Origin of the sequence: Nostoc sp. PA-18-2419, assembly GCF_005869855.1 — a bacterium.
In the GTDB taxonomy this organism is placed as follows: Bacteria; Cyanobacteriota; Cyanobacteriia; order Cyanobacteriales; family Nostocaceae; genus Nostoc.
Window position 1 is genome coordinate 1 of record NZ_SZNH01000002.1, and the last position, 57,671, is coordinate 57,671.

Consider the following 57,671-nt stretch of genomic DNA (forward strand, 5'->3'; position numbering starts at 1 on the left):
TGATATTTCCCACTCACTAGCAATGTGGAAGTAAGTTCGGTATTCCCGCCAATATTGTAAGCAAACTAAAGCTTGGTCTTCCAAGCTTAACTTGTTTGGATAACCTCGTGTTTGCTTCAAATTAGCTGCATCTTTTAACACCTTAATCATTTCATCAAACGTGCGTTGTTGCACCCCAACCAAACGTTTGAACTGCCGATTCGATAACTTTTTTGTTTGCTCGTATCGCATAAGTAGATTGATTCAAGCGACAAAACCCAATATCATACCATAAAATATTTTTGCAAGAGGTCTATTAATAATTCTCTAAAGGACTGACAAAAAATATCTCACTGTTCACAGTCATCACGTTTAGCTAAGTTGAGTTCAATTTCTGTAAAAGCCTCTTGGGGTATAGCTTGCGCTAATTCATCTAGCCTAACTTATAGCTTTACTGATACAGCCAAAATAAGCTTTTTATCCGTTTTGGGGTGACAAGAGCGATTTTATTTTTGTAACTCTTTCACAGCAAGTTTTTTTAGCTTTGCGTGGCGGTAAAATGTGTCTTCGCTATTTTTACCCCTTGTTAGTCTTCACGTCGCCAAAACTTTACTTTAAAACCATCACGAGGACGGGAGAATGGTAGCACTAACCGTTCTAAATTTTGTCCAGGAAGTATTTCCCATTCATAGTCACGAATCAATAACGCAGCAAACAGTCTCATTTCCAGCCTAGCAAACTCTTTGCCTAAACATTCTCGGATTCCACCACCAAAAGGAATATGGCTAAAGACCTTTTGTTTGTCCTGGGTGCGTTCACAAGCAAAACGCTGCGGGTCAAATCTTTCAGGTTGAGCGTAAAGATTCAGGTCTTGATGAGTTTCTTGTATTTGGTAAAAGACATCCCAATTTCTAGGAATATGATATCCACCAAACTCGCTCTCCTCAAGCACTTTACGCGACCCACTGCGAACGACTGGAGGCAGCATCCGTAGAACTTCCTTTAGTACTTGCTCAAGGTAAGTCATTTGCTTAAGATGTTCAGGTGTAAGCAATTGTGTTTGGACAAACTGCGCTTGTTCTAAACGCGCTGCTTGCAAAACCTCTGGATGTTGAGCCAGCAGAAGACATAAGGAAGTTAAGGCTGAGGTTAAAGTTTCATGTCCGGCAACAAGCATTGCTAACACGTTATCTTTGACATCCTCAATACTCAGACGATTTCCATCCTCATCTTGTGCTTGCAACAGAATTCCTAAAACATCACGATAGACAGCAGGTTGTTTTTGACGTTGAACAATCAACTCATCAATTCGCGCAAGAAGCTGCTCTCGCGCACGAACGGCACGCCCAAACTTGCTAAGAGGAAATCGAATCGGAATGGATAATAATCCGTCGCTCCAAGCTTCATAAACTTTTTCCAAGTTTTCATCTGAAGCAGTATCAAGACCTACGAACAACTTACAGGCAATATCAAGTGTATATTTTTTAAGTTCGGGATACCAAGTCAACGTTTTCATGCATTCCCACTGATGCAAATAACGACGGGTCAGGTCTTCCATTGTTATGGCGTACTCAGTTAACGCTCTTGGGACAAAGGCTTGAAGCAACTGTTTACGAAGTGTTTGGTGAGCATTACCCGTCTTCACTCCAATCGAGTTTGCTCCTAGTAACACCTCGAAACTTGTAATATTGGTCATCTCGAATCGCTGACTTTCATTGGTGAATAGAAAACGGGCTGCATCTGCCCCAATTAAGACAATCGTTGGACGACCAAACAGATGAGTTTTAAAAATTGTTCCATACTGCTTTTGTCGCTGCCTAATGAAACGGGCTGGATCTCGCAAATAATTGATAGATTCCCCAATGATGGGCAAACCCAAGCGGCCAGGAGGTAATGGGAGTGTTTGCTGCGTCAAAAGGCTAGCCATGTTTTTCACGCCTTTTATTAAATAAAAAACTTTTATTTACGATACCGTATCGTAAAATATGAAAGAATGTCAACTCAGCAATTCTTTGCAAGTTGTCTAGTTCCTAGTGGCTTAAAATCATAATTGCATGAGTAAACCCGTTAAAAATTCACCCGGACGACCTCGCAACGTTCAATCTCATCAAGCCATTCTGCAAGCAAGTTTGGAACTACTATCAGAAGTAGGATATGAACGTACAAGCATTGACGCAATTGCAGTCCGTGCAGGAGTTAGCAAGCCTACTATCTATCGGCGCTACAAAGGGAAAGAAGAACTTATTGCATCGGCGATAGAGAGTTTTAGAGAAGAAGTTACTATCCCTGACACTGGTCATCTTTGGGATGATATTGATGCTCTGATTGAGAGTGCCGCGCAAATTACGCTTAGTCCTTTGGGACGGCAGACTGTTGCTATGATTATCAGTAGTGCCTCAACTAATCCTCAGTTTGCTCAAATTTATTGGACAAAATATCTGCAACCTCGACGGCAAGCTTTTGCTGTTGTAATTGAACGGGCAAAAGTGAGACATGAAGTCCACGCAGATTTAGACCCTAGTTTAGTTTTTGACACTATGAGTGGAATCATGCTCTATGCACAAATTTTTCAACCTCAGACTGAGGCTTGGGAAGTATATGTTCGTCGTGCTTTGCACCTTTTAATCAAGTAGAACAAAGCTACTTCATTTCACTGATCCCTGAAAATCAAGCCTCTATGGAAGCACCGAAAACTGCTCATGAAAGCGATTATTTCGCGCTGCCCGTCCCAAATTGGCATTGGCCGAGATAAAAACGAAAACGGAAATAGAGGCTGAAAAAGCTTGATTTTTCGTTGCTTATAATCGAGAAAATTATTACTGACTTCTGACCACCTTGGAACGTGTGAACTGTACCAATGCTCTGCGTCGGGAAATCTTTCCAGCGAGATTGTAAACGTTGAGTCAGGGCATTTACCTATTCACTCATCCCCTAGCAATGCTTCTAGCTTGTTTATCAGGTTTTCTAGCTGCTTTGAAATGCGAGGTTCTTTCCATAGCTGACGTTTTTTAATGCGCTGGGTGATATCTTTTAGCCTTTCTACATCCCGTGAAAAGTCAGATACCCTTGACCCAAAGCGATCGCACTGTCAGCCTTAAGATTGTAAACCGATAAGTTTACCGTAGATTATTTAAAAAAATTTTACAGCGCAAGAAATTTTTCAAAAATGGGGCTTAGGCAACATTGCTACCAGGGATAAACACACAAGGATTTGAGTTTTTGTCCAAATTTTGAAAAGATTAAGATTGAAAATTTAATCACAAAGAATATTATGGTAACCGAGCAAGAGCTTCAAGAGATTTTTAACGAATTAGATTTAGATGGTGATGGCAAGGTCAACATTGATGAACTTATTTCAAATAAGAATCAGGCTTTGTACTTATCAACGTTAGCTGAGACCGGAAATTTCAACAATCTGCTAACACAGTATGATTCTGACTCAGACGGTAGCCTTTCCTTTGAAGAATTAAAAACAGCTGTTTCAGCTGTAGGTAATTTAGAAGATTAATCCCCAGTAATCGCCAAGTTACCCACACTATCTAATAACCCAGACGTTAGCCCCAGCATTTTCTCATCACGGAAATCCGGGGGCTTTATTCATTGATCGCACTTACTCATATCTCGGCTCAATACCAGTTAGAGATATAGCTAATCTTCAGTGATGGATTAGACAATGACCGCGATCGCTAGACCAAGGCGCTTCGGTTAAAAAGCGATGTAGCGCGCTCTTGGGGGTTTCCCCCATGAGCGACTGCATCAAGACAGTGGTGTAATCGGTGGTAAGTCACACCTACACCATTAGAAGCGATTTGAAACAGGTTGTTTGTTTCACTTTCACCTAATAATCCCCCTATATAATCTCTAAACTCTCTTTTTTGAGCTTTATGAGTAAACAGATCATCATATCGCTGACACCATCTTTCAAAGCATGGAGTCATGGCTGCGGGGGTAGTTTCTTTCATCAGCTTTTTTCAACGTGAAACCTATGCTGAGATTGCATTATACTCTTTTTCACTCTTAACTTTTATTTAAGTCCCATTAACAAGTCAAGTCTGAACAAGTGCTGCAATTGCAGCCACTAGTTTTGCGGGGTCAACTGGTTTAGTGATATGGAGTTGAAATCCAGCTGTTAAAACCTGTTTTTGGGTAGTTTCTGCGGCATAAGCAGTTAGGGCGATCGCTGGAATCTCTCCACCTTGATGAGCAGGCAGCGATCGCAATTTTTTAATCAAAGTGTAGCCATCAACTTTTGGCATACCCAGATCGCTCAACAGCAGATCTGGTTTTGACTGTACTATTAAAGAAAGTGCTTCGCCCGCGGATGCTGCACTGGTGACGATCGCTCCTTGCTCTTCTAATAGAAAGGCAAGAAACTCCCGCGTATCAGCATCATCATCCACAACTAACAAGCGTAGCCCTTGTAGTGGAGCATAAAGCATACCCAATGGATAAGAATCTTCAGCTATGCTCCGATCTTCCATTTTTAATTCCACGCTCTGCTGCATCACTGGTAGAGAAACTGTAAATGTCGCGCCTTGCCCTTCACCTGGGCTTTGTGCCCAAACTCTACCACCATGTAACTCCACAAGTTGACGCACAATTGCCAAACCAAGTCCTAATCCGCCTGAACTTCGGCTTGTACTACTATCTGCCTGACGGAAATACTCGAATACATGTGGCAGAAAATCAGGATTAATACCTTTACCTGTATCGCAGACTCTTAGTTGTATCTGAGAATCTATTTGCTCTAAGTAGACTTCAACTTGTCCACCGGATGGTGTGAATTTAATGGCATTAGAGAGTAAATTCCAAACAACTTGTTGAAGACGACTACTATCACCTCTGACTTGTCCAATTCCTAGATCCAGATGAAGATTTATTTGAATAGACTTTGCTTCTGCTGCTAATTGCACTGTCTCTAACGCAGCTTCAATAGTAAAAGCAAGATTAACGGTTTCTAAATTAAGTGCTAGCTTGCCTCGAAGAATGCGCGAGATATCCAACAGGTCTTCAATCAACTGAGCCTGTAACACAGCATTTCGTTCGATTGTGTCAATGGCACGTGCAGTAGTAGCTTCGTTTAATGAGCGGTTTTTCAGTAGCTTTGCCCAACCCAAAATGGGATTAAGAGGAGAACGAAGTTCGTGAGAAACAATTGCCAAAAATTCATCTTTGATGCGGTTTGCTACCTCAGCTGCTTGTTGCGCTTTCTGCCGCTCTTGGGCTATTGCTAAGGCTTGGTCTCGTAAGTTTTTATATTCTTGGACTCGAAATGTTAAATCTGTGAAATCTTCAATTGAAAAAAGGGCATAAAACTTATTTTTTTCCAATGCAGACACAGCAGTTACAGTTGTGTGCTGAATGCGATATTTGTTTGGAGATAGCGCCACAGGGATAACATATTGATGCAATTGAGAAGAAAAAATTGCCGGGGGGCCACCTTGAAAAACTTGATCTAAGCGACTAGTATAACGAGGGTGATTCAGATGAGGAAAATATTCATAAATAGAATTTCCTAAAATTTTACTTCTAGAAATTTTTGTCCACTCCTCTAAACAGCAGTTCCAAAATATGACGCTGTAATCTGACTGGATAACAAAAGCTCCTAAAGGAATTTTATCTAAAAGTTTAAATTGTTCATCAGCTTGTTCTATAATATTCATTAGTTTGAACAAATTTTTCAATATTTTTCTTCAGTCCATTTATAATATTATTTATTACATTACTGCCATTTCCTCATTGATTGCATCGATTAGTGCATCAAAAGTGCCGACATGAAATATTAATATAATATCCCCAATAATTTCTAATTGCTCAATGATAAATCGAGCTTGTGCCAGCAAGATTTTAGAATCGCTTTGATCTGTAGGTAATAACAAGTTTTCAATCGTATCTTCTAAGTAAACAGGTATTGTATAGTTAAGATGCTGCTTGAGTACATTACTGAGTGAACCCATTACCCCATTGATCACAATGTTACCAATCTCGCTCAGAGTCCCAATTTTCACTGCATCTAGATCAGCCGATCCTGGTTCTTCACCTGTAAGCACTGCAACTAGTGTTGATGCACTCTCAGTAGGAAAAATCAAACCAGCACCACCAGAAAAAGAACCTGTAAAGCCTAGTCTTACAGATGCCAAGCTATCATCATGAAATCGTGCAGCTAATTCATGATAGGCTTCAGTGGCAGTTAATACTTTTACAAATGGAATTTTCAGACTGATATGAGAGTCTATCATCTCATTTAGTAGACTTGCTGCTCGACCAACTCCAATATTAATCAGCTCTTGCAGCGCATCAAGTTGTTCTGTTGTTACATTCATCGAAACTTATTCCTTAGTATTAACAACTTGCTGGACTGCTGTTCGCAATTCATTTTGTTTTGGTGGTTTATTAATAAAGTTAGCTGCCCCCAGACTATAACTTTGATTGCGTGCCCCTTCTTGAATATCGGCTGAGATGATAATTGTGGGAATTTTTAATTCTTCATCTTGTAGAGCTTGGAGAAATTCAAACCCATTCATCTCTGGCATGAGTAGATCAACTAACACACAATTGGGCTTGTGCTTCTGAACTAATTCTAATCCCTCACGCCCATTAGTTGCTTCTATAAATTCGTAACCATCTACTTGCAGAAATTTTCGGATCATTCTGCGGGAAAAAGCTGCATCGTCAATAATCAAAACTAATGTTGTCATTTGTATCCTTTGATGTTTAAGCTCAATAATTGTTGATTGATGTCAGTCAAATAATATATTTAATAAAATGACTTTTTTACTCTAAAATAATTTAATCCCGTTTATCAATTTAAAAATATTTAATAAATAATTACTTTGACAGTTATTAAATAGTATATAGTATAGATAAAAACAATTAAGTATTTTAAATTTCATCTAAATCAATCCTAGCTGGACCAAGCTAATGCAAAATTGTAGCGTGGTATATCTGTTGCTCCCTCGATTTTTGTCAGACTCATACCTTTTACATATATCTTGAGACATAATTGCTTGACATCAGTTGAGTAGCATTAAAGTCAATAATATTCGAGGAACTGACGCTCGCCTTGTTTACATTTGTAACATTGCTTGCATTCAGTAAAACGATTATTGAAAGTTGGAGTTGTATACCAACGAGGACATTGCATATTGATTATTTTAGCATTACAATAACATTACCTTTTGAGCATGAAAAATCTAAATATTATCTAAAATTAGTAGATTGTTAAGATAAAAAAACTAAATTAGCACGAAGACAAAAGATATAATTTTTAACCGATAAGGCAATGGAGTTAACTGAAATTAACGATGATATAGAAGCATTCCTGATTGAAAGCTATGAAAATCTGAATCAAATTGAACAAGATATTCTCGAGTTAGAAAAAGTATCAGCACAAAAAGAAGCATTGGTTCGGATTTATCGCTCACTCCACACAATTAAAGGAAACTGCGGCTTTTTACCATTTCCTAAATTAGAATCACTTGCTCATGCAGGGGAAAATTTGCTCTCATCTTTACGGACTGGGCAATTAGCAATTACCGCTGCCATCGTTAACGCACTACTGCAAATACTTGATAGCATTCGAGAGATTCTGTTCCAAATTGAAGCGAGTAGGGATGAGGGCGATCGCGATTATTCAGCGCTGATTAAAACTTTAACTCAATTACAGTCAACTGAGCAGCCAACGGTCACATCTGCGGTGAATACGCAAGCCTCACAACCGAATCTAAATACTACAAATAGTGAGGTCGATTTTGATCGCGAATTCCCGGAAGTCTCAATCCTGACAGCATCGGAATCTGCTTTTATCCGAGTCAATGTTAACCAACTAGATCGGGTGATGAACCTCGTGGGTGAACTTGTTTTAACCCGTAATCAGGCGATCGCCTTGAGTACAAAGTTTAAGGATAGTAGCTTTATTGCCACTTGCCAACACCTGAGTCTTTTGACATCCCAGTTGCAGGAAGAGATTGTGAAGACTCGGCTGCAATCAATTAATACCATTTGGCAAAAGTTCCCTCGTGTGACGCGGGATTTAGCGATCGCTTGCGGTAAACAAGTGAAGCTTGACATGGAGGGAGTAGATACTGAACTGGATAAAAGTATTATTGAAGCTATTAAAGACCCCTTGACTCATTTAGTACGCAACTGTATAGATCATGGTATTGAGTCACCAGCCGAGCGGACAACTTGTGGAAAGCCAACTGTGGGACGGTTATTTCTTAGAGCTTTTCATCAAAGCGGCAAAGTCAATATTGAAATTGGCGATGATGGACGGGGAATAGATGTAAAAAAAATTACTCAACGAGCGCAGCAACTTGGTTTATTGAGCGCTGTACCAGCCGCTTCCATGAGTGAGTCAGAAGCGATAAACTTAATTTTCTTACCCGGCTTTTCTTCTGCACCACAAGTGACAAAGCTTTCCGGGCGTGGAGTCGGGATGGATGTTGTCAAGAGCAATATTGAGAAAATTAACGGCACGATTGAAATTGATAGCCAGCAAGGACAAGGAACGACATTCAAAATTAAGATTCCCCTGACTTTAACGATTATTCCAGCATTAATTGTCATCAGTGGCGGCGATCGCTATGCTATTCCCCAAGCAAGTATCCAAGAACTGGTACGTTTAGAAGCACAAGCAATCGAGCAGATTGAGATGTTTTACGACGTACCTGTGTACCGCTTGCGTGAGACTTTGGTGCCATTGGTTTATTTCGATCAAGTATTGCAAATCTCTAATAGTTTTACCAACTTAGAAATGCTCAGTCTAGTAATTGTGCAAGTTGATAACTATCAATTTGGCTTGGTTGTAGACACAATTGAAGACATCCAAGACATTATGGTAAAACCTTTGGGAAAACAGTTAAAAGCGCTATCTTTATTTGCCGGAGCCACTATTTTAGGGGATGGCACAGTTACATTAATTATTGATATTGTTGGTCTAGCAAACCGATCTGGTGTAACCGCCAAAAAGCAGCAGTTATTACTTGAAAATGCAACAAAAGACCAAGACCAAGTTATCCCTCGTCAAACAATATTATTATTTGAGGGGCCGGAAGGCGCTCGCATGGGTATTCCCCTGACGATTGCTTTTCGGCTGCAAGAGATTCTATGTTCTGCGGTAGAGAAAGTGGGTAATCACTATGTCATGCAGTCTTACGGAAAAATTTTGCCACTAATTGACCTCTACAAAGTCTTTTCTGATAATTATCACAATCATCTTGAGGATCTGATTCAGGCAAGTGTGGCACAGACTCTCCCGATAGTGATTGTCTCGCCCTCCTCAGAACTGACTGTTGGACTAGTGGTAGAGCGGATTGTTGACATTGTGGAAGAACCACTGACAATTACAGGTGTGTCTAGTAGACCGGGTGTACTTTTGTGCGCTGTATTTCAGGGTCAAATTACAGAAATCCTTGATATTGAAGCTGTAATTCGGATTGCTAACCCTCATTTGTTGCAATTAATAACTAATGGCTGAACAACTTTGCACATTTTTTCTTAAAGAAGTTTTTTTTGGTATTAACGTGCTACAGGTTCAAGAAGTGATTCGCCCCCAAGCAATAACTCGTATACCTTTAGCTCCAGCAGATATCTGCGGCTTGATTAATTTACGCGGACAAATTATTACTGTAATCGATTTGCAACGCCGCTTAGAAATGGGCGAGCCGCAGACACAATCAAATATAAAACTTGTAGAGCAGCCACCAGGATTTAATATCATTGTCCGTTCTGACGATGAAGTAGTCAGTCTGCTCGTGGATAATGTTGGTGATGTCTTAGAGTTCCCACAGAAGACGTTTCAACCTCCACCCGCAACTTTAAAAGGTAAAATGCTTTCGATGCTAGCAGGAGCTTATCCTCTCCCAGATGGATTTGTGCTAGTTTTAGATGCTGAAAAAATTCTAGATGTTAATTTGATAAATCAGGTTACTGAGTAATTGAGGAGCGCTTGACAATGACTACAAATCGGGCTGCAAAAACAGCCAACTCTAAATCTCCTTTGGAGAATAGTGTCACTTCGTCGAACGATGACGGTGTAATAAAAGAGCAACTGCAAGCGTTATTATTAGCACTTAAAGCCGCAAAAAACGGTGATTTTAGCGTCCGTTTACCTGTGGAAAACAATGAACTGAGTGAAATTGTTTCGGTTTTTAATGAATTGGTAAGTATAAACCAAAACTTTACCCAAGAAATTTCTCGCTTGACATTCGAGATTGGTACTGAAGGGAAGCTCGGTTCTCAAGCTGTGGTTAAAGGAGCGCACGGGAGTTGGCGAGAATTAGTCGATAACTTTAACCAGATGTCTACAAATTTAACAGAGCAGATAAAAAGTATTAATGAAGTCACGGTACTAGTAGCCCAAGGAGATTTATCCAAACAAATTGAGGAAAGCAACGCTGGAGAATTTAAGCAGGTCACGGATAATGCCAATCAGATGATTAGTAGTTTGAGGTCTTCAATCAGACAAATGGCAGAGGTGGCGACAGCAGTTGCGTCCTCATCAGAAGAATTGACCGTAGTCAGCAAAGAAATGACTCAAAACGCTGAAGAAACCGCTCAACAGGCAATCTCCGCATCTGCCTCTGCCGAACAGGTGAGCCAGAATAGCAGTACAATTGTGACTGCTGTAGAACAGATGAATGCCAGCATTCAAGAAATTGCTAAGACCACAATCGAAGGGGCAAAAGTCGCCAATCAAGCAGTTAAAACCGCCGATCGCACGAATCAAACAATTAATAAACTTGGTCAAAGCAGTATCGAAATTGGTAAAGTAATCAAAGTTATTACTGCGATCGCTGGGCAAACAAACCTGCTGGCGCTCAATGCCACAATTGAGGCAGCAAGAGCCGGAGATGCAGGTAGAGGATTTGCTGTAGTCGCAAACGAGGTGAAAGAATTAGCTAAACAAACAGCAAATGCCACTGAAGATATTAGCCAGCGCATTGAAGCGATTCAAACTGATACAACAGCTGCCGTTCAAGCCATTACTCAAATTACTGATATTATCAATCAAATCAACGACTTTCAAAGCACGATCGCAAGCGCTATTGAAGAACAAACAGCAACTACGAATGAAATTAGCCGCAATATTAGTGAAGCTGCAAAAGGAACATCTGATATTGCCAAAAATATCACAGTTGTCGCATTAAATACTCAAAATACGACAGTTGGAACTAGTAATACCTTACAGGCAGCTACAGAATTATCTCGCATGGCAGTAGATTTGCAAAAAGTCGTCAGCCAGTTCATTTATTAGTTTTTTATCCCTAATCTCCAATGCCCAAGATCCGGGTACTAATTGTTGATGATGCGGTACTAGTTCGCAGTCGAGTCAGTAAGATTTTGTCCATCGATCCGGGATTAGAAGTGGTAGGAGTCGCTGCTAACGGTCGCATCGCCCTTGCCAAAATTTCTCAGCTCAATCCCGATGTTGCGATCCTCGATATCGAAATGCCAGAAATGGATGGTTTACAAACTCTGTCTGCTATTCGACAAATTTATCCCCACCTGCCAGTAATTATGTTCAGTACCTCTACGTGGGCTGGGGCTACAGCAACCCTCGAAGCTCTGTCTTTAGGGGCTTCAGATTATGCAACAAAACCCACTAATTTAAAAAGTATAGAGGCGATAAATCAACATATTCAAGAGGATTTAATTCCCAAAATCAAAGTATTTGGTAGAGGAACTACTCCCTTTCCCATACCAAGCAAGATTGGTCATCGAGTTGTTTTTCCCGCTTCTACCAATCTCCACCGAGTAGATGTTGTGGCGATTGGGGTTTCTACTGGCGGCCCTAATGCCCTAACTGTAATGCTTAGAGAGTTTCCAGCCGATTTATCAGTTCCGATCTTGATTGTGCAACATATGCCCCCCATGTTTACGAAACTATTAGCTGAACGATTAGCTTCTAAATGTCAAATCCGAGTGAATGAGGCAATTCCTGGAGCGGTATTAGAACCCGGACAAGCTTGGATTGCACCAGGAGATTTTCATTTGGTCGTACAACGCGATAAAGGTGTAGTTCGACTTGCTACTCATCAAGCACTGAGGGAAAATTCCTGTCGTCCTTCAGTAGATGTTCTGCTGCGCTCTGTAGCAGAGGTTTATGGTGCCGGGGCAATGGCAGTCATCCTCACAGGGATGGGGCAAGATGGGTTACATGGCTGTCAGTGCATCCGCGAAGCAGGAGGACAAGTGCTTGCACAAGACAAAGCTAGTAGCGTGGTGTGGGGAATGCCTGGTTTCGTGGTTAATGCTGGACTGGCGGATGGAATTGTTAGCCTTGACCAAATGCCAAGTGAAATTATGCGCCGAATTCGTTACAATCAAATTCCTAATTCGGGTCTGTAATGAAACAGACTAAGGGTGTGAGTACCAATGATTTTGATTATCTTCGTCAATTAGTTGGCGAGCATACAGCAGTTGTCTTGTCTGCTGAGAAAATCTATTTAGCGGAGTTACACTTACAACCAATTGCAGAATCAACAGGATTCGCTGCCATTGCTGAACTGGTGGCACATCTACAAACTCAACCGTTTAACAATCTTCACGTTCAGACAATCGAAGCGTTAGTCACTAATGAAACCTTATTTTTTCGCGATCGTCACCCTTTTGAAGCCCTCAAACAATACATCCTACCAGAGTTAATCGAAAAACGAGCAATTGAGCGATCGCTAAACATTTGGTGCGCTGGTTGCTCTAATGGACAAGAACCCTACAGCATTGCGATGCTAATTCGCGAACATTTTCCCTTACTTACCAATTGGTCTGTTAGGCTAATTGCTAGCGATTTTTCTACCAAGGTTTTAGCGCGTGCTCAAAAAGGGCATTATAACCAACTTGAAATTAAGCGGGGACTACCTAAAAATCTGCGTGACAAATACTTTCACCGACTAGATAATAGCTGGCAAATAAAGGAGGAAATTCGCCAAATGGCAGAGTTTCATCAGCTCAATCTGATGCAATCTTGGTCATCCCTTCCCGAAATCGATGTGATATTTTTACGCAATGTTTTAATCTACTATGATATAGCGACTAAAAAAGCCTTGCTCACAAAAGTAAAACAGCAATTAAGGACAGATGGCTACCTTTTTCTCGGTAGCGCCGAGACGACTATCAACTTGGATGGCTCGTTCAAGCAGGTTTCATTTAACAAGAGTATCTGCTATCAATTGCACAATGTTTAAGTGAATATTCTTGTTTTTGTAGCAAAAAGTTTTTAAGCATAAAACAGCCATAACCTGACGTGAGTTCGATGGCTCTTTCAGTATTTGCCTAATTTACTCAATCAAAAAACCTCTAACAGATTTTAAGTGAATAAGTAAAAATAAGTTTGTCAGACAATTACTTAGGAAAATCATTGTTATGATTTTCCTAAGGGCAAGAGGGTATACCGAAGCGATCGCTTATTTTACCTCGTAGCACTATTAGACGAGTCAACCGCAGCCACCGGGTTCGGCTGATTTAAGTAATCGTAGACTAATCGGGAAACTTGACGGATAAAGTCTCTTCCCCTGGAGTCTTTATAAGGACGCGTGACGAAAATAGCCGCCAGATACCGCTTACCACTAGGCATAGTTACAAATCCTGCATCGCCGATGAGAAAGCCGATATCTCCGGTTTTGTTGGCGATAACTGCACCTTTCCCCAAACCTGCGGGAAGCAGTGTGTGAATAGTGGTGTGACGCAGAATATCTAAGGCTTGCTCCCGACTTTGTAAAGAAACTAGCTTGTTATTAACTAACAAAGCCAGCACCCGCGCCATGTCTTGAGAACTAGTGGTATTGGTTCCTCTCAAGTCAGCCAAAAGATGCCGAATTACTGTGTCTTTTAGTCCCCAACTGCGAAAGCGCTGATTCAGTTTCGCTGCCCCACCCAAGCGATCAATAATCATGTTGGTGGCGGTATTGTCACTGATGGTAATCATCTTGCTGATGGTTTCTAAAGCCGTGTATTTATTACCAACTCGTTCATACTGCATAGTTCCAGAACCGTTGGTCACTAAGTCACGGCGCATGGTTAGCTTTTCTTCTAGGGTGACTTTACCAGCATCTAAATCTTGGAAAAAGGCGATGAGAATTGGCAGTTTAATCGTACTTGCAGCGGGGAAAACGCGATCGCCTCCAATATCGAGATAATCGCCAGTATCTAAATCTAGAAAAAACATTCCTGTTTTCAGAAAACTGTAGCGACTCATCAAGGCTTTAACTTCAGGTTCGAGTGCTTTCATTGGTGAATGCATAGGAACCACATCTGCAAACAGAGAATTACCCACTGTTGTAGAAGTATTAGCAGAAGTTATTTCTAAAAATTTGGGCTGGGTTGCAGTCAGTGGTACTGGTTGGGGTAACTGTACAGACCAACGATCGGGAGATTGTTGTTGCAGTTTTACTTGTGCTAGGTCGAAGGTGTAACCCGATGCTAAGGTAATTACCATACGGGTAGTCTGTGCATTCAACTGCCCAATACGAATGTCTTGAATTACCGACCCGATTTCGCTCGTCTGTGGATTTCCTGATGTAACTCCAGGCAAATCAATTACCAGACGGGTAGGATTTGTCAGTAGTTGGATTTTAGGTTGAACATTTACATCTGTAGTGAAATCTAGATGATTGTCATTGGGATCGAAATGCCAATTGGCGATCGCCGCAGCTTTGACACTAGAGCCAAACAGGAACAAACTCAAAAAGCTAGGTAGAAGCCAGCTTGCTTTTAAAATCATTTCTTTGTGTGTGAGGAGCATTAGTGATTGCTTTTCGTGTGATGAAAATTCATGAACCAGCAAAAGCCGCTCACCATTAAAGCACACTTATAAAAAGTTTTGTAAATTATTAAAAATCGCAAATAGTATCGGTTAAGAATATTTAATTTTACTAGTATATTTCCTGAGGTATTATTTTATAATACTTTAAATTAATAAGTATTATTTCGGATAATTTTCCTATAATCCAGAAAAAGATTTAATTCAGACGTAGCAAAATTTAGAATTACTTCCACACTATATAAGAATAAATAGTAAAAATTTTTACTTTATTTGAGTTACAAAGCAGTAGATTTTATGAGACTTTATACAATTAAAAAATTAAATTTATGGAAAATTTGTATACTAACTTCTATCATTAGCCTGATCCTCAGCAGTTGTACGCCTCAGAAAAGAGCGATGCTGCGAGTAACTGCACAGAATTTTCGCGATCGCGCTGCTGATGCTATTACATCTGTCAAAAAAATCTACCAACTTAATGATTTACCCAGAGATGATAATTTAGTTGTTGAACGATTACTGAACGAGCCTGGTATTGAATTCGGAATACCTCGAGAAGTCAATCGAATTATCCCAGTTACTACGCCATCAACGCCAGTTGAAACTTGATTCTACGACATCTACAAGTCAGAATCGATTGCGTGATTCCTTACGTCGTTATCAACAGCGTAAGCAGCTTTAGCCTCCCGTTCCAAATTTTCATGCTATCAAGCTTAGAATAAAAGCGGTGTTAACTTATGATATTAAATTGGAATGCTTTACAGAATGGAGTGGTTCATAAAAGTCCTTATTATTGGATGCACTTTGAAAATATTATCGACGAGGACGCATCTAAAGAGCTGATCCAAAGCTTCCCAAGTGTAGAACTGTTTCTAGAAAGAGATGATGGTTGGTTTTGTAACCCAGATTTTGTAAAAGGGGAAATCATAGAGGAAAACTCTGGGTGGTATAGTAACCCTGACAAGGGAATGGTAAGTTTTCCGATTCAATATCTAAGTGAGATTTGGCAGAAACTAATCGTTGAAGAACTGTGGTCACCTGCTTATCGAAAAATCATGGAAGAATTGTCAGGATTGAGCTTAGAAAACCACAGTTTGATTGCATCGTTTCAACGCCGGCATTCCAGACCTGTACAATCTTTTCTTCCTCACACTGATGCTGAACACAAGACCTTGACTCATCTATTGTATTTACACGAACAATGGCCTGTGGAGTGGGGGGGTGGCTTCTGTGTATTATCTAGTAACCAACCCGAATCAGTCGTTTATGAAAATCCTCCTGTGATTAACTCTTCAGTAGCCATAGTTCGCTCTGATAACTCCTGGCATCGGATAACCCCAATCTCACCAATGGCGGCATATCATCGCTTAAGTTTACAGATTATATTTGCAGCACCTAAGTCCTAAGATATTTATTTGCTTGATATCAGCATCAGTAATATTTGTCAAAGTTTTATCACCAAAAATATTGGTATTGCGCGTCATAGTTGGTATTGTATTAGGATTCCTGTTGCTAAAAGATAAAGGCTGATTGCTAATGCGATCACCATATCTTTTGCATATTTTGTCGCGTGCTGACTTGAAAGCGAATAGCAAATTGTGAGGGGTAATAGTGGTTTTGGAAAAACTTTCTATGTTGTTTTGGCAGTGTGTTTTATTAACTGCCTCAATTGTAACGTATACTCATCCTGTTCTAGCCCAGCAGATAGCAAATGGGACCTCTAGGCAACTGTCACTCCAACAGACAGCAGCTAATCAAGTTGAACTCAGTCATCAGATTTTGAACCTTAACGATATACAATCTCCTCTTAAGAGCGCGACATCCTTATTAAGGACACCGCGTCAGCAAAACTCTGTCCCCGAACTTAGCCTAGCACTAACTCCGGTGATGTTGGTAACAGATGTGAAAGTAAATACCACGAATAAAGGGATAGAGGTAATTTTAGTCACGCCCAATTCTCAGAAATTGTTTGTTTCTGGAAGAACTGAAGGTAATTCCTATATTGCAGAGATTAAAAATGCCCAGTTGCAATTGGCTGGTGGGAATTTTCGACAAGAGAAACCAGCAGCAGGCATTGCCAATGTGATAGTTGCACCTGTAGATGGCAATACACTGCGCTTAACAGTGACTGGAGAAACAGCAGTACCAGTAGTTGAGTTGTTTGATAGCCAAACTGAGGGGTTGGTATTTGGAGTCACTCCGAGTGCAACAACTGCACAACAACCAACGCCGTCACAGCAGACAAAGCCGGAGAACCAACCAGAAATTGAATTAGAAGTGACTGCTCCACCAGACACCGATTATCGCGTCCCTGATACTACTACAGGAACAAGAACTCTGACACCAAACCGAGATATTCCCCAAACGGTTCAAGTAGTCCCAAGAGCAGTAATTGAAGACCAAGCAGACAAACGCGTTGGTGATGTGCTGAGAAATCTTGGTATTGGTCAGAACTCGGAACCAAGCCGCCTTGGTGAGAGTGTGATTATTCGCGGTTTCGATGTTGAGGCTTCAAATAGTCTTAGAGATGGCTTGAGAGATAACCTCACTAGTTTTATTGGCACTCCATTTCAAAATGACCTTGCCAACATAGAACGTATAGAAGTGTTGAAAGGACCAGCCTCGGTACTTTACGGTAATGGCTCGCCAGGCGGTGTGTATAATTTAGTGACTAAACAGCCCTTGAGTACACCCTACTACTCAATAGAGGGTAATGTCGGTAGTTATAGCTTATATAAATCCTCTATAGATTTCACAGGTCCTCTGACGAGTGATAAAAAGCTGTTGTATCGCTTCAATGCAGATTACGAAAATTCCGGCAGCTATATCAATAATGTATACGCAGAGCGGACTTTCTTTGCACCCGTGATTACTTGGCAGCCGAGTCGTGACACAAAGTTGACTGTATCCGGGGAGTATCTCAATTCACGACAAGCGGAACTCTCCCCTCTGGGTTTACCCGCGATTGGCACAATACTACCAAATCCAAATGGCAAGATTCCTCCTAACACCTATGTGGGAGATCCGACGCAAGACAGAGAGAAGGTGACAGTAGGACGAGCCGGCTACAGATTTGAGCATAATTTTAGCGATCGGTGGTCTTTGTACAATAGCTTTAGCTATGCGTTTGTAGAGCGACCTTATACTACTAACGTCACACCAACTAGTTTAGAGGCAGATAACCGTACTGTTGATCGCTTTGAGCAGATTTGGGGTCCGACTAGCGTCAGCAACCTTTCTCAAGATACTCATGTGGTGGGTAAGTTCAAAACTGGTTTTCTAGAACACCAATTGCTCATCGGCGTTGATTGGTATCAACGTATCGTTTCACCTTTCAGTTTTATAATCCGAACTTTTCCGACGATTGACATTTACAATCCAGTTTATGGACAGATACCAGGAGATATTTTGGGCGGTCGCAAAGATAAGGAAAGAATCGATGACTTAGGAATTTATTTTCAAGACCAATTAGCGATCGCACCTAACTTGAAGTTGGTCTTGGGTGGACGTGGTGACTTTGAGGAGCAAAAGATCCTGACCTTTGACCCCTCAAGTATAACCGCCCAATCCAATTCAGCGTTTAGCCCACGCTTAGGCATTGTCTATCAACCGATTCCACCTGTTTCACTCTACGCCAGCTATAGTCGCTCGTTCGATCAAGTTTTGGGTACAGATGTCAACAACAATCCCTTTGAACCTACACGCGGTACTCAGTATGAAGTTGGAGTCAAAACCGACTTGCTCGATAATAAACTTTCTGCAACACTCGCTTTGTACCAACTCACTCAAAGCAACATTGTAACAACAGATCCCAACGATCCCACCTATGGTATCCAAGTTGGTGAGCAGAGAAGCAGAGGTGTTGAGCTATTTTTCACCGGGGAACTTGCCCCAGGATGGAATATTATTGCTGCTTACAACTATACTGATGGTCGTGTGATTCGTGACAACACTTTTAAAGTTGGAAGTTTACTTACTAATACTCCAGAAAATAGCGCTTCTTTGTGGACAACTTATATTATCCCTAAAGGTAAATTGCAAGGTTTCGGGGGTGGATTGGGTGTGTTCTATTTTGGGGACAGGCAAGGTGATTTGACCAACACTTACACGTTGCCGAGTTATGTTCGCACCGATGCTGCTTTATACTACCGCCACAATCAATTCCAGGCAGCACTCAATTTCCAAAATTTGTTTGATGTTCTTTATTACCAAGGCGCGTACAATTTTAATCGTGTTTTTCGAGGTGAACCTTTCGAGGTAGAGGCAACTTTAAAGTGGCAATTGTAAAAGTAACAATCATGCAAAAGTGGCTATCTTTAATGGCATTGTTACTACTTTTATTTTTGTATAGTTGTAACTTGTGGACGTTACCAGCTAACAAAGATTATCTGTCAACTAAATCACCCGATAAAACAAGTATGCGCGTGGTCAAACACGTCATGGGTGAAACTATGGTTCCTACCCATCCACAACGGGTTGCTGTTTTGGTTCCCGCTTTACTAGAACCTACTTTTGCTTTGGGAATTAAGCCCATTGCTGCCTCAAAAGATGCTGTAGATGATTTACAGCAATTAGTAGGCAAGCTTAAAGGTATTGAAGATATTGGTTTTGAATCACCGAATCTGGAGAAACTTTTACGAATCAAGCCAGACTTGATTTTAGGCTTAAGTTCTCATCAAGACATCTACAGTCTGTTGTCTCACATTGCGCCTACAGTTTTAGGTACTTTTGACTCAAATGCACCGTGGAAAGGGTTCTTAACTTTTACAGCCGACGCTTTGGGAAAAACTGACTTAGCACAGCAGTTAATGACTAACTATTATGCACGTTTAGCACAGTTGAGAGCTTCTATGAATCAGCGTACTGTCGTATCAGTAGTTGAATTACGTAGTGATGGACTTTTCCTACCTGAAAAGGCTTCTTTTGAGGGAGAAGTTTTCCGCGATGCTGGTATTAAACGTCCGCCAAATCAGTTACTCAGTTTTGAAACAAGCATTCGCTTGCGTTTAGGAGGACGCTATGCTTTTCTTCCTATATCTGAGGAACTTTTGCACGAAGTTGATGGAGATATCCTATTTCTAGTTAAAGATTGGTCAGCAGCGAGTCCAAATCTTAAATCAATACAACAGCATTTACTGACATCGCCACTATGGCATAAGTTAAAGGTTGTACAGCGCTCAAAGGTCTACGAAGTTGGCTCTTACTGGCGTGGTATGGGTCCAATTTCCGCAAACCTAATTATAGATGATTTAGTCCGATATTTAACAAAACCTATAAAATCAACTTAATCTGTCATCCGAATATTTTTTTAATTGGAAGTCCCTAAGCACCGAGATTTTAGATTTTACAATCCTAAATCTACGGCAATGAGGTGGGCGCAGGCAAACCCAGAAAAAGCTACTGCATTCAATCCTTGACCGGGAAAGGTACTATCTCCAACGCAATAAAGTCCTCGAATAGCAGTGCGATTAAACGGCATCTTCAATAACCCCTGTAATTTGCGTCGGGGAATTGGCCCGTATGTGCCATCTTCACGACTCAAAAAGCGGCGATGAGTGCGGGGTGTTCCTACCTCCAAATAATCCAATCCTGCATCTAAGCCGGGAAAAATTTTCTCTAGACGGTCAATAATTCGCCAAGCTGCCTCTTCTTTCTTGACTTCGTATTCACTCGAAGAAAGTTTTTGCCAATCATCAATCCAGTGAGGTGTGAAGGCATGAATGATATGATATCCATTTGGTGCTAAATCTGGGTCAAGCAATGTAGGAATCGAAACAAAAACTGTTCCTTCCGCCGCTGTCATTTTTTCCCAGTCCTCCAGCAAAATGTGGTGGCACTCTGTCTTTGCAKGTAAAACTGATTGTTTTACTCCCATGTGTAAACTCAAGAAGCTAGGTGATTTTTGATAATTTTGTTGCCACTTTTTCTCATTATTGGGGATTTGTTCTACTGGTAGTAATTGCTCAAATGTATCCCAGCGTGTAGCATTAGAGACTATGCGTTTACCGTGGTATACTTTACCATTAGCCAGCTGCACACCCACTGCTCGTCCCCGTTGTGTAAGAATTTTCGTGACCTTGGCTTGGTACTGAATCTTACCTCCAGCCTTCTCTAAACCTTCAACTAGTTTTTGGGCAATTTGTCCTACTCCACCTTTGGGATAGTTCACTCCCCCGTAATGCCTATCAGAAAAGACCATCCCAGCATTAATCATTGGCGTCATGTCTGCTGGAACCACTGACCAGCAATAACATTCCATATCAATAAATTTCAATAATTGGGGGTCTTTGATGTAGCGTCGCGCGAGATCCCCAGCATTTTGGGGCAGATACTTAACTAAACCGAGACAGGCCAGAGGATGCTGAAAAAATACCCGCAGTAGATATCTGGGTTCTTCTAGCGACAGTAAATCTATGCTGTTAAGACAGTTAAATACTTTTTGGCATTCGTCATAAAAGCGACGAATTCCTTGTTCCTCGTGGCGAAAATGAGCAGTAAGATTTTGCAAAAATTTTTCATAAACCCGGTCAACTTTCAAGTCTAAACCTTGAGGTAGATGATAGTGAATTTGCACTGGGTCTGCGATCGCCTCTTGGCTGACATTCACAGCTGACAATGCACGGGTGAGCAAGTTGGTAGTGCCGTTTTGTCCCAGCCCAAAAATCATTGATGCCCCAACATCAAAGCGATAACCTTGGCGCTCAAAATAACCAGCGCTACCACCTGGGATCAAATAACGTTCCAGTACCAACACTTTCGCTCCCTTGGCTGCTAACTGAGTCGCTGTTACTAAACCCCCAATTCCAGATCCAATCACGATCGCGTCAATTGTCATTGGTCATTTGTCCTTTGTCATTGGTCATTCCCTGCCCTTGGAGCCTCTTCTCCAAATCCCCTATCACAAAAAAGAGGGACAAGCCTGCTGCCGCTGGCTAATCCCGTCTGCCGATCCTTAAAGAGAGGAGAACACTGTATAACAATATAGCCTTGATCGAGAATTAATGTCAACAGCTAATGAAAATATTTATCAATAAAATTTAGAGGTCAATTTTAGCTGTTATCTAAGAGAGGATAAGGAGATGAGGTAGTATGGGGAGATTATAAAAAAGCAACAACCCTTCCCACACTCCCAGTCCCTAGTCCTCAGCCTCCTTCTAGTCAGCCGTATGCAGGAAAGAGTATTATGGTGTTTCAGTTCTTGTACAAAGAGGCGCTGACTTCTAGCTATGACGCTACAATTGCGGGTTTATGTACCACCTCATCCCCTGATACAACACTGGCTGGCAGTCGCCCGTGATGCAGGCACACCTTCGGTGTTATTCCGCAGTGCCATGACTGAGCTGGGAAGATGGTTGACTTATGAAGCTGCGCGTGACTGGTTGCCCACCCAAGAAACAGCAGTGCAAACTCCTTTAGATACTTGTCCTGCAACTGTAATCGATCCACAGATACCAGTGGCAGTAGTACCGATTCTCCGGGCTGGGCTAGGATTGCTTGAGGGAGCGCAGAATTTATTACCTTTGGCATCGATTTATCATTTGGGATTGGCACGAGATGAAGAGACATTGCAACCTCATTGTTATCTAAACAAGTTACCAGAAAAGTTTGACCCTCAAACCCGAGTGTTAATTACCGATCCGATGCTGGCAACAGGAGGGTCAATTATGACGGCAATGGCAGAATTAATACAACGGGGTGTAGATCCAACCCTAACGCGGATTGTTTGTGTGGTGGCAGCTCCACCAGCTTTGCAAAAGCTGAGTACTACTTATCCAGGTTTAATAGTTTACACAGCTACTATTGATGAAAAACTTAACAGTAAGGGGTACATTGTACCAGGATTGGGAGATGCAGGCGATCGCATCTTTGGGACTTTAAGTTAGTATGCAGCTAGGAAAGAAAAATGGCATAACTACTGTAAGAGTTGCAAGGTTGTTGAAGGCGGTAAATATATGAGTCAGCGAGATGGTTTTGCCAGTGGTTTTTTAGCAGGGGCATTTGTTGGGAGCGTATTCGGTGGTGTAATCGGGGCGCTAATTGTTTCTCGACGCGATCCCGAATTGCTAGCAGAGGATGAGATAGAACAAACAGATAGCCAAGCCGAAGCTAAGAGAATAGCAGCAAAGCGGCGTCAGATGAAAGCCTCAGAAACTGAGAGCGTTAGCATAGACACAGCTCGGCGATCGCTAGAAGATAAAATTGCCCAGCTAAATGCCACAATTGATGAAGTGCGAAAGCAACTGGGGAATGTGAATGGCACTTCACCCCAGACAGTAGGCGATCGCTCTTTCACCAAAGATTCTTAAAGTTTCTTTAGGCATGGTAAAAGTTGCCAAGTGTGGTAAATGCTTATGCAAACACCATGACATAGACTAAATTAAAATCAATAGATAAGACCGCGTTTAACACTTAGTAGGAAACCAAGTTATCTATGGAATTGCTGATTACCACTCTTGCTACTTTTACCCAAATTTATACTTTTCTGTTGCTGATTCGGGTTCTTTTGACCTGGTTCCCGACGATCAACTGGTACGATCAACCATTTGCCGCCTTAAGTCAAATAACTGACCCTTATCTGAATGTATTTCGCTCATTTATTCCCCCGTTGGGCGGCATAGATTTTTCACCCATGTTAGCTATTATACTGCTGCAAGTTCTTGGTGGGTTTATAAGTAATCTAGCTTACGTTGTATAAGACATAGTTTGCAGTTTACTTTGCCTTCAGTTAAAAAATTTTAGGTCTGGGTTAACTAGCCCTGACCTATACAACTTAAAATTTATTATTTACGCACTGGAGCACTAAATCCAGCTGCCTTGAACTGCTTCAGCTTCAATGGAGTTGGTTGATTTGCTGGCACAGAAATTCTCAATTCAAAATCGCTAACACCTGGTGATACCTCAGCAATCGAACCAAGACGGGTGCGGTTTTGCATTACTGAGTCATTATTGGCATCATAGATGCGTCCAAAAATATCTGCATCGTAGACTGTTTTATTACTACCATTTTCTGCCTTGCCAGTGACGAGAAAGCAATTGGCAGCGGCGCTACCACTACTGATAACAGCTCCTTTTGCCAGTTCTGGTGGACAATCCTTATAGGAAATATCAAATAATTTAATCTGTGTCAGTGCGAGAGCTGGGGGAGTAAGCACCCACGAGAAAAAAGCGATCAAAAAACAAGTAAAAATGACAGTGAGTGAGCGCAACTGCATAAAAGGCCCCGTAATTTAATTCAATAATTATGTGACTTATAACCTCAGCTTACAACGGAATTACGGTTGGATGCTGAGTTTGACTCATAGCGATTTCCCTGAGGTGATAAGTAAGTTAACACTAAAAAATATCATTTAATTTAACATTTGTAATAATTAGGTAAATAAACCCTCAATTACTTTAAATTTTATGACACCAGATGAGATTGAAACAGCTATGCAAGCAGCCTTTAATAGTTGTGATGCGATAGGCTGTCCTCTCACTGACGTGCAGAAACAGATATTATTGCAAGTCATTGAGCAAATTCATGAAAATTCTAACTCCGGGGCTTCAGATATTGCTAATCCTTTAGACGAACTTACCCCAGAGGAGTTAGAAGTGTTTTTAGAGTTTGTTAAGGCTGAGGAACAACGTAACCGCACTTGGAAAGTGCAATTACTCAATGATTGGCTGTTGGAAAATGACTCTGGAACAGTACAATTTATCCGCCAGCGTTACGGTTTACAGTGGCTAAACCGTGTTGAGTCATACCATTTTGATAAGTATGCTTATTTGGAAGATGCATTAAAGTTGAAAGTAGGCGATCGCATTGAAGTTTCCAATGCATTATGGGAATGGGTGCAAGAAGATGGGCCGTGTAAGCCAGAATGGTTTCCTTCGATTGTAATTCAGGTTAATGAAATTAGCGATCGCGATAATTCTTCTACTAATTGTGTCGTCCGCTTCTTCAACGGCGCTGAGTATGAAATTCAAGGAATTTATGAATGGAATCGTTATAACTGGCGTTGGTTCCAAAAATAGTGCTGAGTTTGGAGTAAATCTCAATTGAGTTTTTGATACTCTAATATTAATTTTATTTACTTCCGGCTTGATAGTGGATCGCCATCTACCTCATCCCCTAATCTCGATTTAAATGTTTGAGAATCAAGGAGCAAATATCTGTCGCCTCAATGATGTTTGTATCGACAAGGTGAGTTTGATGGGTGATGAATAGAGGTCCTTCATTTGCAGAAGTGGTAATATGACCGTGAGAGCCACGGACTAAAGAAGGATCTACAGGAATCACATCCATAAGATAGCGAAAACCGAGTTGTTTTTTAAGTAGCTTAAGAGCGATTTTTCCTTGAGGAAATTTAATTTGAGGATCGAGGAAAAGTTCTACAGGATCGTAACCGGGTTTGCGGTGAATATCTACAGTTCTAGCAAAATCAGGCGCTTTGTCATCCTCGAGCCAATAATAATAAGTAAACCAAGCATCAGGCTGGGCGATCGCTACTAATTCTCCCGATCTGGGATGATCGAGATGGTAGGCTTGTTTACCCTGTTCATCCAATACTTGCGCTACGCCTGGAGTGGCTTCTAAGAGCGATCGCACTTTTGAGATGTAGGCTGCATCGTTGACATATACATGAGCAATTTGGTGATCGGCTACAGCAAAGGCAATACTAGCTCCAAAATCAAGCAATTCTCGCCCCAATTCTTCCCGGACAGCAATTAAATTATTTGCTCTTAATATGCGGTTTAAATCTACTGCTTTGTCAACAGGAGTAATGCCATACTCAGAAAGAATAATTACTTGAATATTTCGTGCTTGATAATATTCAATTAAATCACCACAAACAGCGTCAATTTGCTGTAAATCTGTTTGGATATATTTTTCATCATGACCAAACTTTTGCAAACAGTAATCTAAATGTGGCAAGTAAACTAGCGATAGTGTAGGGCTATAACGTTCCTCAATCCATTTTGCAGAATTGGCAATCCATTGGCTAGAATTAATTGAAGTTTTTGGCCCCCAAAAATCGAACAAAGGAAATTGACCTAAATCAGATTGAATTGGCGATCGCACATTACTAGGCTGGGTATAAATATCAGATAATTTTCTTCCATCTGCGGGATACATTGGGCGCGGTGTAATGGCATAATCCACTGATGAGTACATGTTGTACCACCAGAAAAGGTTGGCACAAGTGAAATTTGGATCAATTGATTTAGCTATGTCCCAAACTTTCGGAGCCTGTACTAATTTATTAGATTGTCGCCAAAATTTTACTTCACATTCATCTCGAAAATACCAACCATTAGCAACAATCCCATGTTCATCAGGAAATTTTCCTGTTAAATAAGTAGCTTGAACAGAACAAGTTACAGCAGGTAATACTGTTTTGACTGGAACCACTTGTCCTTTAGCAGCCCAAGCTGACAAAAACGGCGTGTTTTTTCCTAGTAAGTTAGGCGTTAATCCTACAACATTTAGAATAACCGTTTTTTTCATAAATAAAATTTCCTCTTAATTTGCAGCCAGTTGTGTAAGAATTCAGCAGCTTAATTATCAAAGTCTTCTTGATTCTTGCCAAGTTCTTTTAATACCCAGTTATATTCCCGCTCAATAGAAGTCAGCAAATCTATTTTCATATCTGATGGCAATACATCCCAAGTGTAGGTCTCAATTTCTAGATGCGAACAAGCATGATTTGTTTGCAGTAGATGTAAAACAGTAGCGATATCATCTTGGGTAGACTGCAAAATTTGATAATCATGAATAAAAATTGGCACATGGAAATGAGTCCGCCATTCTTGAGCTAGAGATTGTTCTAAGTGTGGTAATGCAGTGATTAAATCAGAATAGTGATATAGTGTATCATCGCTGCGACGTTCGATTACTTGGTGAAGATAAGTAGATTCTGCAAAAGGACGTAAGCGTTCAACTATCAGACTACGTTTCTCAACTTCAGCGGGAATTTTTACTTGAATTGCAGCACTGATTTGAATCTTGCCGATTTTAATTCCTGCGGATTGCAAACGCGTAAATACAGAATTTGGCTGCTCGTATTCAACTGAAAAATGACAGGTATCATAACATATCCGAATATGTTCTAGCAATTTAGTTTCAGCTAAACTTTGTTCTATATTCAATTTTTCTGATAAATAATTCCCACTAATCGGCAGTAACCAATTTTGGAAAAAATCAATGATTTCTGAGGTATTTTCAATTAATCCATCCGGCTCAGGTTCTAAATCAATATGGAGTAGTTTTCCTGTTTTTTCCTTGATGCGAATCATTTCTGCAACAAGTGATGCCAGATTCAAACAACTATTCTTCAAAACTATCTCAAAATTTGCTTGGTCTTCCCACCAAGGTTTATAAGATAATGGCAGTGTAGAAATTCCGCCATCAAGTCCAGTTGGTAAGAGAGTTGCTAAAATTTGTGTAAGATTTAATGTATAATTCAATCGTTCTTGTTGAGACCAATCTGGTGCATAAACATGGTCTTTTACCACCTGGTGATGAAATCCCCCGTAAGGAAATCCATTCAAAGTAAAAACATATAAATCTTCTTGAGTTAACCACTCTTGAAATTGAGCTAAGTTATTTTTTTCTAACAGTTCTTTAGCGGCTGCATCTGCTAACCTCAAACCAATACCAAAAGGTTCTGTAGGTGATAAACGCGATTTGAGTTCAGGAATATATTTTTGTAAATTGGCAAACACCTCTACCCAAGTTTCACCAGGATGAATATTGCTGCAATAAGTTAAGTGAAAGTTGTTTTTTTTAATTTTCATTCTCTAGTTTATCCTTTATTTTTTATTTCCATGCGCCCAAACGCAGAGAGCTTTTAAATTTTTGAGTTTTTCTAATTCCAAAATTTTGTAAAAAACTCAAACTTTCTCTCTGCGCCTCTGTCTTGGAAAGTTTTGATTGGAGGAAACCTCCGCTTAGACTTTCCGCTGTGTCTGTGTGTGATATTTTCTGTATTCAGCTAAATTTTAAGTGACAGCAAATATTTGTGCTAACTTCATAGAAATTGGCAGTAAAATTAGGACTGCTAAACCGTAATACAAACCAGCAAAACCAGATGCAACAGTTGCGTCTAAAACAATTAAGGATAACACACCTATTTTTACAGCATTGCGGATATTTTCTGGTAATGGTTCGCGCGCAGCTTTCACAAAATTAGGTAGGACTCGGATAGCCAAGAAAGCTGCAAATGGCAATGCGGCGATCGCTGTATACTCTGGTAATAATCCTAATGCTAAAACTGCTGCCAAAACCATTGCAATCAAGACTAGTGCTAGTATTCCTGTAATCTTCTTTCCTCCATGAACTTCACCCTGACTAATTGCAGTAATTGCTGCAATATAAATAACAGGAATTAGCACTAAATACCAACGTTCTCCTATTATTTCTGGTACAACACTCACACCTAATAATAAGTTACTTCCCCGGCACAAACCCATATTAAGCGGCCCAAAAAAAGGATGATGTTTGGCAAGGGAATTATACAGCAGTGCTGAAAGAGTAATAAATATCGCGATCGCTCCACTCAACCAAGATACTTGAAAAGCTGCTCCAATACCAATAGCAAACAATACGCTGCCTAATAAAGTAGCATTTTGAAGGGACACACGACCACTAGGAATTGCTCTATTTGGTCGCTCTTTTGCATCTAATTGGGCATCAAAAATATCATTGAAAACGATACCGCCGCCATATAAACCAGTTGTAGCTAATAACAACCAAGCTAATGGAATTAAATTCGCAAAATTTGCTTCCTCATTGATTAATTTAGCAAAAATCATTCCCGAGCCAGAAGCAGCAAAGCCAACTAGAATATCTGCCCAAGCAGTAACAATATTAGCCGGACGCATCAATTCTAAATAACCCCGCCAACTTTGAAATTTCAGGTTTGCAACATTCACTTCTCTGACTCCTTGGGTAGTAATACTATTCTGGATTTGAGAATTTCGATTGTGAAAATATTTATCCAATACGTCTATAGCTTTCTATTCAATCAACACTGAAACAGAATTAATACCTGGTTTTTGTCCTCGCAATACAGAGTTACCACTAAATAGCTGACGCTGATCGATAGATTGGGGATTGAGCCAGTCTGATGCTTGCATCTGTCCAGTTTGACTGTAAGCAGCTAAAGCATTTTCGTAACAAACAGCTCGTACATCTTTTTCAGAAATGCCTCTTTCTAACATCAACTGAGCCGTTTTTGGAACTGCTAATGGATCGCTAATTCCCCAATCAGCACTACTATCGACAATAATGCGATCGCGTCCATATTTGCGGACAACTTCCACCATCCTGGCGTTACCCATTTTTGTCTGAGGATAAATTGTAAAAGCCGCCCAAAAACCCCGTTTTAGTACTTCCTCTACAGTTTCTTCGTTATTATGATCGATAACTACTTGTGAAGGATCTAAACCATATTCAATACACCGTTCCATACTCCGAATAGCACCCGCTTTCTTATTCCGGTGAGGAGTATGAATTAGTACTAACATATCGAGTTCTTTGGCTAATGCTAACTGTTGACAAAAGTATTTATCTTCTGCTTCTGTCATGTCATCGTAGCCAATTTCACCAATTGCAACAACTCCTTCTTTACAAGCATAAAGCGGTAGCAATTCAATAACTTCTGCTGCTAATGCCTCGTTATTAGCTTCTTTGGGATTTAAGCCAATTGTGCAGTAATGTTGGATGCCAAACTGACTAGCACGAAACCGTTCCCAGCCCACAAGACTGCTGAAATAATCTTTGAATGTGCCGGCGTTAGTTCGGGGTTGTCCTAACCAAAAAGCTGGCTCAATAACGGCGACGATGCCATATTCCCGCATTACTAAGTAATCGTAAGTAGTACGGGAACACATGTGAATGTGAGGATCGATAAACATCATAGTGTGGTTTGGGGATTGGGACTGAGGATTGGCAGCTGGGGACTGGGGACTGGAAAATAGTATTTTTTATCCTATTTTTTAGTCCTCAGATTCTTTCAACGATCGCGGCTAAAACTGCTCCAAGTCAAGTTACCGTGTTCTATGGATGACTGTAAATCTGGATAATGCGAAAGTAATGCTTGCGCTTCAGGTAAAGATGATTCAGCACATGCTAATGCTGCTGCTTGTTGTTCGGCTATATCCCCATTAGCTAGGACTTTTTCTAAATCTGCGATGATTGCGCTATCAGCAAATTTACCTACAGCTCGCCAAAGTTCTGGGGTAACTAAGCGTTTAGCTGCCCATCGTTCATGGGCATAATTTGTCAACATTTTTGCTAATTCTGGGTTGGTGCGACGATCTAAACCCCAAATTAGATCCAACGGACTACCAACAAACACAGCTTTCAATACCATCTGATTCCAAGCAGCATTATCTAAATAATCGGCTGGATAAGGATTGTAAAGCGCTATGGCTTGGAATACATTGCTCATATTGCTACGAATTCCCTCAGCAGCGCGGTGGCGATGTAATTCTGGATGTGGCAATAGGGGCAAACTCTGATAAAGTGCAACTAACTCGCCCATATCAGCACTAGAGAAGACTTTATCAAGCGATCGCACATAACCCTGGGCATCATCCTGGGGCAAAGCTAAAACCAAGAGTGTGCGAGCTGCTTGATCTACACTCCAAATACTCGGATTCCAACCAGGAATTGCCTCCTGTGCTGCCTCCATATCTTGGGATGTTAGCTGCAAATTCTGTTTGCCCAGATAACGCGGTACCGCACTAAAAGCTGTGAAAAACACTCGCTCACCAGCACCGCTAGCAATCTGTGTCTGCTTCTGTTCTAACCAACTAATAGCTACCTGTGAAACAGACTCTACTAACCACTGATGTAGTAACTTATCTACTTTAATCATGATAAATTCAGGATAAGTTGCCCAACTTTTTTGTAACAACTATGTATAATATTTAGCATTTAATTTGATACTTTGTTATTTAATCAGTACTTATAGTATATACTTAGCTAATAACTTCATTGAATCTATAAAATATACTCTCTATAAATAAGATACTATAAAGATATGATTTTGGGGTGATAAAATTGCAAGTAAGGTTACTTAAAAAAATTAGAATTTTATGTAATCACTATCTGCACTACCAAACTTAGATATAATGTCTAGGCATGAATAAATTTGCAATAAATGTTACTTTTGACTTGCTTCCACAATGGATGAAGGCAGTGTAAAGCAATCATTGATATTTATACTGCTTCTTTTATGGCAGAGCCACTGAGATTGCGATTAAATAATAGACTTTTTGCATAAATCAAAAAAGAACCTTAAAGAGCCTTTTACTTACGTTAAAGTCTTTCTTAAGAGCCTGCTCTTAGGGGCTGATGGCAGGGTATTTAGGACTTTTGCAACACGTCTAATGCATACGTAAATCAACAAACCTCTTTGCTATAGATTTTGAAAGCTGTCAAACAACAATCTTATAGTATGAGCTTTCACAAAAGAGACGATAAAGGCTAATTTATTAGCTTTAATTATTTGGTAAATTCTTTGAATACTAAAGTGCAAAAATTATTTTGTTGAACTTGCTGCTAATCTTAATTGAAGTAGCACATCTATATACAATTAGTTAAAAATTCATCACATTAAATATGGCTATCAAACAACAGACTGCTGTCAATCTGCAACCTATTAATCAATGTGTTCAAGTAACCTTCAAGTATGATGTTTGTTTTACTAGAGGTTTGTTTGAGTTGGATAATTCCTTACTTGCACAAGTGATTGCTGCAAATGGCGAGACAACTCCAAAACAAGTGTTAGTAGTGGTAGATGGAGGAGTTTTAAATTACCAAAATGGGTTGCTAAAAAAATTATCAGTTTACGCACAGCGTTATGCAAATGTATTCACCTTGAGTGGTGAACCGATGATAGTTCCGGGTGGAGAAGCAGTCAAGAACGATTCTAAATTCATAGAGCAAATTCATCAAGTAATCGATGCAGTTGGATTGTGTCGTCACTCCTACGTATTAGCAATCGGAGGTGGGGCCGTGCTGGATATGGTAGGATACGCAGCAGCAACAGCTCACCGAGGAATTCGACTGCTACGGGTACCGACGACAGTACTAGGACAAAATGATTCTGGTGTCGGGGTGAAAAATGGAATAAATGCCTTTGGCAAGAAAAATTTTCTTGGTACATTCATGCCACCTTATGCTGTATTGAATGACTTTGATTTTATTACCAGCCTTGACGATCGCGATTGGCGATCGGGGATTGCAGAAGCCGTAAAAGTGGCGCTGATTAAAGATGCAAATTTCTTCAATWTTATTACAACTTATGCCGATAGATTAGCTAATCGAGATATGGAGATTATGGAAAAGCTGATCTATCGCTGCTCCCAGTTGCACTTAGAGCATATTGCTGGTAGCGGCGATCCTTTTGAAATGGGTTCATCGCGTCCTTTAGATTTTGGACATTGGGCTGCTCACAAGCTGGAACATTTAACCAATTATAGTTTACGTCATGGGGAAGCTGTGGCGATCGGTATTGCTTTAGACACAACTTATTCATATTTAATAGGGCAACTTTTACAATCAGAGTGGCAAAGGGTTCTAAGCACACTTAAGAAATTAGGCTTTACTTTGTATGTACCAGCACTCACAGAGCAATTAGATCGCCCAGACCATCCAGATTGTATATTTAGGGGTCTTACCGAGTTCCGCGAACATTTAGGAGGAAAATTAACAATCACCCTTTTAGAAGGAATCGGACAGGGAATAGAAGTTAATCAAGTGGATTTATCATTCTATAAAGATGCTATTTCCTTGCTACAAGATTGGGAACTTTTGCATTAACTAGATATTGATATAGCACTCATATTTTGTTGACTGTTAACAGTTGACAGTCAACAGTCATCACTGATATTTTTCACTTTCTCCTATAAGGATTGTTATAAAGTCGATAGAAATGACAAGTTTAACTTTTGAAATTTATTAAGTTTAGTTATCAAACTCTGCTAAATTCTAATGTTACTTCTTAACTAAAAAATATGCTGTAGCATAATCAGGTAATTGGCTGATATATTGGCTAAATTGTTTTTGATTTTGAAAAATACCTGCTAAAAAATCGAGTTGATAAAGATTGGGTAGAAATGCTCCGCCTGTATCAGCCATAACTCCCATTTGTAGATGTTTACGACCACCTTTAGTCTGCTCAATGATAATTACTTTGCCTAAACCAACATTCAGAACATCTCCGGCAAAAGTAACTCCTGGTTTGATAGAAATTTTTGCATCTATTTTATATCCATAGCCTTTAATGGCATCAACTTCTCTAAAATACCAATAACGCTTTTGTGCTGTTGGTTTTAATCCGCGAATATAAGACATGCCATTATTTCTATCTACATTAAAAAATGCTTTATAACCATTTGTGAAATTAATCAAAATTGTTCCCTGCATCAAGGCTTCTTCTAAGCCAGTTCTAGTTAGATAAGCAAGACTTTTAACTTTGCCAAATTCTCTCCCACCTGGTTCGTAAATACCAGATAAGACATCCTGTTTTGTGTATTTAGTATAAAATTTATCGTTATTGGAGTTATCTTTTAAGCTATAAATTGCTGTATTGTAAGTAGAGGTTTTCTTGCGAGAACCAGTGTGAGTAAAAACAGCATATTTAGTAATTCTTAATTGTTTTTGTTGTTTGTTTTTGGGGTTGTAGGCAGTCCATTTAATAACTCGAAAATTTGCATTGATAAACTTAGGGTCTTGTAATCGAGTAGTTCGGCGGTTAGTGATATCCTCATTTAATACAGTAACCATGAAGTCCAAAGTTTTGAGAACATCTTCTACAGTAACTCCTTGAGTAGCAAGCACTCCTGTTCGGAGAATATCGGGGTCTTGTGAAGCATAGTCTTGAAAATATTTTCTAGTATTAACAAGAACAGTTAATAAATCTGTTTGATTGAAGTTAACCTTATTAGCTGGCAGTTTCACTGGAGTAAAAACCTGGCTGCCATTAACACTATATTTATATTTTTTGAATTCATCAACAACTGGATAAGATGTAGATGCAGCTAATAAATCCTGTTGAGATGAGTGAGCATTTGGTTTGTCTATTTTTTGCTCAGTAATAACAGACTTTTCCCACCTAGAGATGAGTGGATGAGCAGCTTGATTTGATGTCAAAGAAACATATGATTGAAGTGAAGCAGAATTCTTTTGTTGAGTTAACCCTTGTTCTTGTGGGGTTAGCTGTTTAGTTTTTGGATGAGTATATAGATAGCTACTAGCTAAACTGACAACTAATAAACCAGCACAACCTAGTGCGAGCCTAAATTTTTGGTTAAATAATACCATTTTGGGTTTGGAATTTTAAATTTTGAATTATCCAAGAGTTAGTAAATCAGCTTTTTAGCAATTTATCTATCGCAATTATTTTTTTAATTGGTATAAAATATTCATTAACCAGAAAATAAATTCTGTTTTTCTGCTACTATCTTCAACGTTGAATTTTGAATCTTCTAAATTTCTACCACTTCACGTACTAACTGCGCTAACTTTTCGGCACTATCGGGAACTGCGATCGCCTTTGCTTTTTCTCCCATCTTGGCCAACTCTTGGGGTGAGTGCAACAAATTCAACACATTACTTTGCAATTGTTGTGCTGTTAACTGTGATTGCTTGAGGGTTAATGCGGCACCAGCTTTGCTAAATACTTCTGCATTGTAGGATTGATGGTCTTCTGCGGCAAAGGGATAGGGAATCAAAATTGCTGGAGTTCCACATACTGCCAATTCTGTCAAGCTACCCGCACCAGAACGACTAATGGCTAATGTTGCTCGTTGCAACAATGCTGCCATATTGTTGTAAAAAGGTAAGGCGATGTATTGTGGATGTTTGAGAGTATCTGCTTGCGGATCGCGATCGCCAGTTAAATGTACTACATAAGCACCAGCATCAAACCAAGCATTTGCTGCTTCGCGTACCAACTGATTGATTGCAACTGCACCTTGGCTACCACCAAAGACGACAATCAAAGGAACACCATCAGGAATCGCTAAATCCAGCGGTGCGTTCATTCCATTAGCCAAAAATTGCGCTCTTACAGGAGTGCCAACGCAGACATTTTTAGCTCTGGGTAAATACTTAGCAGCCACTTCAAATCCCAAAGCTACCACACTACACCAAGGGCCAAAAAAGCGAGTAACTTTACCAGGCAAAGCATTTGATTCGTGGAAAATCACTGGTAAACCAAGGGAACGCGCTGCAAGAACGGCAGGACCAGCAATATAACCCCCTGTAGTTAATACTCCTTCAAAATCTCCCTGTTTGAGAATTCGCCGCACTTGCAAAACCGAACCCAGGAGTTTAGCTAAGATGCGAATTGAAGAAATACCAAACCCTTGCTGAAAACCTTCAACTGCAATAGTATTCAAAGGATACTCTTTAGGGACAAGTTCAGTTTCTAGGCGATTGGGTACTCCCAGCCATTCTATTCGATAATCTGGCAGTTTTTGGGCCAGTGCGATCGCTGGAAACAAATGTCCACCAGTCCCACTGGCAGCTATTAATAATTTGATTGGTGCGTTTGCCATCAAACCTCTACCGTTTAGCGTCTAGCTTAACTAAGATAAAACAATTTGCTTACTTTCTCTAATCAAATCAGTCAATTCTTACCAATGACTAACATTTTACTGAGACGCCAACTTAGATTATCAACCAGCATCGGGCTGATTTCATTCCTGCTGACGGTCGGTTTGACAAGTGCTTGGCAACCCACTCAAGCCAGTACACCACAGCAATTAGTCCAAGCCACTACAGCCCAAAATGCACCAACCGAATTGAAAAACCTGTTAACACAAGTTGATGCTGCTGCAAGCAAAGGCGATGTCAAAGGCGTGTTACAATTTTACAGTCCTAATTTCACTCATGGCGATGGGTTAGATCGCCAAACTCTGGAAAAATCGCTGGTTTCACTCTGGCAAAGATATCCGAAATTGCAATATACTACCAAACTGCTATCTGCAAAAGCTGAAGGTAACGCCATCATCGCCGAAACAGAAACCCAGATAATCGGCTCACCCTCCAGTAAAAGTAATAATTTGGGTATGAATGCCACGATTAAATCGCGTCAACGTGTCGTCGATGGAAAAATCCTCCGCCAAGACATTTTGTCCGAACGCACACTACTTACCTCTGGCAGCAACCCGCCCCAAATTGAGGTCAAATTACCACAGCAAGTGAAAGTCGGACAGAAGTATAATTTTGATGCGATCGTTCAAGAACCACTGGATGATGATTTTTTATTAGGAACGGCATTAGAGGAACCCATCCGAGCAGATAAATATCTCAACCCTACGCCCGTAGATTTGCAATTATTAACATCTGGTGGAGTGTTTAAAGTAGGACAAGCACCACTTATCCCTGGTAGCCAATGGGTTTCTGCTGTTATCCTGCGGGGTAATGGGATGACAATGGTAACTCAGCGCTTGGAAGTAGTGAAGAAGTAGTTAGAAGTTAGGAGTTAGTGCGCTACGCTACCGCTAGCGTACTAAAAATCTGGATGGCGCGTTACCTTTAATCCATAGCATTTGCGTGAGTTCAGCTGGAGTTATATTAAAGCCTACCACCACCGACAACTTTTGCGATCGCAGACCGAGCAGGAGCTAGAAAAATCAACAAAGCCGCCGTTGCATAGAGCATAGAAGCGGAAACAAAAAACTTTAAAAGCTGCTTTTTATGTTGTAAAGGCAACAGCTGACATTTACGTTTAGTTTTGCAACTGGACAACTCTCCTTGGCACGACCTCGCACATAATACAAGTAAAATTCGCGTCAGTTCCAAATTATTGGACAATTGACACTGGATTCTTGACTTTTAACCAACAATGACTTCCCTGGAAAATCAAATCATTTTAATTACTGGTGCTAGTAGTGGTATTGGTACTGCTTGTGCCAGAATCTTTGCTGGTGCAGGTGCAAAACTGATCTTAGCGGCACGGCGCTTAGAACGTTTACAACAACTGGCAGATACTCTTACTCAAGATTTTAATACTGAAGTTCATCTGTTAGAGCTAGATGTGTGCGATCGCTCTGCTGTGGAATCTGCCATCTCTACTCTACCCCCCTCTTGGTCAGACGTCGACATTCTGATTAACAATGCGGGTTTGAGTCGCGGTTTAAATAAGTTGCATGAGGGTAGTTTTGCTGACTGGGAAGAAATGATTGATACTAATATTAAAGGTTTACTTTATCTGTCTCGTTATGTCGTTCCCGGAATGGTAAGTCGCGGTCGCGGTCATGTGGTAAATCTAGGTTCCATTGCTGGACATCAAACTTATCCGGGTGGTAATGTCTACTGTGCTACAAAAGCTGCGGTGAGAGCAATTTCTGAAGGTTTAAAACAAGATTTGCTCGGCACTCCTGTACGCGTAACTTCCGTTGACCCTGGGATGGTAGAAACAGAATTTAGTCAAGTACGGTTTCACGGGGATACTGAACGTGCTAATCAAGTTTACCAAGGAGTTACCCCCCTGACAGCAGATGATGTGGCTGATGTGATATTTTTCTGCGTGACGCGATCGCCCCATGTCAATATTAATGAAATTGTGCTAATGCCTGTGGATCAAGCTAGTGCTACCCTAGTTAACCGCCGAACATAAAAATAATCGCCTTGCATAACAGTAGGGTGAATTTAGCCAGACGTCGCATATTTGCAGGATGATTTATCTTGACGCAGAGATATAGCCGTAGTCACATAAGTTAGGACATCAATAGATGATAAAACTTAGGCACAAAAAGGCTTTTCACCCAGTCACTTGCTGTAATTGCGCTGCTGGAGCTTAAAATCATTCACATACGGCGGGTGTAGCAGAAGTGGGAAAGATGGGAAGCTTTTGAATGATCTTTCTAATACTTTGCCCACTCCCCATCCTATCCGATGCTAAAAATTCCGACTACCGACCGTTTCAGGTGCAGGAGTGATGGGGGCACCATTGGTGAGGCTAAGAATACCAGAAACAACGATTTTCTCACCAGCTTTTAGTCCTTGAATAACTTGATAATTATTGCCTTCAATAACTCCTAATTTCACGGGCTTTTGCTGAGCGACTAATTTTGGCGCTCCGGGTTTAGAGTTTTGTGCTGGTGCTTGAGCCACAAATACAAATGTTTCCCCACCCAAGCGAGATACTGCTGTGACTGGAATTAAAATTCCTGGGCGTTCGTCCCAGATCACTTTGGTTTGCACTGACTGGCGATTGAGCAGTTGCCTTCTAGAATTATTGCCAAAGTTGGCTTTAGCCAAAACTGTCTGGGAATCTAAACTCGCATCTGGGGAGATAAAGCTGACTTTACCTGTGGCTATGGCTTTGCCTTGGGTGTCTAGCATTTGTACGGGTAATCCCAAGCGCAATTTTTTGGCTTCTGCTATGGGAACGGAAATATTTAGTTCTAAAGAGTCATTTCTAGTTAACGTAGTCAGTTGATTTGCTTTTTCGACGTAATCTCCGACTTTTGTGGGAATATCGCCAACAATGCCAGTGAAAGGAGCTAAGACTTTTGTGTATTGCAGTTGGACTTGAGCTGCTTGGACTTGAGCCACTGCTTGAGTTACTTGCGATCGCGCTTGGGCAATTTCTTCTGGACGCGAACCATTTTGCAGTTGCCTTAAGTTCTGTTGCTGTTGTTCGACGGCAGCAGCTAGCTCATTGATACTAGAATTTCTACTCTGGCGGAGTTGGTCTAAACGTTTGTTGGCTACTACAAGGGCAGCTTCTGCACTCCGCTGTTCTTTGAGATATCCTTCTAACAAATCTTGGGAAACTGCACCCTCTTTTCTCAGTTGGTCGTATCGCTTGGCTCGCGATTGTGCCAGTTCCACATCGGATTTAGCCGCCTCGATTTGAGCCTGAGCCTGAGCAATTTCTTCTGGTTGCGCTCCTGCTTGAGCATCTTTGAGGCGAGCTTGGGCTTGACCTAACTGCGCTTTGGCTTGGGCAACTTCTTCTTGTCGCGTACCCGCTTTGAGTTCAGCAAGACGTGCCTGGGCTTGCTGGAGTATGCCTTTAGCTTGTAATAACTGAGCTTGGGCATCATCACTTTGCAAGCTAAAAATAACTTGCCCTTGTTGAACTCGATTACCCTCGTTAACAAAAATCTGGGTAATTCGTCCTTCAATTTGTGGCTTAATGATTACCGAACGTGGAGCTTCCAAAGAGCCAAGAAACTGCGAACTTTGTTGCATAGTTTCTGTTTCTACAGTTGCAAGCTTAACGGGAACTGGCGGTGGGCTATTAGCCGCCTGATTAGCAGCTGCATTCTTGGCATTGTTAGTTTGCCACCAGCGCCAACCAAAACCAATACCTGCAATTAACAAAATAATTCCCAACACCAGAAGCCAACGTCGCTTTTTTGGTGGCTTGGGCGATCGCTTTGGCAATGATTCCGACTCTCGATCAGATTCATTAACAGTAGGCTGTTGTATTTCAACAGGAAAAGAAGACTCAGGGAACTCAGAATTGGACATTTTGGTTTTCTCGTCTTGTGGATTTAGACTTAAACAATCTTACTTACGTCAATGAAGACCAGAGGTAGCAAAGGGGCATGGGTTAAAAAGTGAGTGTAGGAAGCTCTTTTATCATCTCCCCAACTTCGCTTTGCCCCTCTACTTTTCAGGTAAACTAATATACCCGCAAAACTATGCAAAGATGCTTTAATATTAATATCTGAGCGCACTGTACCCTTCTCCTCACCCTTGTTTTAGTACACAACCAGCTTAAAGCAGCAATTTATCACTCTCCTATCAAATCAGACGGGCAACCAGATGCTAAGTTTTCCTTAGTGTTTGCAAGCACTTGCTTGCAGATCTATGCCAGTATTAGGTTGGATTATAACTACACCGCAAAGGGATTGGTAATGCCAAAAACCAGTTTACCTCTGTTAAGTAATACTGAATATTGCTCTCAAGGAAGAAAAGGGTATGGAGCGATCGCTAATTAATTCTGCTGTATTAACCAAGATTGCGAGTTTCATCGAGTTATCCCCACTAATAAAAAAGCACAATCACAATATATTTATCTAGAATCCTCTGTTTGAGTAATCTCAACTTCCTACACTTAGGTCACCCGATCGGGTGATTTTATTTTGCCAAATTTGTGGAGATGGGGAACACAGGGGAGAAGAAGTTGTTAAGCATTTAAGAAAGCACATTCAGGTTGCAGGCAGCAAGAGAGAGGGTTTGCAGCTTTTTTCGACAATCAAAATGGTGCAACTTGTAAACGCGACAGCTTAATAACTCCTCACTCTGGAATCAGCAGTCAACACTTCCTATGTACTTCAACCATCCACAACCGATTTCTTAGAATGCAATTTTGCTAATATATCCCTGACTGATTTTTGCTTGCTAACAATATGAGAAAACAGCCATTCATAGCGATCAAGTGCTTGTTCTAAGGAATAGTTTGCTTCAGCGAACTGTCTGCCTGTTTGACCTAACTTTGTTGCTAGAGTCGGATTGCTATATAAGTTCTCTATTGCATCTGCTAAAGCATTAGGTGATTCTGGCTCCACAATTATCCCACCACCACTAAGTGCGATCGCTCTGGCAGCAGTACCACTGGTTGGAACTGAACCCACAATCGGGCGACCACTTGCTAACAAAAGTGGTATTTTTGAAGGCATATTGAATGAAATTACATTGCGTTTTTGCACAATCAACCCTACATCTGATGCTGCTAGCATTTCAGGTAGTTTTTCTCGCGGTTGCAAGGGTAACAGCAAAATATTGTCTACTCCATTTAATAGACAATATTCTTGTAACCTTTGCAATGCTGTTGCTTCACCAGCGATCGCAAACACAATATTTTTGATATGACGCAAGCAAACTGCTGCTTCTATGACTGTCTCTAAACCTTGTGTTAGGGCAATGTTTCCTGAATAAAGTACTACAAATTTATCATCTAGTTGATGTGTAGCTCTCCAGGAGTTATCGTGTTTCGGTAAAGGGCGGATAAAATTTATATTCACCCAATTGGGAATACAAACAATTTTATTAACAGGTACTCCCTTATTCACCAAATTCTCACTAAACCCATCAGCAATGACGCTAATACTGTGTGCAGTCCGATAGGCAAATTTTTCTAAAGTTGCAAGAGTTCGGATTATCCACTTATTTTTTAGTAACCCAACACGCACGGCAGCTTCTGGTAAAATATCTTGCACATTCAGAACTAATGGGCAGTTATATAAGCAACTCAATATTGCTGCTGGTAAGATACCGAAAAGAGGCGGAACTGTTAAGATAATCACATCTGGACGTTTGCCTTTAAAGGCTTGCGGCAAGCTGGTGAAAACAAAGCTCAACTCTAATAATAGTCGATCTAAAACGTTGGGTTTAGACTTAATTCGCACGTAACTTCGTTGAATTTTGACCCCATTTTTTTGTTCTGTAACGTACCACTTACCCTGATATTCATTATAAATTTGGCGCTGAGGATAGTTGGGCATTGCAGTAATTGCTCGCACCTGGTGACCTCGCTTTACTAGTCCTTCCGCCAATTCAGTCATTAAGGGAGCAATTCCAATCGGCTCTGGATGATAGTTGTAGGAGTAGATCAAAATTTCCATGAGCTATTTGTAAATGTGAATATAGCCACAGATGAGTGGATTGATTGCTAATTACAGTAGAAGCTACTACTTGGTATTATTTAATTTAAATTGTTAGCAAATTATGATTTTTTTAATCACAATTGCATTTAACACTGTTGAGGAATTTTCTCTGTGGATTTTAACAGTTGTTATGTTCTTAATTATCAATTTTTTCCTTAGATAAAGCCCTCCATCCTACAGTTATCAACTACCAGTGTTGCCTGTTCGCTGAATTTAAGTCTTTCCCCATACTGATGATAATTTTTTCCTAATTTCAAAGAGAACTTAATCCTTAAATTTACACATAGGGGATTGTAGCATTATATTTAATCTCGTGCATGAAACCCACATTACGCCTTGGAAAGTGKCACATCAAGTTAAGTCGCGGATCGCATTATGTATGATCATACTTGCCGTTTTCTTGCAGAAAACTTCATACTTATAACAAGTGACATTTGGTTTACGAGTTCTTTTACCTGAACATCGTGAAGGCGACTCGATAGAACAACTACTTCAATGGGATAATATTGATTTTCTTCTAACTCAAAAAGATTTAGATTATTATGATGGCTGCTTCTTAGTGCCGGAAATGTCTGGGAACCCTGACCAAGTGCATCTATTGGGTGAATTAAAGCCAGAATTTTTTCAGCAGGATAAACTTTATTCACCGTTACTTTGACCCTTGGTAAATAGAAGCCGAACCAGAGTCACGCTGAAAAATTAATCTAGAAGAGTTGCTTTTACAGTTTTGGGTAGAAGGTCGAATAGAGATAGAGCCTTATCCTAATTCTAGAAATTAAATTGCTGTCTGAAATTACCAAATAAATTCCTGAACCTCAATAGCTATGCGTAGTTCGATGCAGGCGATGCAAGAATACTAAGTTTTTCCTAACAGTTTGCTAAAGCCACTTTCACAAATGCGATGGGTGAGTAAGAAATATGGCAACCTAGGTGATATTGAACTTTTAGAGGATTGGCAAATTGTGGGAGCTTGGGATGCATGTTATCAATGGCTGCTGAAACAAAACGACACTATAACAACGGAGTAGCTGAATGCTGCTCATAATCAAAAATTGCTTGTGATCGACATTTACTGAATGCTACCGTCTACAAGGTGACAGAGGAATTGAAAGGGTTTATTTAACGATGAAGCATATACACAAAGTAGCTTATAGTTTGACATCGCTGTTCGGTCTCAATTTAATATTTAGCTTAGTTGCATTTGATGTGGCAAACGCTACACCACCGAGAACCCCAGATAAAAGTGTCAATTGTGAGATTTTAGTTGTGGGTGGCGGACTATCCGGTGTTGCTACGGCTTACGAGGGGTTACTCGCAGGACGAACGGTTTGTCTAACAGAAATTACCGACTGGCTAGGAGGACAAATTTCTGCTCAAGGGACATCTGCGTTAGATGAACGCCCAACCCAACGAGCCAAGCAATTTTATTCTCGCGGCTACCTGGAATTGCGAAACCGTATTGATCGTAAATACGGTAAACTTAACCCTGGTGATTGCTGGGTAAGTGAGTCTTGTTTTCTTCCCCACGATGCTCACAGCATTTTGACTCAGATGCTCAAAGATGCTGAAAAACGTGGCAAAGGAAAGCTGCAATGGTTTCCCAATACAGTAATTAAAGATTTGGAAATCAGTGGCGATGGCAAAATAATTAATAGTGCGATCGCTATTCAACATCAACCAGCAGAAGGCGCACCAGCCCTTAATACTTTTACGTTATCTCAAGTTATTGAAGACGCCTATCGCTACGATAATTCGTCTCGATTTACTAAAACTATTCTCCGTTTTCTTCCCAAGCCAAGTAAAATAGATGCTCCTAAATGGTACGTTGTAGATACCAGTGAAACCGGGGAAATTATCGCTCTTGCTGATGTTCCTTACCGCTTAGGAATTGATGCTCGTTCTTACTTGGAACCTTCTGCTTCCAGCACCACCAACGATCCTTATTGTCCTCAAGGCTTTACCTACACCTTTGCAATGGAGGCAACTAAGGAACCGCAACCCCAAACAACACCGCCATTTTATTTACAATACTCGCCATATTTCAGCTATGAATTAACACGATTGGCTAATTTTGACTTAGTTTTTACCTACCGTCGCATTTGGAGTCCGAACAAAGGAAAACCAGAAAAATTTGGGGGCGTAAATTTTTCTGCTCCTACACCAAGGGATATCTCTATGCAAAACTGGACTTGGGGTAACGACTACCGCCCCGGAACAGCCAAAGATAACCTAATTTATACTCGCCAACAGCTACAAGCTACTGGACAGTTGCAGCCAGGAGGTTGGATGGGAGGACTGCGAACAGAAACCCTCGGCAAAGCTGAGGAAAACGCCCTCTCGTTCTATCACTGGTTAGTAGCTGGGACTACAGATTCTCAACTGGGAGAAGGTGTCAAGCAGCAGCAACTCAATAACCGCTTTGTTTCTGGGCTAAATTCGCCAATGGGCACAGTCCACGGCTTATCGAAATATCCCTATATGCGAGAAGGACGCCGCATTATTGGACGCCCTAGTTGGGGACAACCTGGGGGCTTTGGTGTTTGGGAGATTGATATTTCTCGCCGAAATTACAATGATGAATATTACCGCAAGACTCTGCCAGCAGATATGTATCTGCAATTAACAGCCGCACTCGCCGGACTGGAAGCTACATCTGTAATTGCGGGTGAAATCTCACCAGACAAAGTAATGCGCCGGACTCGTTCTACCATCTTCCCCGACGCTGTAGGTATTGGTCACTACGCCATAGATTTCCATCCTTGCATGACGAACAGTCCCCCAGAAACTCCTGGTAACACAGAACGTGCTGGTGAAAGGCGCGGTGCTGGTCAAGCTTATCCCTTCCAAATTCCCTTGAGGGCGATGATTCCCCAGAAAATTGATAATTTGCTGGTAGGAGGTAAAAGCATTGCTACTAGTCATATTGCCGCTGCTGCCTATCGAGTACATTCCTTTGAATGGTCGGCTGGCGCTGCTGCGGGAACCGTTGCTAGTTTTGCGCTCAAAAATGCCATCGCACCTTACCAATTAGTTGATGACTTACCCAAACCTGAACCACAGCTAGAAGCACTCAAACGCTTGTTGGAACAAAATGGTAACCCCACTGCCTTCCCCGATACATCCATTTTTAATGAAAATTGGGATAATTGGCGGTAAGGCATTAGGTACTGGGGATTGGGTATTAGAGATTGGGTACTGGTATTATAAAAACAGTCCCTAGTCCCCATTCACTATTCCCCATTCCCTACTTCCTAGACAATGCACTAAACTAGTTACTTGTAATGTAGTTTTGTAAAATCATATTGACTAATTGTTTTATGGTTATGACACTTTCAGCAGATGTTTACGGGATGGCCACAGCACCAACTGTAGCTCCTGAACGGTCTAATCAAGTTACCCCTAAAACTTATCCAAATTATAAAGTGATTGTATTAAATGACGATTTTAATACATTCCAGCATGTCGCCGAATGTTTAATGAAATATATTCCTGGAATGAGTGGCGATCGCGCTTGGGATCTGACTAATCAGGTACACTATGAAGGTCAAGCGATCGTCTGGGTTGGTCCCCAAGAACCTGCGGAACTTTATCACCAGCAGCTGCGCCGCGCAGGTTTGACAATGGCACCTTTAGAAGCAGCTTAATCATTATGGGCAAACCCACTGTAGATCCTGACCGAACAGTTTCGCAAAAAGCTGGCAGACTAGTTTGGAATCACTCCACCCATCTTTCTGGTCTGATCCCTATTTTAGAACGTCTGTGTCAACAAGATGGTATCCAAACTGTGACGCCAGGGGTAATTGGGCGGGTAAAAGGTCATTGCCCAAAAATGCAACTGCGTGTGTCTGTACCAATTCGCGGCGGCTACAAAGTCATCGCCCGACAGGGTAAAACTGTGCAAGAAGTGTTTATTTTAACCACTTTGACCCAAGAACAATTGGAAATGGCATTAGCGATCGCTATAAAATGATAATTTTGTTATTAGTCATTTATCACTTGTCATTTGCCATTTGTCATTGAATTTGTCCCCCTATCCTCCCATCTCCCCATTCTTCATATTTTTGTGTCCCTGCGTCAGAGTGTCAGCGCGTCTTTCCATCTCCCTCATCCTCTAGTCTGCATAGCCAATGCCATACATCCTATACCTATTCCTCAACACGATGGACTGCGAATTTGTGTAGTGGCAAACTCACGATGCAAGAAAAAGTTAAGAAATATGACAGAGCAGTAGTTATTCTCAAGGTCATTAACACGGATTCCCATTCGGGTAAAACAATTTTTTCTACGCCAAAAGCTATACAATAAACCAACCAATAAGAAAAGCTCATTCTAAACAGAATTTGCTCTGTTTCTTCCAAATTATTTTTTTGTTGCTTAGTGTCCCACAGTAAGGCCAGTCCAAGGATGCAAGCTACAAAAGAAACAGCAACTACAAATTCGTGAGAGAATATATTTAACGAATGCATTTGTGTTCATCCTCAGATTTTTGATATTGAAATTCAGTCTAAAGGAATATTCCTTACAGAAATACAAAATATTTACAAACCTCAATATAGCCAAACAGTTGATGTAAACAAATACAAAAAAATATAAATAATTATTTATTATTTGTTCTGAGTGATTACAACACAGAAATAACTATTGACAATCTTATTTTCACAAGTAACAATACTCAGCCAGTTCCTAGAACTATCTTCCTAATGTTGTTTCTGACACAAAACAGGAGGGTTGTCTGCTATCGAATTAATATTGGCTAAATCACAAAACTGAATAGGATAATGCTATTAATGAACGTTGTTCGGACTGCTGATCGCCCCAAGAAACGATTTTTCCCTTATGCTGCCATTATTGTCAGCCTTGCCGCAGCCTTTGTTGATTGTGTATCTGTTGCACAATCAACCACAGGAAATGCTGACAATCAACCACCCTTACCACGAGCGTATTTGGATGCGGTAGAAGATGCAAAAATCCCAGAACCTCGTAAAATCTATCGAAATCTAACTCCGATTGTCTGGTATAACTCCGATCTCAAATGGGACAAGAGCCGTGTTTTAGTAGTAGCCTGGACAAGCTTTCGTGGTTATGCAGATAATGTGGGTAAATTGATGCTTTTAAGCCGGGATTTATGGGTTACGGCTGCTCCAGACTTACAAAAATTCTGCAAAACCTATCGTTCAACGAGTCAAACATCTCTAGAATATCGGCTGAACCAAGTTTTGGGTTTACCTCCGGATTCCGGAACTACGAACAGATATATTGTTGAACTTTGGGTAGAGCCGCGATCGCTTTTTCGTCCTACTAAAGACCCTAACATTACCGACAGTGAGGCAGAACTGGAATTTCCTTTAGCAAACGCCTTTGAGTCGATTTCAAGCAGCTATCAAGATTGGTTTACCCAGCAATTTAAAAGCCGCTACGGTTCACCAACTAATGGCTCAGCCACCGTTGTTCATTATCCGTGGACACAACTAGGATATACTTACGATTGGGGAAATCAAAGTGATTGGCAAACACTCGACGCCAAGCGATCGCCTCATGTTGGTTTAAGCGAATTTGTGATTAAAGAATGGTCACAAGTAAGTGTTCATTCTACTCAAAGTGCTAAAGATTATTGTAAGTAACCGACTTCAAACAAAAGGGGCAGAGGAGACAATAATTTTTAACTCCTAACGAATGCCAGAACTCACGACCAGGCGGCTGAGGTTGTAGATGCTTTGGGGCTTATCCAAGACATCTGACGTTCTCCTAAGGGCGAACAGTGACTCACTACTGGGCACTGGGGACTGGGGGAGTGTGGGGAGATAGGGAAGTGTGGGGGGGAAAGATTTCTTCCCATTTTCCCCTTGTTCCCCATCCTCCCACACTCCTTGTTTGCCCCATGCCCAATTATCTAAGAACAATTTTCTCCTACCTGTTCACAAGCACCAATACTTACCCAGCGGCTAGAACCATCTTGCCAATGTTCTTTCTTCCATATAGGTGCATTGTGTTTGAGAGTATCAATAGCATAGCGGCAAGCCTCAAACGCTTCACTGCGGTGAGGACAACCCACTGCTACTAAAACACTGATTTCACCAACTTTTAAACGTCCAATGCGATGATGAATTGCGACTCGATTGACATTAGATGCAGATAAACGAATATCAGTAGCAATTTGATAGAATATCTGCAATGCCATCGGTTCGTAAGCTTGATACTCTAGAGCAACTACAGGTTTCCCATCAGTTTGATTGCGAACCATTCCACTCATCACAACTACGGCACCGTTAGCTGGATCGTCAGACTTGAAGTATATCTCTTCCAAACACAATGGTGCAAAGCTAATGGCAAAACTATCTTCAGCTCTTGGTTTAATACGAGAGGCAAGTGTAGTTGTCATAATTGCGTCAATATTATGTGGGCTTTTTCTATTTTCGCTGAACAAAACACTGCTGGCCTATATTGGCTTGCTATTGTTAAAATTTGCTCAAATAGCTAGAATTTACCGTCATCCTCCTTTAAGCATACTAGTATAGTAAGTAAGTCGGTGTAAATATTTATTGTTGAGATGAGGCAGGAGGCAGGAGGCAGAAGGCAGGAGAGAAGAGAGTTTAAGTTTATTTAATTTTTATTAACATAGTTTTGTTTTTCCACACCATTCTACTGATAAACAGCACCATTTTGAAACTCAACTTGCAAAATTTGTTCGTCGGGGTCGTAGCCTACAGCCGCCACCATTGATGAGCTAACTGGTAACATTGCAATTGTTTCTTCCTCAAAAGGTAGTGCAGGAGTTTGAGTAATCGCCTCGTTCAATTCTTGTAATCCTTCATAAGCTTGTATTGGAGCAGGAATTTCCAAAAACTCTAGCTCGTTACCTCGGTCAAGTAATAACTGCAAATATCCGTCACAGTGAGCGATCGCAACTAAACTGTTCAAGTCTACCTTACATAGTCTCATTTATTTTATTTCTCCTGTTGGCGTAGTCGGGGAGTATTAAAGTTTTATCCAACATGAAAATTTTTGTAGTATTTGTACTACAAAAAGTATTTATTTGTCAAGCTTTCACTGAGACTGATAATCTTGCTTATAGGCTGTGGTTTATTGGTTTGGAGTCAAAGGTATAAAAGATTGTAGTATCGTTCCAGATACCTGATTCATGCTACTGCTGAACGTATTTGGTTGTTGGCAATGATTAAAATTTTACATGTTATAGCAGAAGGCAGGAGGTTAAACATTACTATTCCTAACATCCAGGCTTTCAAGATGTCCTTACCTTTAATTTGGTTGCTATAATTGCGAGCGCTATGTCTGCATACAATTAGGCTAACTGCAAATAAGGACACTTTTGTAAAAATCCAGATGCTTTATTGTGGGCATCAATGTTATGAGTATGGGCTGGTGTCGGTCGAATAATCCCATCGAATAGGTCATCCAAACCATAGGGAGTGAAAAATTGCCATTGACCTTGTGTATCTAATCGAACTCCCACAGCAGTAGCAGTGTGCAACCAATCTGCAATGCCATCCTCTGTAGTAGTATACGGTCTTGCCCCAAGCCGCCAACGAGCAAAACTGGCTTGGTTTTTGACATCAAACTGGTCATGAGGAAATTGTTCTGTAAGGCTTGCTTTTGCTGCTAGTTCCTGGGAACGATTTCCTTGAATATCAAAAAACGCAATGTCAAAATCTTTAATACCTAACCCACAATCATCACCAAAAATTGAACGCCAAACTGTGTTTCTGACTGCACCCCCGGCTAACCACCAGTCAGGTAAATTTAGTTGAGCGATCGCAGGTAATACTTGATCAATAGCTGTATCAGCTAAAATCATCTGTAAACGAGTGTTACTATTCATATTAAATTTATGAGATTGTCAAATAAAGGGTGAAAATATTATTATTTACATTTCATTGAGTTTACGGTGTTGAAAGTTATGCTGTAATATTTAGTATGGTACAAAATCTTAAACAATCGTGCGTTACACATTTCATCCTAACGCGCCTTATAATAGCTAATTTATTAAAAAATAAAATCAAAATCCTGCTCGTCTTTATCCTAACCAACTGACTTGCCGAAGTCACAGACAAAATTTATTGAATAAACTGCTTTAAGCAACCTAATTAAATTATTAAAAATAATATTGAACTTAAATTATAACTTTAATTTGGKTATTATATTTTTTATATACCTGTTTGCCAAAATATGTAAAAAAATCTAACACAGAGCAATATTTGGCGTGAAATCTTACTGAAGATATCCAATTATCTGATTTAGTAAAATTAGAGAAACAAGATAGTTTCGCCTGATTCTTGAAGTTTTAACAGTTATTTGTACACAAGGTTAATGAAAAACAACACACCACAAGAATTGAACCCAGATCGAGAGATTGAGCGCTTGATTGATGAAGTTATGTCCTCATCTCTGACCGATGAACAGTATCGCAAAAAGATGCAGCGACGCAAAGAAGTGCAAGAGAAGCGAATAGCACAAGCTTTACCAGAAAAAGGGTTAATTATTGTAAATACTGGTAACGGTAAGGGTAAAACCACTGCGGCTTTGGGGATGGTGTTACGATCGCTAGGTCACGGGTATAAAGTAGCGATCGTCCAATTCATCAAAGGTAGCTGGGAACCATCAGAAAAAAGGGTTTTCAGTTACTGGGAAGACCAGATAGAATTTCATGCAATGGGCGAAGGATTTACATGGGAAACTCAAGACCGCGATCGCGACCTTGACAAAGCTAGCGCCGCATGGCAAAAATCATTAGAATACATCCGCAACCCAGACTTTCATTTAGTGCTATTAGATGAAATCAATATTGCTCTGAAAATGGCTTATTTACAAGTGGAAGAGGTTTTAGCCGGTTTGGCAGAAAAACCAGCTAATAAACACGTTATTCTCACAGGTAGAGGMGCACCAGCTGCATTAATCGAACGTGCTGATTTAGTCACAGAGATGACTCTAGTTAAGCATCCTTTCCGCGATCAAGGTGTGAAAGCACAACCAGGAATTGAGTATTAATTAAAAGATGATTTGCACATTTGTAATATGCGGCGATCGCTAGTACTGATAGAATTTAACCGATGAAAATCTTGCAAAGCTACCGAGTAAGCATAAGTCTCTAGCTCATCTTCACCGACCTTAGGTAGTCTATTACTTGTAGCCACTTGATCGGACTCATCAGAACTGGCTTCATTGGATGAACCACTAACCGTCATCGCCAACTCTCCCGACTGGTCGAGTGTACCCTGAAAACAATTAAACTCTGACTGGGGCATATACAAAGCACCAGTCACTCTGTCCCGCTGCTTTTGGAATATAATGTAAGCCTGACCAAGTTGGTCTGCTTTTGGCGATTGACCATAAAGATAAATCCCATCTTTTGTGGTAAAATTCGCTCTTGGTAAAACATCTATGCCTTTTGTAGCTGCTTGAGCATCTGGAACCAGCGCTGTGGTTGTAGATGCTGCTTTTGTATTCTTATGCCCAAACTCTGTATCCGCAGAAGCTATTTGCAGTTGATTTCTCTGCTCTCGAATTTGTCTGAGTCTTGCCAAAAGAGGAGTTTCAGAGCTTTTATGAATGTGAGCCGATGATAATCGAGTATTTGTGAGTGAGACTTCAGTCTGTTTGCCAATAAAGCCCAAAGCGAGAAGTAAGCCTAAGCCCGTAAGGGAAATTCCCCATTGAACTGGGGATAAGAACCGATGAAAGTTGTTAAGCACCCTACTTCTCCTGTAAAAAAGTTAACTATTTTTTCTACAACTTGCTTAAACTATAATCAAGTCTTAATTACTAATGACTTAGTTTCTATTGTCTAAAAAACAAAAGTCTGAAAAACTAAAGTTTTTATTTAATTTAATTCAACAATCTTAGATTACCATCAGTTAGAGTATTTATGCTTCAGCCAATGGATTCATTGTATCGGGTAAAGTTGGTATTGATCTGAGACCCGAGATATTATGACTTAGGCATTGACGGAAAACATTCAATAAAATTTTATCGATTAAAGACAGTGATGTTCTAGAGCGTTATTTAGCTTGGTATGATCAATACTTGATCCCATCGACCGCAACTACTGGAAATAATGTGGCTTTTTTCTTTCTCCTGCCTTAACAGATAAATTTCCTACAAACCCAAGCGTATTGGAGTTTGGGCGGGTGCGATCGCCAAAAAAAATCGCCCCCTGAATTTAGGAGGCGCTTCACCAAAGTAGTGTAAAGACGCGAGAATCCGCGTCTGTTGTTTTAACTGGCGATGTATTCTTTGACATTGGCACGACGGCGACGCAGATGAGCCAAAGCTTGATGCTCTAACTGGCGCACACGTTCCCGGCTGAGATTCAATCTCTCACCCACTTTCGCCAATGACATTTCGTTACCATCCTCTAAACCAAAGCGTAAAGCTAAAACTTCTCGCTGTTGGGGAGTTAGTTCTGCTAACAAGTTGTTCAAGTCTTGGCGTAAAAACTCTTGGTTGGTGTAATACTCTGGTGACGGACCGTCATCTTCGAGCATTTCTTGCAACTCGGTATCTTGGTTATCGCCGACTCGCACATCCAAAGATACTGGTTGACGCGCCATATTTAGGTACTCACGAATCTGAGCAGGTTCTAATTCCAGTTCTTTGGCAATTTCAGCTGGAGTAGGCGAGCGCCCTAGGGTTTGAGCCAACTCGCGCTGCACTTTTTTGATTTTGTTGAGTTTCTCGGTAATGTGAATCGGTAAGCGAATAGTACGACCTTGTTGAGCGATCGCACGCGTGATCGCTTGGCGAATCCACCAGTAAGCGTAAGTTGAGAACTTATAACCTCTAGTCGGGTCAAATTTCTCTACACCCCGCTCTAACCCTAGTGTTCCTTCCTGGATCAAATCCAAAAACTCCATGTTCCGTTTTTGGTACTTCTTAGCGATCGCAACCACCAAGCGCAAATTCGCTTCAATCATTTTTTGCTTAGCCCGCTTACCTTGGGCTACCGTTTGTTTCACCTCAGTTTCTGATTGGTGAACGTGGTCAGCCCACTCTGCTAAACTCGGTTCGTGACGCAATTTCTTCACCAAATCCTCCTTGGCGTCGATTAGCGTCATCATTTGTTGCACCTGCTTCCCATAGACAATCTCTTGTTCACGGGTTAGCAGTGGTACACGACCAATTTCCCGCAGATAGGTTCGCACCATATCAGCCGTAAATTTGGTATTCAGGTTTTCCGTTTGGGTATTGACAGTAGGCATTGGTGCGTTGTCCTCTACTCCGTAAACTTAATGTAATTTTTCTTACTAAAGTTAATTGAGAAAGGTAGTACATATATCACGGAACATTAGGGGCTACCAAAAGCAATTAATCAATCGTTCAAGCCGTTGTTAAGACGTTAAGCCCCTAAGATAGGTTCCTTCCTACCTTCCCTAAATTTTTCAATCTCTTATAAGCACGCTGGTTCGTTTTTGAGAATTTTTCTTTTAGACAGTTACTAGCAGTAACTGAAACTGAAGTCGATATGAGTTTTACTTAGCTTTATAATACGATAAATCGGGCGGATAGTAAAGTATCTTAAGATAAAGCTTTTAATTATAAATCAAAATCTGTCTGTTTGAAAAAATTTTTCAACTTCCTTAAAATTACTTACCTACATCTATAGTGACGCCAAAAACCCCTCTTCTGTTGCTAAAAACTATCCGGATAACCGAACTTAATTTGCTGTGAGAATGGGGGATGTTACGAATTGGAGAAGGTGGGGCCCGTCTGGGGATAAGGGGTAATAGTGAGTGGAGACGCTCTGAAGCGCAGAATAACTCCTAACTCTTGTACAGACGCCATTAATTGCGTCTCTACTACTAACTACACACAAGGGTTAATCGCGTCTCTACCAAAGACCATAGACTAATGATTAAAATCCCAAGTCAGCTTTCGCTAGTTCAGCAGCAGCAAATACTTCKGCATCAGGTTTTTCTTCCCAGGCTGGGTCACCAATTTCTTCATAGAAAGCTACGTCATAAGGGCGGGTACGCACCACTACTGGCATAGGAACGGCGTGACCTAAAATTAAGGCTTGTTGCTTAGAATCTAACTTCGCCAACACTGACCGCAGTCCGCCACCACCTGATACACCCGTAAAAATTGCATCAATGTCTTTTTCATCGTTCAGCAGAGCGGTAATGCGAGTCCCAATTTGGGACATAACTTCATTATCTATCCCCGACGGGCGTTGATCTACTACCAAAAGTGTAACAAAGTATTTCCGCAACTCACGGGCAATAGTTCCAAAGATAGTACTTTGTACCACTGCCGGGTCTAAGAAGCGGTGTGCTTCCTCAATAGTAATCATCAATGGCGTTGGGCGATCGCTCGGATTTTTGGTCTGGAGGAATTTATCAGCCTTCTTAACGTAATGCTCGTGGATACGTCTGGTAATCATATTAGTTACCAACATATAAGAGAGCATATTCGACTGGGAACCAAATTCTATCACAACATTCTTGCCGGCTTCCAGTGACTGCACAAGTTTACTAATATAATTTTGCGGGCAAACCGCTCGCATGTACTTCAAACTGTCTAAGCGTAAAAGTTTGCGTTGTAAAGAGTTAATAGAACCTGCGTGTCCCGGCTTTTCCTCGCAGAACATTTTAATGTCCTCGCCAGTCATATTTAACAGTTGGACAATCCAAGACTTACCAAACTCATTAAACAAAATATTGGCGTTGTCTAAAGCTGCGTCAGAAAGTCCTAAATCTCGACCACATAACTTAATATCTTCAACTTCTATTTGCTCATAGCTTAGATAAAGTTCTTGAGCATCACGTACACCCCGGCGCTTTGTCGATTCCGGGTCGAGAGTATAAACTTCGACTTTGCTAGGAAATAATTGCTTTAAGCCTTTAACGGTATTGACATTTTTACCTTCTGCAACTGCTTCCCAGCCATATTCAGAGTGCATGTCAAAAATCAAATTCACTGCTGCACTTTTACGGATAACCCCAGCTAAAAGTAAGCGTGTCAAAAAAGATTTCCCAGTACCAGATTTCCCAAAAACCCCATTACTACGTTCCACAAAGCGATTCAAATCGATACAAACTGGCACATCCATATCCAAAGGTTTGCCAATGGAGAAATTGCGCCTTTGGGGGTCATCTTCCCAACCAAACACCCGGCGAAAATCATCAACGCTGGCTTCGTAAACTTGACTAAAGTGGCTAGGAATAGTTTTAACAGGCAGTAATTCCATCGTTGTACTGGTTTGTGGCACAAATGAAGCCAAACCTGTCACCGATGGTAGGAAAGGATTTGCCGATTTACCATTTGTTGAAGAAAAAGATTCTTCAGATTCCGGAGTAAACATCAACATCGGCGCCAGGTTGATAGTTCCGTATGTACCGCTACCGGCTAAAACATCTCGTAAAAAAGTGTCTTCCCAATTAGGAGGATTAGCAATAATTCGGGCATTAGCAGCTCCTAATGCCACATCTGTCAGCATACAGAAAAAACGCGATCGCATCCCTTGGACAACAAGAAATTTTCCTACCCGCATATCTTCCACAGAAATGTCAGGATGCAATCGCACTTCTAACCCTTCAGTCAGAGAACCTTGAATAACCGAACCTAATGGCTGTCCCGAATTCATCTGATTTATCATTAGTCATTAGTCAATAGTCATTCTCTTTATCTCCCCACTCCCTAATCAATCTGAATCGAAGTTGGCGCACTTGCCGATGGTGGAGTGGTAATAATTAAAGGTTTACGAAATTGAGCGTAAAGGCGATCGCGCCAGGTGAAAAATGCTTCATAATCAGGATTTTCAGCAAAGATTGGCAGTCCTTTACCTCTGGTAGATGCTGGTAAATCTAAGTAGGGACCAGTGGGGAATTTTAGCAATATCGACAAACCCGCTACTGCTAAGTCAGCTAAAGTCGGCTCATCTCCTGTTAAATAAGGACTATCTGCCAATAATAATGTTAAGGCATCCAGGTCTTGTTTCAAGGATGCGATCGCTGACTGAATCACTTCTGGACTATAACCTACCCCAACACCGAATAGGGTCAGCAAGTCACTAGGCACTCCTTGAACTAAACTTTTAAATATGTCTGGTGTGGAAGTCGGTAATAAAGACTTGCGAAAATTTTGATCTTGACTTATGGCGGCAAACAGTGCTTTGCGACCTTTGAGGCCGATGGACTCATCCGCCCATTCTTCTATTAATAAAGTTAAACCTCGTTTTTTGGCATCTTGTGGGATCAAAGGGCGATCGGAATATTTTAAGTCTAAATACTTAGCTATATCCGTAGAATCTACAATATATTTATTACCATCTTTTAACACTGGGACTTGTCTTTGACCAGTCAACCGGAACAGTTCTACCTGTCCAATTCCAGGTGTTACCTCTATTTTCCGGTAATCTAGTCCTTTAAAATCTAGAATTAGGCGGACTTTCTCTGAGTATTGAGATAGTTCCCATTGGTATAATTCAAGCATATTTTATACCTTATAACTACTAGTCTACTTCTTAACTTTACAATTGTATCTTTAGTTTAAGTAAATTTTATTGGTATTAGTTGTTTAGTTGTCTATTTTGTTGACATTCTAGTTGAAGTTCGGCTTGATTTTTCACAAAATTATTTTGATTTATAATGAAAGTATAACTAGCCTAAATGAGTTACAAACAAATCTACTCCCTACTTTACATTTCTGGCTCTTAGAGTAGTTTTTAAATTAAATAGAATTTTTATATATAAATCTGTACACTTTAATCCTGAATAAAATTATTGCATTTTGCCTCTTGCATACTTATGGTCTGATTGTCTCATTAAACCAAATTCAATACCAAAGATTAGGCTAGCAATAGCGAAAGCAAGAAAGGAAAATTGATGGAGAATGTTAAGATAGACAAAAAATTATTTTGATCCAGTCATGATTTTCTCCAATTTCTATTAAATTTCAAGAACTTTAATGCACTGAGCGCCACAATTTTTACATACCTATCTTTCTTATTCACATAGCAAACTTGACCTCATTCAAAGCGAAGGCTACACAATTTATCGAACTCAAAATAGTTAAATATTTTATTTAACTAATAACTTCAACTGTGCATTTATTAGATGCTGAATATACATCAAGTATGTATACTACATCTACTAGTTAAAAGAACAGTAATTTTAAAGTATGATAAACTACAACTTTTAGATGTTTGACCAGATTAACAGGAAGTATTTCCCCTGAGAAATCTTACTTCCCTCTAAAGTTAGATTTTGTGTATAGCAAAATGTTATAAATCTTTATGTAACGTGTGGACAAAAAACAAACAAAATTTATGAAGACAAATTACGGCAAATTGCTGACCACGTTGGCAGGCGTAGCAGGATTAAGTAGTTTTAGCCTTTTGATTACTTTACCATCTGATGCTAAAGAAGTACTAAATCCTAACCCCAGTATTTTCAACGAAGCTCCCTATAATCGAGGTGAACGCCTTCAAGCAAACGCTCAGTACACACCTACAAAGGCTGTTTCAGAACTAGAAAAGGGCAATACCAAGCGTCAACAAATAGCCCAGAGTAGTGGGGGAGGGACGCTAAATCCCAGACCAAGTATTTTTAACGAGCCTCCCTATAACCGTGGTGGTAGTACCCCACCGAGTGATGTTCCATCTCCATCGCGCACTCCACGCCCTATCCCTGAAACTCAACCCAGCACACCACCAACAGAAGTACCATCTACTCCACCTACTACTCCTACTGCACCACCTCCTGGGACAAGTCAAACTCAAGGCAAAAATTTGTTAGCCTTAGCAGAATCGAATGCTTCCTTTACAACTTTGACTAAAGCTTTAAAAGCAGCAGGATTGACTCAAGCTTTGCAAGGCAAAGATAACTTGACGATTTTCGCACCCACAGACGCAGCCTTTGCAAAATTGCCAGCAGACGCATTGCAAGATTTGTTGAAACCAGAAAACAAAGAAGTATTACTCAAGCTGTTAACTTACCATGTTGTGCCTGGTAAAGTATTGTCTACTGATTTGAAGTCTGGTGAAGTTAAAAGCCTTGAAGGAGGGACAATCAACATTAAAGTTGACCCTGCTACTGGTGTGACTGTCAATGATGCTAAAGTGACTCAAGCTGACATCACAGCTACTAATGGTGTAATCCACGCCATCGATAACGTAATTTTGCCTCCTGACTTGTAGTTTTTGATAAATGACTGTTAACCGTCAATCGTCAACAGTCAAGATCAAATCCCATCCCTTTTAGGGGTGGGATGAGTTTAAAGCTGCTATCTTGACTCAAGACCTAGCACTATTTTTGTCATAAATTAGACATTACATCTCGTGCAGCTGCTAAAG

52 protein-coding genes and 2 pseudogenes (1 of these 54 running past the window's edge) are annotated in these 57,671 nt (G+C 40.6%); 25 read left to right on the forward strand and 29 right to left on the reverse strand.

Translation table 11 applies throughout. The annotated features are described in order from the left end of the window. Together FCR06_RS01890 and FCR06_RS01895 are read right to left on the reverse strand one after the other, a co-directional pair. Nucleotides 1–231: helix-turn-helix domain-containing protein (locus FCR06_RS01890; RefSeq protein WP_138497177.1), on the reverse strand; the 231-nt coding region annotated here is incomplete at its 3' end. A gap of 334 nt (nt 232–565) precedes the next feature. Further along, nucleotides 566–1,906: a cytochrome P450 gene (locus FCR06_RS01895; RefSeq protein ID WP_138497178.1), complete on the reverse strand. Its 1,341-nt coding sequence runs from the start codon at nt 1,904–1,906 to the stop codon at nt 566–568. A 127-nt stretch (nt 1,907–2,033) separates the two neighbouring features. Between FCR06_RS01895 and FCR06_RS01900 the strand changes: the two genes are divergently transcribed. Both FCR06_RS01900 and FCR06_RS01910 read left to right on the forward strand, forming a co-directional pair. Beyond that, nucleotides 2,034–2,612: a TetR/AcrR family transcriptional regulator gene (locus FCR06_RS01900; RefSeq protein ID WP_138497179.1), complete on the forward strand. Its 579-nt coding sequence runs from the start codon at nt 2,034–2,036 to the stop codon at nt 2,610–2,612. Nucleotides 2,613–3,190: 578 nt separating this feature from the next. Next, nucleotides 3,191–3,487, forward strand: coding sequence for an EF-hand domain-containing protein (locus FCR06_RS01910; protein WP_223280012.1), 297 nt, complete (start codon nt 3,191–3,193; stop codon nt 3,485–3,487). 250 nt (nt 3,488–3,737) lie between these two features. On the opposite strand, the pseudogene FCR06_RS01915 reads toward FCR06_RS01910, so the two are convergent. From FCR06_RS01915 to FCR06_RS01930, 4 genes and pseudogenes are all read right to left on the reverse strand, one after another. Further along, nucleotides 3,738–3,941: pseudogene (locus FCR06_RS01915) on the reverse strand (IS701 family transposase); the annotation flags it as partial. 84 nt (nt 3,942–4,025) lie between these two features. Continuing rightward, nucleotides 4,026–5,642 carry an ATP-binding protein gene (locus tag FCR06_RS01920; RefSeq protein WP_138497181.1) on the reverse strand — a complete coding sequence of 539 codons (1,617 nt, stop codon included), beginning with the start codon at nt 5,640–5,642 and terminating at the stop codon, nt 4,026–4,028. A 54-nt stretch (nt 5,643–5,696) separates the two neighbouring features. Further along, nucleotides 5,697–6,302 (reverse strand): chemotaxis protein CheX, encoded by a 606-nt coding sequence (locus FCR06_RS01925; protein ID WP_138497182.1) that lies wholly within the window; start codon nt 6,300–6,302, stop codon nt 5,697–5,699. 6 nt (nt 6,303–6,308) lie between these two features. After that, nucleotides 6,309–6,677: a response regulator gene (locus FCR06_RS01930; protein ID WP_138497183.1), complete on the reverse strand. Its 369-nt coding sequence runs from the start codon at nt 6,675–6,677 to the stop codon at nt 6,309–6,311. A gap of 584 nt (nt 6,678–7,261) precedes the next feature. Between FCR06_RS01930 and FCR06_RS01935 the strand changes: the two genes are divergently transcribed. The 5 genes from FCR06_RS01935 to FCR06_RS01955 are packed head-to-tail and all read left to right on the forward strand — an operon-like array spanning nt 7,262 to nt 13,166. After that, entirely contained in the window at nt 7,262–9,457 is a 2,196-nt protein-coding gene (locus tag FCR06_RS01935; protein WP_138497184.1) for a chemotaxis protein CheA, read from the forward strand. Continuing rightward, entirely contained in the window at nt 9,450–9,917 is a 468-nt protein-coding gene (locus tag FCR06_RS01940) for a chemotaxis protein CheW (protein WP_138497185.1), read from the forward strand. The genes FCR06_RS01935 and FCR06_RS01940 overlap by 8 nt, the downstream gene beginning before the upstream one ends. Nucleotides 9,918–9,934: 17 nt before the next feature. Next, complete coding sequence (locus FCR06_RS01945) at nt 9,935–11,236, forward strand: methyl-accepting chemotaxis protein (RefSeq protein WP_138497186.1); 1,302 nt, start codon at nt 9,935–9,937, stop codon at nt 11,234–11,236. Nucleotides 11,237–11,256: 20 nt separating this feature from the next. Continuing rightward, on the forward strand, nt 11,257–12,330 hold the full coding sequence (locus FCR06_RS01950; protein ID WP_138497187.1) for a chemotaxis response regulator protein-glutamate methylesterase: 1,074 nt from the start codon (nt 11,257–11,259) through the stop codon (nt 12,328–12,330). Next, nucleotides 12,330–13,166 (forward strand): CheR family methyltransferase, encoded by an 837-nt coding sequence (locus FCR06_RS01955; protein ID WP_138497188.1) that lies wholly within the window; start codon nt 12,330–12,332, stop codon nt 13,164–13,166. The genes FCR06_RS01950 and FCR06_RS01955 overlap by 1 nt, the downstream gene beginning before the upstream one ends. 224 nt (nt 13,167–13,390) lie before the next feature. Here FCR06_RS01955 and FCR06_RS01960 read toward each other — a convergent pair whose 3' ends face one another. Next, entirely contained in the window at nt 13,391–14,722 is a 1,332-nt protein-coding gene (locus tag FCR06_RS01960; protein ID WP_138497189.1) for a serine hydrolase, read from the reverse strand. Nucleotides 14,723–15,037: 315 nt separating this feature from the next. Between FCR06_RS01960 and FCR06_RS01965 the strand changes: the two genes are divergently transcribed. From FCR06_RS01965 to FCR06_RS01980, 4 genes are all read left to right on the forward strand, one after another. Continuing rightward, complete coding sequence (locus FCR06_RS01965) at nt 15,038–15,349, forward strand: hypothetical protein (RefSeq protein ID WP_138497190.1); 312 nt, start codon at nt 15,038–15,040, stop codon at nt 15,347–15,349. 128 nt (nt 15,350–15,477) lie between these two features. Next, on the forward strand, nt 15,478–16,146 hold the full coding sequence (locus FCR06_RS01970) for a 2OG-Fe(II) oxygenase (protein WP_138497191.1): 669 nt from the start codon (nt 15,478–15,480) through the stop codon (nt 16,144–16,146). A 226-nt stretch (nt 16,147–16,372) separates the two neighbouring features. Then, nucleotides 16,373–19,027 (forward strand): TonB-dependent siderophore receptor, encoded by a 2,655-nt coding sequence (locus FCR06_RS01975; RefSeq protein ID WP_138497192.1) that lies wholly within the window; start codon nt 16,373–16,375, stop codon nt 19,025–19,027. Next, entirely contained in the window at nt 19,015–20,028 is a 1,014-nt protein-coding gene (locus tag FCR06_RS01980) for an iron-siderophore ABC transporter substrate-binding protein (protein WP_138497193.1), read from the forward strand. Before FCR06_RS01975 ends, FCR06_RS01980 begins: the two co-directional genes overlap by 13 nt. A 56-nt stretch (nt 20,029–20,084) precedes the next feature. Here FCR06_RS01980 and crtH read toward each other — a convergent pair whose 3' ends face one another. After that, nucleotides 20,085–21,575, reverse strand: a complete 1,491-nt coding sequence (crtH, locus tag FCR06_RS01985) for a carotenoid isomerase (protein WP_138497194.1) — start codon at nt 21,573–21,575, stop codon at nt 20,085–20,087. A gap of 391 nt (nt 21,576–21,966) precedes the next feature. Between crtH and upp the strand changes: the two genes are divergently transcribed. The 3 genes from upp to FCR06_RS02000 all read left to right on the forward strand — a co-directional run bounded on the left by upp (nt 21,967) and on the right by FCR06_RS02000 (nt 23,435). Then, nucleotides 21,967–22,623, forward strand: coding sequence for a uracil phosphoribosyltransferase (gene upp / locus FCR06_RS01990; RefSeq protein ID WP_138497195.1), 657 nt, complete (start codon nt 21,967–21,969; stop codon nt 22,621–22,623). Between the two features lie 69 nt (nt 22,624–22,692). Next, a complete protein-coding gene (locus FCR06_RS01995) occupies nt 22,693–23,046 on the forward strand; it encodes a hypothetical protein (RefSeq protein ID WP_138497196.1) in 354 nt (117 codons plus the stop codon). Nucleotides 23,047–23,171: 125 nt separating this feature from the next. Next, nucleotides 23,172–23,435, forward strand: coding sequence for a YggT family protein (locus FCR06_RS02000; RefSeq protein ID WP_138497197.1), 264 nt, complete (start codon nt 23,172–23,174; stop codon nt 23,433–23,435). Nucleotides 23,436–23,520: 85 nt separating this feature from the next. On the opposite strand, the gene FCR06_RS02005 is transcribed toward FCR06_RS02000, so the two are convergent. Further along, nucleotides 23,521–23,952 carry a biotin carboxylase gene (locus tag FCR06_RS02005; RefSeq protein WP_138497198.1) on the reverse strand — a complete coding sequence of 144 codons (432 nt, stop codon included), beginning with the start codon at nt 23,950–23,952 and terminating at the stop codon, nt 23,521–23,523. Between the two features lie 190 nt (nt 23,953–24,142). On the opposite strand from FCR06_RS02005, the gene FCR06_RS02010 reads away from it, so the two are divergent. Then, complete coding sequence (locus FCR06_RS02010) at nt 24,143–24,754, forward strand: hypothetical protein (protein ID WP_138497199.1); 612 nt, start codon at nt 24,143–24,145, stop codon at nt 24,752–24,754. A 97-nt stretch (nt 24,755–24,851) separates the two neighbouring features. On the opposite strand, the gene FCR06_RS02015 is transcribed toward FCR06_RS02010, so the two are convergent. From FCR06_RS02015 to FCR06_RS02035, 5 genes are all read right to left on the reverse strand, one after another. Continuing rightward, nucleotides 24,852–26,228, reverse strand: coding sequence for an alkaline phosphatase family protein (locus FCR06_RS02015; RefSeq protein WP_138497200.1), 1,377 nt, complete (start codon nt 26,226–26,228; stop codon nt 24,852–24,854). Between the two features lie 50 nt (nt 26,229–26,278). Further along, nucleotides 26,279–27,517 (reverse strand): metabolite traffic protein EboE, encoded by a 1,239-nt coding sequence (eboE, locus tag FCR06_RS02020; RefSeq protein ID WP_138497201.1) that lies wholly within the window; start codon nt 27,515–27,517, stop codon nt 26,279–26,281. Nucleotides 27,518–27,721: 204 nt separating this feature from the next. Beyond that, nucleotides 27,722–28,654: a UbiA-like protein EboC gene (eboC, locus tag FCR06_RS02025; protein WP_411267976.1), complete on the reverse strand. Its 933-nt coding sequence runs from the start codon at nt 28,652–28,654 to the stop codon at nt 27,722–27,724. A gap of 84 nt (nt 28,655–28,738) precedes the next feature. Then, nucleotides 28,739–29,641 (reverse strand): TatD family hydrolase, encoded by a 903-nt coding sequence (locus tag FCR06_RS02030; protein WP_138497202.1) that lies wholly within the window; start codon nt 29,639–29,641, stop codon nt 28,739–28,741. 95 nt (nt 29,642–29,736) lie between these two features. Further along, on the reverse strand, nt 29,737–30,603 hold the full coding sequence (locus FCR06_RS02035; protein ID WP_138497203.1) for an EboA family metabolite traffic protein: 867 nt from the start codon (nt 30,601–30,603) through the stop codon (nt 29,737–29,739). A gap of 746 nt (nt 30,604–31,349) precedes the next feature. Between FCR06_RS02035 and FCR06_RS02040 the strand changes: the two genes are divergently transcribed. Next, entirely contained in the window at nt 31,350–32,552 is a 1,203-nt protein-coding gene (locus FCR06_RS02040; protein ID WP_138497204.1) for a 3-dehydroquinate synthase, read from the forward strand. A gap of 174 nt (nt 32,553–32,726) precedes the next feature. On the opposite strand, the gene FCR06_RS02045 is transcribed toward FCR06_RS02040, so the two are convergent. Then, nucleotides 32,727–34,055: a hypothetical protein gene (locus tag FCR06_RS02045; RefSeq protein WP_138497205.1), complete on the reverse strand. Its 1,329-nt coding sequence runs from the start codon at nt 34,053–34,055 to the stop codon at nt 32,727–32,729. 164 nt (nt 34,056–34,219) lie between these two features. After that, complete coding sequence (gene murG, locus FCR06_RS02050; protein WP_138497206.1) at nt 34,220–35,293, reverse strand: undecaprenyldiphospho-muramoylpentapeptide beta-N-acetylglucosaminyltransferase; 1,074 nt, start codon at nt 35,291–35,293, stop codon at nt 34,220–34,222. A gap of 84 nt (nt 35,294–35,377) precedes the next feature. Here murG and FCR06_RS02055 point away from each other — a divergent pair, with 84 nt between their 5' ends. Beyond that, nucleotides 35,378–36,208, forward strand: coding sequence for a nuclear transport factor 2 family protein (locus FCR06_RS02055; RefSeq protein WP_138497207.1), 831 nt, complete (start codon nt 35,378–35,380; stop codon nt 36,206–36,208). Between the two features lie 106 nt (nt 36,209–36,314). Here FCR06_RS02055 and FCR06_RS32350 read toward each other — a convergent pair whose 3' ends face one another. After that, nucleotides 36,315–36,452 carry a hypothetical protein gene (locus tag FCR06_RS32350; protein ID WP_189523299.1) on the reverse strand — a complete coding sequence of 46 codons (138 nt, stop codon included), beginning with the start codon at nt 36,450–36,452 and terminating at the stop codon, nt 36,315–36,317. A 133-nt stretch (nt 36,453–36,585) separates the two neighbouring features. Here FCR06_RS32350 and FCR06_RS02060 point away from each other — a divergent pair, with 133 nt between their 5' ends. Continuing rightward, complete coding sequence (locus FCR06_RS02060; RefSeq protein WP_138497208.1) at nt 36,586–37,359, forward strand: SDR family oxidoreductase; 774 nt, start codon at nt 36,586–36,588, stop codon at nt 37,357–37,359. A 281-nt stretch (nt 37,360–37,640) separates the two neighbouring features. Here FCR06_RS02060 and FCR06_RS02065 read toward each other — a convergent pair whose 3' ends face one another. Next, on the reverse strand, nt 37,641–39,224 hold the full coding sequence (locus tag FCR06_RS02065; RefSeq protein WP_138497209.1) for an efflux RND transporter periplasmic adaptor subunit: 1,584 nt from the start codon (nt 39,222–39,224) through the stop codon (nt 37,641–37,643). 809 nt (nt 39,225–40,033) lie between these two features. After that, a complete protein-coding gene (locus FCR06_RS02070) occupies nt 40,034–41,323 on the reverse strand; it encodes a glycosyltransferase family 4 protein (RefSeq protein ID WP_138497210.1) in 1,290 nt (429 codons plus the stop codon). A gap of 469 nt (nt 41,324–41,792) precedes the next feature. Between FCR06_RS02070 and FCR06_RS02075 the strand changes: the two genes are divergently transcribed. From FCR06_RS02075 to FCR06_RS02090, 4 genes are all read left to right on the forward strand, one after another. Further along, a complete protein-coding gene (locus FCR06_RS02075) occupies nt 41,793–42,023 on the forward strand; it encodes a hypothetical protein (protein ID WP_138497211.1) in 231 nt (76 codons plus the stop codon). 467 nt (nt 42,024–42,490) lie between these two features. Next, nucleotides 42,491–44,521 (forward strand): FAD-dependent oxidoreductase, encoded by a 2,031-nt coding sequence (locus FCR06_RS02080; protein WP_138497212.1) that lies wholly within the window; start codon nt 42,491–42,493, stop codon nt 44,519–44,521. A 161-nt stretch (nt 44,522–44,682) separates the two neighbouring features. Next, on the forward strand, nt 44,683–45,009 hold the full coding sequence (gene clpS / locus FCR06_RS02085) for an ATP-dependent Clp protease adapter ClpS (RefSeq protein WP_138497213.1): 327 nt from the start codon (nt 44,683–44,685) through the stop codon (nt 45,007–45,009). Nucleotides 45,010–45,014: 5 nt separating this feature from the next. Beyond that, complete coding sequence (locus tag FCR06_RS02090) at nt 45,015–45,335, forward strand: DUF2103 domain-containing protein (RefSeq protein ID WP_138497214.1); 321 nt, start codon at nt 45,015–45,017, stop codon at nt 45,333–45,335. Nucleotides 45,336–45,510: 175 nt separating this feature from the next. On the opposite strand, the gene FCR06_RS02095 is transcribed toward FCR06_RS02090, so the two are convergent. Beyond that, complete coding sequence (locus tag FCR06_RS02095; protein WP_138497215.1) at nt 45,511–45,831, reverse strand: hypothetical protein; 321 nt, start codon at nt 45,829–45,831, stop codon at nt 45,511–45,513. A 321-nt stretch (nt 45,832–46,152) separates the two neighbouring features. Between FCR06_RS02095 and FCR06_RS02100 the strand changes: the two genes are divergently transcribed. Then, a complete protein-coding gene (locus tag FCR06_RS02100) occupies nt 46,153–46,986 on the forward strand; it encodes a hypothetical protein (RefSeq protein WP_138497216.1) in 834 nt (277 codons plus the stop codon). Nucleotides 46,987–47,031: 45 nt separating this feature from the next. Here FCR06_RS02100 and FCR06_RS02105 read toward each other — a convergent pair whose 3' ends face one another. From FCR06_RS02105 to FCR06_RS02120, 4 genes and pseudogenes are all read right to left on the reverse strand, one after another. Next, the gene (locus FCR06_RS02105) at nt 47,032–47,265 is read right to left on the reverse strand and encodes a hypothetical protein (protein WP_138497217.1); all 234 of its coding nucleotides are present in this window, start codon (nt 47,263–47,265) and stop codon (nt 47,032–47,034) included. Continuing rightward, nucleotides 47,256–47,744 (reverse strand): molybdenum cofactor biosynthesis protein MoaE, encoded by a 489-nt coding sequence (locus FCR06_RS02110; RefSeq protein ID WP_138497218.1) that lies wholly within the window; start codon nt 47,742–47,744, stop codon nt 47,256–47,258. The genes FCR06_RS02105 and FCR06_RS02110 overlap by 10 nt, the downstream gene beginning before the upstream one ends. A gap of 263 nt (nt 47,745–48,007) precedes the next feature. Beyond that, nucleotides 48,008–48,304, reverse strand: a pseudogene (locus FCR06_RS02115) (KTSC domain-containing protein); the annotation flags it as partial. Nucleotides 48,305–48,665: 361 nt separating this feature from the next. After that, a complete protein-coding gene (locus FCR06_RS02120; protein ID WP_138497220.1) occupies nt 48,666–49,202 on the reverse strand; it encodes a nucleotidyltransferase family protein in 537 nt (178 codons plus the stop codon). A gap of 488 nt (nt 49,203–49,690) precedes the next feature. Here FCR06_RS02120 and cobO point away from each other — a divergent pair, with 488 nt between their 5' ends. Beyond that, nucleotides 49,691–50,368, forward strand: coding sequence for a cob(I)yrinic acid a,c-diamide adenosyltransferase (gene cobO, locus FCR06_RS02125; RefSeq protein WP_138497221.1), 678 nt, complete (start codon nt 49,691–49,693; stop codon nt 50,366–50,368). Here the strand turns inward: cobO and FCR06_RS02130 are convergent. The 4 genes from FCR06_RS02130 to FCR06_RS02145 form a co-directional block, all read right to left on the reverse strand. Beyond that, nucleotides 50,365–51,072 (reverse strand): hypothetical protein, encoded by a 708-nt coding sequence (locus FCR06_RS02130; RefSeq protein ID WP_138497222.1) that lies wholly within the window; start codon nt 51,070–51,072, stop codon nt 50,365–50,367. The two genes, cobO and FCR06_RS02130, sit on opposite strands and share 4 nt — an antisense overlap. A gap of 522 nt (nt 51,073–51,594) precedes the next feature. Beyond that, nucleotides 51,595–52,578, reverse strand: a complete 984-nt coding sequence (locus FCR06_RS02135; protein ID WP_138497223.1) for an RNA polymerase sigma factor, RpoD/SigA family — start codon at nt 52,576–52,578, stop codon at nt 51,595–51,597. Nucleotides 52,579–53,231: 653 nt separating this feature from the next. After that, nucleotides 53,232–54,962, reverse strand: a complete 1,731-nt coding sequence (locus FCR06_RS02140) for a helicase HerA domain-containing protein (RefSeq protein WP_138497518.1) — start codon at nt 54,960–54,962, stop codon at nt 53,232–53,234. Between the two features lie 53 nt (nt 54,963–55,015). Further along, nucleotides 55,016–55,810, reverse strand: coding sequence for a glutathione S-transferase family protein (locus FCR06_RS02145; RefSeq protein ID WP_138497224.1), 795 nt, complete (start codon nt 55,808–55,810; stop codon nt 55,016–55,018). Between the two features lie 835 nt (nt 55,811–56,645). Here FCR06_RS02145 and FCR06_RS02150 point away from each other — a divergent pair. Further along, nucleotides 56,646–57,515 carry a fasciclin domain-containing protein gene (locus tag FCR06_RS02150; protein ID WP_138497225.1) on the forward strand — a complete coding sequence of 290 codons (870 nt, stop codon included), beginning with the start codon at nt 56,646–56,648 and terminating at the stop codon, nt 57,513–57,515. A gap of 118 nt (nt 57,516–57,633) precedes the next feature. Here FCR06_RS02150 and hemL read toward each other — a convergent pair whose 3' ends face one another. Further along, nucleotides 57,634–57,671, reverse strand: the 3' end of a protein-coding gene (gene hemL / locus FCR06_RS02155) for a glutamate-1-semialdehyde 2,1-aminomutase (protein WP_138497226.1). It continues 1,261 nt past the right edge of the window; 38 of the gene's 1,299 nt are visible here — the last part of the coding sequence; its start codon lies beyond the right edge, outside the window; it ends in the stop codon at nt 57,634–57,636.

Coding starts and splice junctions, on each gene's coding strand:
- FCR06_RS02045 (WP_138497205.1), bottom strand. CDS start 34,055: ATGGTATTATTTAACCAAAAATTTAGGCTCGCACTAGGTTGTGCTGGT.
- upp (WP_138497195.1), top strand. CDS start 21,967: ATGACGCTACAATTGCGGGTTTATGTACCACCTCATCCCCTGATACAA.
- FCR06_RS01975 (WP_138497192.1), top strand. CDS start 16,373: ATGTTGTTTTGGCAGTGTGTTTTATTAACTGCCTCAATTGTAACGTAT.
- murG (WP_138497206.1), bottom strand. CDS start 35,293: ATGGCAAACGCACCAATCAAATTATTAATAGCTGCCAGTGGGACTGGT.
- FCR06_RS01900 (WP_138497179.1), top strand. CDS start 2,034: ATGAGTAAACCCGTTAAAAATTCACCCGGACGACCTCGCAACGTTCAA.
- FCR06_RS02035 (WP_138497203.1), bottom strand. CDS start 30,603: ATGATTAAAGTAGATAAGTTACTACATCAGTGGTTAGTAGAGTCTGTT.
- FCR06_RS02010 (WP_138497199.1), top strand. CDS start 24,143: ATGACACCAGATGAGATTGAAACAGCTATGCAAGCAGCCTTTAATAGT.
- FCR06_RS01995 (WP_138497196.1), top strand. CDS start 22,693: ATGAGTCAGCGAGATGGTTTTGCCAGTGGTTTTTTAGCAGGGGCATTT.
- FCR06_RS02060 (WP_138497208.1), top strand. CDS start 36,586: ATGACTTCCCTGGAAAATCAAATCATTTTAATTACTGGTGCTAGTAGT.
- FCR06_RS01945 (WP_138497186.1), top strand. CDS start 9,935: ATGACTACAAATCGGGCTGCAAAAACAGCCAACTCTAAATCTCCTTTG.
- FCR06_RS02000 (WP_138497197.1), top strand. CDS start 23,172: ATGGAATTGCTGATTACCACTCTTGCTACTTTTACCCAAATTTATACT.
- FCR06_RS02070 (WP_138497210.1), bottom strand. CDS start 41,323: ATGGAAATTTTGATCTACTCCTACAACTATCATCCAGAGCCGATTGGA.
- FCR06_RS02065 (WP_138497209.1), bottom strand. CDS start 39,224: ATGTCCAATTCTGAGTTCCCTGAGTCTTCTTTTCCTGTTGAAATACAA.
- eboE (WP_138497201.1), bottom strand. CDS start 27,517: ATGAAAATTAAAAAAAACAACTTTCACTTAACTTATTGCAGCAATATT.
- FCR06_RS02055 (WP_138497207.1), top strand. CDS start 35,378: ATGACTAACATTTTACTGAGACGCCAACTTAGATTATCAACCAGCATC.
- FCR06_RS01940 (WP_138497185.1), top strand. CDS start 9,450: ATGGCTGAACAACTTTGCACATTTTTTCTTAAAGAAGTTTTTTTTGGT.
- FCR06_RS01960 (WP_138497189.1), bottom strand. CDS start 14,722: ATGCTCCTCACACACAAAGAAATGATTTTAAAAGCAAGCTGGCTTCTA.
- FCR06_RS02015 (WP_138497200.1), bottom strand. CDS start 26,228: ATGAAAAAAACGGTTATTCTAAATGTTGTAGGATTAACGCCTAACTTA.
- FCR06_RS02030 (WP_138497202.1), bottom strand. CDS start 29,641: ATGATGTTTATCGATCCTCACATTCACATGTGTTCCCGTACTACTTAC.
- FCR06_RS01920 (WP_138497181.1), bottom strand. CDS start 5,642: ATGAATATTATAGAACAAGCTGATGAACAATTTAAACTTTTAGATAAA.
- FCR06_RS01925 (WP_138497182.1), bottom strand. CDS start 6,302: ATGAATGTAACAACAGAACAACTTGATGCGCTGCAAGAGCTGATTAAT.
- FCR06_RS01965 (WP_138497190.1), top strand. CDS start 15,038: ATGAGACTTTATACAATTAAAAAATTAAATTTATGGAAAATTTGTATA.
- FCR06_RS02080 (WP_138497212.1), top strand. CDS start 42,491: ATGAAGCATATACACAAAGTAGCTTATAGTTTGACATCGCTGTTCGGT.
- FCR06_RS02100 (WP_138497216.1), top strand. CDS start 46,153: ATGAACGTTGTTCGGACTGCTGATCGCCCCAAGAAACGATTTTTCCCT.
- FCR06_RS02110 (WP_138497218.1), bottom strand. CDS start 47,744: ATGACAACTACACTTGCCTCTCGTATTAAACCAAGAGCTGAAGATAGT.
- FCR06_RS02145 (WP_138497224.1), bottom strand. CDS start 55,810: ATGCTTGAATTATACCAATGGGAACTATCTCAATACTCAGAGAAAGTC.
- FCR06_RS01895 (WP_138497178.1), bottom strand. CDS start 1,906: ATGGCTAGCCTTTTGACGCAGCAAACACTCCCATTACCTCCTGGCCGC.
- FCR06_RS01950 (WP_138497187.1), top strand. CDS start 11,257: ATGCCCAAGATCCGGGTACTAATTGTTGATGATGCGGTACTAGTTCGC.
- FCR06_RS01955 (WP_138497188.1), top strand. CDS start 12,330: ATGAAACAGACTAAGGGTGTGAGTACCAATGATTTTGATTATCTTCGT.
- FCR06_RS01935 (WP_138497184.1), top strand. CDS start 7,262: ATGGAGTTAACTGAAATTAACGATGATATAGAAGCATTCCTGATTGAA.
- FCR06_RS01930 (WP_138497183.1), bottom strand. CDS start 6,677: ATGACAACATTAGTTTTGATTATTGACGATGCAGCTTTTTCCCGCAGA.
- FCR06_RS02090 (WP_138497214.1), top strand. CDS start 45,015: ATGGGCAAACCCACTGTAGATCCTGACCGAACAGTTTCGCAAAAAGCT.
- FCR06_RS02135 (WP_138497223.1), bottom strand. CDS start 52,578: ATGCCTACTGTCAATACCCAAACGGAAAACCTGAATACCAAATTTACG.
- FCR06_RS02120 (WP_138497220.1), bottom strand. CDS start 49,202: ATGAATAGTAACACTCGTTTACAGATGATTTTAGCTGATACAGCTATT.
- FCR06_RS01970 (WP_138497191.1), top strand. CDS start 15,478: ATGATATTAAATTGGAATGCTTTACAGAATGGAGTGGTTCATAAAAGT.
- clpS (WP_138497213.1), top strand. CDS start 44,683: ATGGTTATGACACTTTCAGCAGATGTTTACGGGATGGCCACAGCACCA.
- FCR06_RS02150 (WP_138497225.1), top strand. CDS start 56,646: ATGAAGACAAATTACGGCAAATTGCTGACCACGTTGGCAGGCGTAGCA.
- FCR06_RS02095 (WP_138497215.1), bottom strand. CDS start 45,831: ATGCATTCGTTAAATATATTCTCTCACGAATTTGTAGTTGCTGTTTCT.
- FCR06_RS02005 (WP_138497198.1), bottom strand. CDS start 23,952: ATGCAGTTGCGCTCACTCACTGTCATTTTTACTTGTTTTTTGATCGCT.